Below are 57,671 nucleotides of genomic sequence, written 5' to 3' on the forward strand. Positions count from 1 at the left end.
GTGCGAGAGAACTCTGGTTAAGGAACTCGGCAAAATGACCCCGTAACTTCGGGAGAAGGGGTGCTTTCTTAACGGAAAGCCGCAGTGAATAGGCCCAAGCGACTGTTTAGCAAAAACACAGCTCTCTGCGAAGCCGTAAGGCGAAGTATAGGGGGTGACACCTGCCCGGTGCTGGAAGGTTAAGGAGAGGGGTTAGCGTAAGCGAAGCTCTGAACTGAAGCCCCAGTAAACGGCGGCCGTAACTATAACGGTCCTAAGGTAGCGAAATTCCTTGTCGGGTAAGTTCCGACCCGCACGAAAGGTGTAACGATTTGGGCACTGTCTCAACCAGAGACTCGGTGAAATTATAGTACCTGTGAAGATGCAGGTTACCCGCGACAGGACGGAAAGACCCCGTGGAGCTTTACTGTAGCCTGATATTGAATTTTGGTACAGTTTGTACAGGATAGGCGGGAGCCATTGAAACCGGAGCGCTAGCTTCGGTGGAGGCGCTGGTGGGATACCGCCCTGACTGTATTGAAATTCTAACCTACGGGTCTTATCGACCCGGGAGACAGTGTCAGGTGGGCAGTTTGACTGGGGCGGTCGCCTCCTAAAGTGTAACGGAGGCGCCCAAAGGTTCCCTCAGAATGGTTGGAAATCATTCGTAGAGTGCAAAGGCATAAGGGAGCTTGACTGCGAGACCTACAAGTCGAGCAGGGACGAAAGTCGGGCTTAGTGATCCGGTGGTTCCGCATGGAAGGGCCATCGCTCAACGGATAAAAGCTACCCCGGGGATAACAGGCTTATCTCCCCCAAGAGTCCACATCGACGGGGAGGTTTGGCACCTCGATGTCGGCTCATCGCATCCTGGGGCTGTAGTCGGTCCCAAGGGTTGGGCTGTTCGCCCATTAAAGCGGTACGCGAGCTGGGTTCAGAACGTCGTGAGACAGTTCGGTCCCTATCCGTCGTGGGCGTAGGAAATTTGAGAGGAGCTGTCCTTAGTACGAGAGGACCGGGATGGACGCACCGCTGGTGTACCAGTTGTTCTGCCAAGGGCATAGCTGGGTAGCTATGTGCGGAAGGGATAAGTGCTGAAAGCATCTAAGCATGAAGCCCCCCTCAAGATGAGATTTCCCATAGCGTAAGCTAGTAAGATCCCTGAAAGATGATCAGGTTGATAGGTTCGAGGTGGAAGCATGGTGACATGTGGAGCTGACGAATACTAATAGATCGAGGACTTAACCATATAATATGTAGCAATGTTATCTAGTTTTGAAGGAATATGCCTTCATAGTTTGGTGATGATGGCAGAGAGGTCACACCCGTTCCCATACCGAACACGGAAGTTAAGCTCTCTAGCGCCGATGGTAGTTGGGACCTTGTCCCTGTGAGAGTAGGACGTCGCCAAGCAAGAACCTAAGTTATTTTGACTTAGGTTTTTTTGTGTTTATTTTTATTTACCGAATGCTATAATCCGTAAATTTAATAAAGCTACAGACGAAAAAAGAATGAAGTAGAGACTCTTTAAAATAATAGTAATGATTTTTTGTGTTTCTGATTTTCCTAATGTCGCTAAAGTAATACTTAAAATAGGACACATTATTTCTATCATAAGTATATATTTTAAATAATGAGATGCTATAAATAAATATTTAATAATTACAGAAATTACTGCAATAGAGAAAAATAAATAGGATAATAGCCAAGTTCTTTCTTTAACAGTTATCCTCCTTAGAAATTAAATCGTTATAATAATACAAGAGTGTATATATTTTGATTAAAAACATACTGAAGTGCTATTTAAACGATAAATACATAAAATAGATCTCTAGAAATATATATTCTAATTCCCTTTTCTTCTTGTATATAGTTGCAATTCTTCTTTTGAATATAACTAAAACACGAACGTTATTGACTGCTAATAAAAAAACATTCGATTATTTATTGACATTGTTTATGAAATATTGTTAATATAGCCATAGAAACAATAATATAAGACCTCATATAATCGCGGGGATATGGCCTGCAAGTCTCTACCTAACGACCGTTATTCGTTAGACTATGAGGGAAAGTCACTCGGTATTTTTCTATTCACAAGGGATACGTATGCCTGAGTAGAGCGCTTTCTCTCATAGTAAAAGAGAAACTGTTCTATTTCAGGCTTTTTTTATTTGAATCGGGGGGATTCTAATATGAAATCACTAGTTGGAGTCATAATGGGAAGTACGTCAGACTGGGAAACAATGAAATATGCTTGTGACATTTTAGATGAATTAAATATACCGTATGAGAAAAAAGTTGTATCCGCTCATCGGACTCCGGATTATATGTTTGAATATGCAGAGACGGCTCGTGAACGTGGATTGAAAGTTATTATTGCTGGAGCTGGTGGAGCAGCACATTTACCAGGGATGGTTGCAGCGAAGACAAATCTTCCTGTAATTGGAGTTCCAGTTCAATCAAAAGCATTAAACGGCTTAGATTCATTATTATCCATCGCCCAAATGCCAGGAGGTGTTCCAGTTGCAACTGTTGCAATTGGTAAAGCCGGTTCAACGAATGCTGGATTACTTGCCGCACAAATACTTGGATCATTTCATGATGATATACATGATGCATTAGAATTGAGACGAGAAGCGATTGAAAAAGATGTGCGTGAAGGTAGTGAGCTAGTATGACGAGAATCATTTTACCTGGAAAAACAATCGGTATTATTGGAGGCGGCCAGCTAGGAAGAATGATGGCATTGGCAGCTAAGGAGATGGGATATAAAATTGCTGTTTTAGATCCTACAAAGCATTCGCCATGTGCACAAGTTGCTGATATTGAAATTGTTGCACCATATGATGATTTAAAAGCAATTCAGCATTTAGCAGAGATAAGTGATGTTGTCACATATGAATTTGAGAATATTGATTATAGATGTTTACAATGGCTTGAAAAACATGCGTACTTACCACAAGGTAGTCAGTTGTTAAATACAACACAAAATCGTTTTACAGAAAAGAATGCGATTGAGAAGGCTGGGTTACCAGTAGCAACGTATAGATTAGTTCAAAATCAAGATCAGCTTACAGAAGCAATTGCTGGGTTATCATTCCCTTCCGTCTTAAAAACGACGACAGGTGGATATGATGGGAAAGGACAAGTTGTTTTAAGAAGTGAAGCTGATGTTGAGGCAGCAAGAAATCTTGTGGATAAAGCAGAATGTATTTTAGAGAAATGGGTGCCTTTTGAAAAAGAAGTATCAGTTATTGTGATTCGTAGTGTAAGTGGTGAAACAAAAGTGTTTCCAGTAGCAGAAAATATTCATGTAAATAACATTTTACATGAATCTATCGTTCCAGCTCGCATTACAGAAGAGCTTTCTCAAAAAGCAATTGCGTATGCAAAGGTACTTGCGGATGAATTAGAACTTGTGGGAACACTAGCTGTAGAGATGTTTGCTACAGATAATGGTGAGATTTATATTAATGAATTAGCGCCAAGACCTCACAATTCAGGACACTATACACAGGATGCATGTGAAACGAGTCAATTTGGTCAACATATTCGAGCAATCTGTAATTTACCTCTAGGAGAAACAAATTTGTTAAAACCAGTTGTCATGGTAAACATTTTAGGCGAACATATAGAAGGGGTCCTAAGACAAGTGAATAGATTAACCGGGTGCTATTTACACTTGTATGGAAAAGAAGAAGCAAAAGCACAGCGGAAAATGGGGCATGTTAATATTTTAAATGATAATATTGAAGTCGCTCTAGAAAAAGCGAAGAGTTTGCATATTTGGGACCATCAAGAACAACTGTTGGAGGGAAAAAGATGATTAGTCGTTATACACGCCCTGAAATGGGTGCGATTTGGACGGAAGAGAACAAATTTAAAGCGTGGTTAGAAGTTGAGATTTTAGCTTGTGAAGCATGGGCTGAGCTTGGCGATATTCCAAAAGAAGATGTTAAAAAAATTCGTGAACATGCATCATTTGATATTGATCGTATTTATGAAATTGAAAAAGAAACACGTCATGACGTAGTTGCATTCACTCGTGCTGTATCAGAAACGCCAGCATTAGGCGAAGAACGTAAATGGGTTCATTACGGTTTAACATCTACAGATGTAGTAGATACAGCATTATCTTACATCTTAAAACAAGCGAATGAAATTATATTAAAAGACTTAGAGAACTTTGTAAGCATTTTAGCTAACAAAGCGAAAGAGCATAAATACACAATCATGATGGGAAGAACACACGGTGTTCATGCAGAACCAACGACATTTGGTTTAAAACTTGGTCTTTGGTATGAAGAGATGAAACGTAACGTAGAGCGTTTCAAACAAGCTGCTGATACAGTTCGTGTTGGTAAACTATCTGGTGCGGTTGGTACATATGCAAATATCGATCCATTCGTAGAAAAATATGTTTGTGAAAATTTAGGATTAGAAGCAGCACCAATTTCAACACAAACATTGCAACGTGATCGTCACGCACACTACATGTCAACACTTGCACTAATTGCAACATCTATCGAAAAGATGGCAGTTGAGATTCGTGGTTTACAAAAGAGTGAAACACGTGAAGTTGAAGAAGCTTTCGCAAAAGGTCAAAAGGGTTCTTCTGCAATGCCACATAAACGTAATCCAATTGGTTCTGAAAATATGACTGGTTTAGCTCGTGTTATCCGCGGTTATATGATGACAGCTTACGAAAATGTTCCATTATGGCATGAGCGTGACATTTCTCACTCTTCGGCAGAACGCGTAATTTTACCAGATGCTACAATCGCATTAAATTACATGTTAAATCGCTTTGGTAATATTGTTAAAAACTTAACTGTATACCCAGAGAATATGAAACGTAATATGACAAGAACATACGGCTTAATTTATTCTCAGCGCGTAATGCTTACACTAATCGACAAAGGTATGGTACGTGAAGAAGCTTATGATATCGTACAGCCTAAAGCGATGGAAGCTTGGGAAACACAAGTACAATTTAAAGAGCTTGTAGAAGCTGATGAGCGTATTACAAGCAAGTTAACACAAGAAGAAATTAATGAATGCTTCAACTATGAGCATCATATGCAACACGTTGATACAATCTTTGAACGCCTTGGATTAAACGAAGCGTAAAATTTCATATGGCACAGAATAGAGTCATTCTGTGCCATTCTTTATAAAAATATTATTCACATTTTTCAAACTACAGGGGGCTTGCGAAATGCAAAAGCTAGAATTGCTGTATGAAGGTAAGGCAAAAAGAATTTATCGTACAGAATCAGCAGATATGGTTTGGGTAGAGTACAAAGATAGTGCGACTGCTTTCAATGGGGAGAAAAAAGAGACGATTACAGGAAAAGGTCGTTTGAACAATGAAATTACAACTTTATTGTTCAGAAAGTTACAAGAAGTGGGAATTAAAACACATTTTGTTGAGAAGTTATCTGAGACAGAACAACTTGTTAAAAAAGTGAGTATTATTCCTTTAGAAGTTGTCACAAGAAATGTAATTGCAGGAAGTCTTTCAAAACGATTAGGAATGGAAGAGGGAACTGTACTTGCAGAACCAATCGTAGAATTTTACTTCAAAGATGATGATTTAGGAGATCCGCTTGTAACGGAAGATCATATTCGTGTATTAAACGTTGCATCGCCAGAGCAAGTAAGTGTATTACGAGATATGGCTCTACAAATCAATCAAGTGTTGATTGATCATTTCGCAAGCTGTCGTGTAAGATTAGTAGATTTCAAATTAGAGTTTGGTGTAACGGAAGAAGGAGAAATCATTTTAGCGGATGAAATTTCACCAGATACTTGCCGTTTATGGGATGAAACGAGCAATGAAAAGTTTGATAAAGACGTATTCCGTCGTGATCTTGGAAATTTAACAGATGCTTATGAAGAGATTTTAAAACGTTTAGGGGGAATTTCACATGTATAAAGTTAAGGTATATGTAACATTAAGAGAAAGCGTATTAGATCCACAAGGAACAGCAGTAAAAGGAGCACTTCATAGTCTTTCATTCACAGAAGTACAAGACGTTCGAATCGGAAAGTACATGGAACTAACAATTGATAAATCTGTATCTGATTTAGATAGCAAGGTAAAAGAAATGTGTGAAAAACTATTAGCGAACGTTGTAATGGAAGACTTCCGTTATGAAGTTGAGGAGGTTGTCGCACAGTGAAATTTGCCGTAATAGTATTTCCGGGTTCGAACTGTGATGTCGATATGTTCCATGCAATTAAAGATGAGCTTGGCGAAGAAGTAGATTACGTTTGGCACGATACAGAGAATTTAGATGAATATGATGCAATTCTACTACCAGGTGGATTTTCTTATGGTGACTACTTACGCTGCGGTGCTATCTCTCGCTTTGCTAATGCAATGAAAGCAGTGCAAAAAGCTGCTGAGCAAGGAAAGCCGATTTTAGGTGTATGTAATGGATTCCAGATTCTTGTTGAATCAGGATTACTACCAGGAGCATTAATAAGAAACGAAAACTTAAAATTTATGTGTCGCACTGTTCAGTTACGTGTTGAAAATAATGAAACGATGTTTACATCACAATATGAAAAAGATGAAATAATTAATATTCCAATCGCGCATGGTGAGGGGAATTACTATTGTGATGAAGCGACTCTTAAACAATTAGAAGAGAACAATCAAATCGCATTCCGTTACGTAGAAAACCCTAACGGTAGCGTTTCAGATATTGCTGGTATTGTAAATGAAAAAGGAAATGTACTTGGTATGATGCCGCACCCAGAGCGTGCTGTAGATGAATTACTTGGCGGTGCTGAAGGGTTAAAAGTCTTTCAATCTATCTTAAAACAGTGGAGGGAAACATATGTCGTTAATGCTTGAACCAAATCCAACACAAATTAAAGAAGAGCGTATATATGCGGAAATGGGGTTAACAGACGAAGAGTTTGCCATGGTTGAAAAGATTTTAGGTCGTCTGCCAAATTATACAGAAACAGGGTTATTCTCTGTAATGTGGTCTGAACATTGTAGTTATAAAAATTCAAAACCAGTGCTTCGAAAATTCCCAACAACAGGTGAGCGTGTTCTACAAGGGCCTGGGGAAGGTGCTGGAATTGTAGATATTGGTGATAATCAAGCAGTTGTATTTAAAATGGAAAGTCATAACCATCCTTCAGCTATTGAACCATATCAAGGAGCTGCAACAGGTGTTGGTGGTATTATTCGTGACGTATTCTCTATGGGAGCACGTCCGGTAGCTCTATTAAACTCACTTCGTTTCGGTGAATTACAGTCACCACGTGTGAAATATTTATTCGAAGAAGTAGTAGCAGGAATTGCAGGATACGGTAACTGCATCGGTATTCCGACTGTTGGCGGCGAAGTACAATTTGATCCATGTTATGAAGGAAATCCACTTGTAAATGCAATGTGCGTAGGTTTGATTAACCACGAAGACATTAAAAAAGGGCAAGCACATGGTGCTGGTAACACAGTAATGTACGTAGGAGCATCAACTGGTCGTGACGGTATTCACGGTGCAACATTCGCGTCAGAAGAACTATCTGAAAGCTCAGAAGCGAAACGTCCAGCGGTTCAAGTAGGGGATCCATTTATGGAAAAACTTCTTATTGAAGCGTGTTTAGAATTAATTCAATCTGATGCACTTGTTGGAATTCAAGATATGGGTGCGGCTGGTTTAACATCATCATCTGCAGAAATGGCAAGTAAAGCAGGAATGGGTATTGAAATGTACTTAGATGATGTACCACAGCGTGAAACAGGAATGACACCATATGAAATGATGCTATCTGAATCACAAGAGCGTATGTTAATTGTCGTGAAAAAAGGTAGAGAACAAGAAATAGTAGATTTATTTGAGAAGTATGGTCTTGCAGCGGTTACGATGGGGAAAGTAACAGAAGATAAAATGCTTCGTTTATTCCATAAAGGTGAAAAGGTAGCTGAAGTTCCAGCAGATGCTTTAGCAGAAGAAGCACCAATTTATCATAAGCCATCAAAAGAAGCAGCATACTTTGCTGAATTCCAAGCAATGAAAATGGAAACGCCAAAAGTAGAAAATTATAAAGAAACGTTATTCGCTTTATTACAGCAACCAACAATTGCAAGTAAAGAGTGGGTATACGATCAATACGATTACCAAGTTCGCACAAGCACAGTTGTTACGCCAGGTTCAGATGCTGCAGTTGTACGTGTACGCGGTACAGAAAAAGGATTAGCAATGACGACAGATTGTAACTCTCGCTACATTTATCTAGACCCAGAGATGGGCGGTAAAATTGCAGTAGCAGAGGCAGCGCGTAATATCGTATGTTCTGGCGGAGAGCCACTTGCAATTACAGATTGCTTAAACTTCGGTAACCCAGAAAAACCAGAAATCTTCTGGCAAATTGAGAAATCAGTAGACGGTATGAGTGAAGCTTGTCGCACATTACAAACACCAGTTATCGGCGGAAACGTATCGATGTATAACGAGCGTAGTGGTGAAGCTGTATATCCAACACCAACTGTTGGGATGGTCGGACTTGTGCATGACTTAAAACATGTAACAACACAAGAGTTTAAGCAAGCTGGTGATGTAGTGTATGTAATTGGTGAGACGAAAGCTGAGTTTGGCGGAAGTGAATTACAGAAAATGATTCACGGCAAAATTTTCGGTCAATCACCAAGTATCGATTTAGATGTAGAATTAAAACGCCAAAAACAAGTATTAGAAGCAATTCAAGCTGGTCTTGTTCAATCTGCACATGATGTTGCTGAAGGTGGTTTAGCAGTTGCGATTTCAGAAAGTGCAATTGGTGCTAAAGGCTTAGGTGCTACTGTGAAATTAGATGGAGAAGCAACAGCTGCATTATTCGCTGAATCACAGTCTCGCTTCGTGATAACTGTAAAACGTGAAAATAAAGAGGCGTTTGAGAAAGTGGTAGAAGCAATCCAAGTTGGAGAAGTAACAAGTACAAATGAAGTAACAATTCATAATGAAGAAAATGAAGTATTACTTACAGCAAATGTAGATGAAATGAGAAAGGCTTGGAAAGGGGCAATCCCATGCTTGCTGAAATAAAGGGGTTAAACGAAGAATGTGGCGTTTTCGGAATTTGGGGGCATGAAAATGCAGCACAAGTTTCATACTACGGATTGCACAGTTTACAGCACCGTGGGCAAGAAGGCGCAGGCATTGTCGTAAATAATGGGGAAAAAATCGTCGGTCACAAGGGGTTAGGTTTAATATCAGAAGTGTTTTCAAGAGGTGAGCTAGAAGGATTAAATGGAAAATCAGCGATCGGACATGTACGATATGCAACAGCTGGTGGAAGTGAAGTTGCTAACGTTCAACCATTGTTGTTCCGTTTTTCCGATCATAGTATGGCGTTAGCTCATAACGGAAATTTAATTAACGCAAAAATGCTTCGTCGTGAATTAGAAGCAGAGGGCAGTATTTTTCAAACTAGTTCAGATACAGAAGTACTTTTACATCTTATTAAACGTAGTACGAAAGATTCTTTAATTGAAAGTGTAAAAGAAGCTTTAAACAAAGTGAAAGGTGCGTTTGCGTATCTTTTACTAACTGGAAATGAAATGATCGTTGCATTAGATCCGAATGGGTTCCGTCCGCTTTCAATTGGAAAGATGGGGGATGCTTACGTTGTAGCATCTGAAACATGTGCTTTTGATGTAGTAGGTGCAACATACATTCGTGATGTAGAACCGGGTGAATTACTTATCATTAATGATGAAGGAATTCACGTAGATCGTTTCACAAACGATGTAGAACATGCAATTTGTAGTATGGAATACATTTACTTTGCACGACCAGATTCTAATATTGCAGGCGTTAACGTTCATGCAGCACGTAAGAATATGGGGAAACGTTTAGCGGCAGAAGCTCCTATTGAAGCAGATGTTGTTACTGGTGTACCAGACTCTAGTATTTCAGCTGCGATTGGCTATGCGGAGGCGACAGGTATTCCATATGAGTTAGGATTAATTAAAAATCGTTACGTTGGACGTACGTTTATTCAACCTTCTCAAGAACTGCGCGAGCAAGGGGTTAAGATGAAACTTTCCGCAGTAAGAGGTGTAGTTGAAGGGAAACGAGTTGTTATGATTGATGACTCTATCGTAAGAGGAACGACAAGTAAACGAATTGTTCGTATGCTTCGTGAAGCTGGAGCGACAGAAGTTCACGTAAGAATTGCTTCACCACCTCTGAAATATCCATGTTTCTATGGCATTGATATTCAAACGAGAAAAGAATTAATTGCAGCAAATCATACAGTAGAAGAAATCCGTGAAATGATCGGAGCAGATTCTTTAACATTTTTAAGCGAAGATGGATTAGTAGATGCAATTGGACGTCCATATGAAGGGAAATATGGTGGCCTATGCATGGCTTACTTTAATGGGGACTATCCAACAGCTCTTTATGATTATGAGCAAGAGCTTTTAGAAAGTATGAAATAAGAAAAGTGAAACAAGCTTCTACTTCTTTTGATGTAGAAGCTAGCTCCTTTCTTAAAATAGCCCGCCCTGGATGGGGAGAAATTAAAAGACGAGGTGTAAATAACGATGGCGAATGCATATAAGCAAGCAGGAGTAGATATTGAAGCTGGATATGAAGCGGTATCTCGCATGAAAAAACACGTACAAACAACTATGAGAAAAGAAGTACTAGGCGGTTTAGGCGGTTTTGGAGGTATGTTTGATCTATCAAAATTTGCATTAGAAGAACCTGTATTAGTATCTGGAACAGATGGCGTGGGAACGAAATTGATGCTCGCTTTTATGGCAGATAAACATGACACAATTGGTATTGATGCAGTAGCAATGTGTGTAAATGATATTGTTGTCCAAGGAGCAGAGCCGCTTTTCTTCCTTGATTATATTGCTTGTGGTAAAGCTGAACCTAGTAAAATTGAAAACATCGTCAAAGGTATATCAGAGGGCTGTCGCCAAGCTGGTTGTGCATTAATCGGTGGAGAAACAGCTGAAATGCCAGGAATGTATTCTACGGAAGAATATGATTTAGCTGGTTTTACAGTTGGGATTGTTGATAAAAAGAAAATTGTAACAGGTGAAAAGATTGAAGCTGGTCACGTGCTAATTGGCTTAGCATCTAGCGGTATTCATAGCAATGGTTACTCTTTAGTACGAAAAGTGTTACTAGAAGATGGGGAACTATCTTTAGAGCGTATTTATGGCCGCTTAGAACTACCTCTTGGTGAAGAATTATTAAAACCAACGAAAATTTATGTCAAACCTATTTTAGAACTATTGAAGAAACATGAAGTATACGGTATGGCGCATATTACAGGTGGTGGATTTATTGAAAATATTCCACGCATGTTGCCAGAAGGAATCGGTGCCGAGATTGAACTAGGATCTTGGGAAATTCAGCCGATCTTTAGTTTGCTTCAAGAAGTTGGAAAACTGGAAGAAAAAGAAATGTTCAATATTTTTAACATGGGTATTGGTATGGTAGTAGCAGTGAAGGAAGAAGATGCAAAAGATGTTGTTCGTCTTCTTGAAGAGCAAGGAGAAATGGCTCGTATTATTGGACGTACTATACAAGGAGCTGGCGTTACTTTTAATGGGGGCACAGCACTATGAGTAGATTAGCAGTTTTTGCTTCTGGAAGCGGATCTAACTTTCAATCTCTCGTTAATGCGGTAGAAGAAAAAAGATTGGATGCAGAAATTAGTTTATTAGTATGTGATAAACCAGAAGCACGCGCTGTTGGACGGGCAAATTATCATCATATTCCGTGTTTTGCTTTTTCAGCGAAAGCATATGAGTCAAAAGAAGCATTTGAAAAAGAGATATTAAAGAAGCTAGAAGAATATGAAATTGATTATGTTATTTTAGCTGGATATATGCGGTTAATCGGGCCGACGTTACTAGAAGCATACGGCGGGAAGATTATTAATATTCATCCATCATTACTACCGAGCTTTCCGGGTAAAGATGCTGTCGGTCAAGCGTTAGAAGCAGGTGTGAAAGTAACTGGAGTAACAATTCATTATGTAGATGCAGGTATGGATACAGGGCCAATTATTGCGCAAGAAGCAGTGGTTGTTTCTGAAGGGGATACGAGAGAAAGTTTACAAAAGAAAATTCAACAAGTTGAACATAAATTATACGTAAATACAGTGAATCAAATTGTTCAGTCTGTGAAAGAATCAACTGTTAACTAACATACAACCAGGGGTGAAGGATAAATGAAAAAGCGTGCATTAGTAAGTGTTTCAGATAAAACAGGAGTAGTAGAATTTGTTAAAGGGTTACTAGAACAAGGGATTGAAGTTATTTCAACAGGTGGTACGAAAAAGTTATTAGAAGAAAACGGTTTACAAGTAATTGGTATTTCTGAAGTAACTGGTTTCCCTGAAATTATGGATGGCCGTGTGAAAACGTTACATCCAAATATTCATGGTGGTCTATTAGCAGTTCGTGATAATGAAACACATGTAACACAAATGAATGAATTAGGTATGGAGCCAATTGACTTTGTTGTTGTTAACTTATACCCATTTAAAGAAACAATCGCTAAGCCTGATGTAACATTTGCTGATGCAATTGAAAATATTGATATCGGTGGCCCGACAATGATTCGCTCTGCTGCGAAAAATCATAAATTCGTATCTGTAATTGTAGATCCAGTAGATTATGATATTGTGTTAGCAGAACTGAAAGAGAACGGTGAAGTAGCAGAGGAAACAAAACGTAAACTAGCAGCGAAAGTATTCCGTCATACAGCAGCGTATGATGCGTTAATTTCTAACTACTTAATAGAGCAAATGGGTGAAGAAAGTCCAGAAACATTAACTGTGACATTTGAGAAAAAGCAAGACTTACGTTATGGCGAGAACCCACATCAAAAGGCAACTTTCTATAAAGCGCCATTCGCAGCAACTTCTTCTGTTGCATACGCAGAACAATTACACGGTAAAGAATTATCGTATAACAATATTAATGATGCAGACGCAGCACTTAGCATCGTAAAAGAATTTACAGAACCAGCAGTAGTAGCAGTAAAACATATGAATCCATGTGGTGTTGGAGTAGGAACTGATATTCACGAAGCATATACTCGCGCTTATGAAGCAGATCCAGTATCAATTTTCGGCGGTATTATTGCAGCAAATCGTGAAATTGATAAAGCTACAGCAGAAAAGTTACATGAAATTTTCTTAGAAATTGTTATCGCACCTTCGTTCTCGCAAGAAGCTTTAGAAGTGTTACAAAGTAAGAAGAACTTACGTTTATTAACTATAAATATTGAAAAAGCGACAAGTGCAAGCAAAAAACTAACTTCTGTACAAGGTGGACTTCTCGTTCAAGAAGAAGATACGTTATCATTAGATGAAAGTACAATTTCAATTCCAACGAAACGTGAACCTTCAGAGCAAGAATGGAAAGATTTAAAATTAGCTTGGAAAGTTGTAAAACATGTGAAATCAAACGCAATTGTTTTAGCGAAAGATGACATGACAATTGGCGTCGGTGCGGGACAGATGAACCGTGTAGGTTCTGCAAAAATCGCAATTACACAAGCTGGTGAAAAAGCACAAGGTAGCGCACTTGCATCTGATGCTTTCTTCCCAATGCCAGATACATTAGAAGAAGCAGCAAAAGCAGGAATTACAGCAATCATTCAACCAGGCGGATCAATCCGTGATGAAGATTCTATTAAAGTGGCAGATACTTATGGGATTGCTATGGTGTTCACTGGCGTACGTCATTTCAAACACTAATAGAGGATGTTTAAAAAGTCCGGTTAAGATAACCTTCGCATGTCGTCGTTGCATCGCTAGTGCGGTACTCATGTAGGAAAGCTACACTCCGTGTCCTCCTGGCAAATGCGCCTAGACCTGCTCGGTTCTCTTAATCCTCCTTTTTAAACCTTTATTGAGATGGATGTTTAAAAAGTCCGGTCAAGATAACCTTCGCATGTCGTCGTTGCATCGCCAGTGCGGTACTCATGTAGGAAAGCTACACTCCGTGTCCTCCTGGCAAATGCGCCTAGACCTGCTCGGTGCTCTTGATCCTCCTTTTTAAACCTTTATTGATATGGATGTTTAAAAAGTCCGGTCAAGATAACCTTCGCATGTCGTCGTTGCATCGCCAGTGCGGTACTCATGTAGGAAAACTACACTCCGTGTCCTCCTGGCAAATGCGCCTAGACCTGCTCGGTTCTCTTAATCCTCCTTTTTAAACCTTTATTGATATGGATGTTTAAAAAGTCCGGTCGAGATAACCTTTTATTGATATGAAAAAGCAAACTAGGAGCATAGCTTCTAGTTTGTACTTATTTAATTATTGGGGGATGAAATATGAATGTTTTAGTAATTGGCCGCGGTGGGCGTGAGCATGCTTTAGCTTGGAAGTTTGCACAATCTGAAAAAGTAGAAAAGGTATATGTAGCACCAGGTAATGAAGGTATGAGAGATGTTGCAACACCAGTTGATATTGATGAAAATGATTTTGATGCATTAGTTTTATTTGCAAAAGAGAATAATGTTGAGTTAACTTTCGTTGGACCAGAAATTCCGCTTATGAATGGAATTGTTGATCGTTTTAAAGAAGAGGGACTTCGCGTATTTGGTCCGAATAAAGCGGCTGCTGTTATTGAAGGTAGTAAAGCTTTTACAAAAGAGCTTATGAAAAAGTATGATATTCCAACTGCGGCGTACGAAACTTTTACAGATTATGAAGAAGCAGTACAGTACATTCAAAAAGTTGGTGCACCAATCGTTATTAAAGCTGACGGCCTAGCTGCGGGTAAAGGGGTAACGGTAGCAATGACGCTTGAAGAGGCATTACAAGCTGTGAAAGAAATGCTACAAGATGTGAAATTCGGCGCGGCAAGTAAGAAGGTCGTTATTGAAGAGTTTTTAGATGGACAAGAATTTTCATTAATGGCATTCGTGAATGGAACAACTGTACATCCAATGGTAATCGCCCAAGATCATAAAAGAGCTTTTGATGGTGATAAAGGTCCAAATACGGGCGGAATGGGTGCATATTCTCCAGTACCACAAATTCCAGAATCAGCAGTTCAAGAAGCGATTCAAACCGTATTACATCCAACTGCTAAGGCGATGATTGCAGAAAACCGTTCGTTTACAGGTATTTTATACGCAGGTCTTATTTTAACAAATGATGGTCCGAAGGTAATTGAATTTAATGCACGCTTCGGTGATCCTGAAACAGAAGTTGTATTACCTCGCTTAGAAAATGATTTAGTTGACGTATGTAACGCTGTATTAGATGAAAGTGAACTAACGTTCCAATGGTCAGAAGAAGCTGTAATCGGTGTTGTACTTGCTTCTAAAGGATATCCAGAAGCATATAAAAAAGGTGATATTATTAGTGGACTAGATGCACTGCAAGATGTGATTGTTTTCCATGCAGGTACAGCAATGAAACATGGGGACTTTGTAACGAACGGTGGCCGTGTATTATTTGTTGCTTGTAAGGCAAATAGTTTACAAGAAGCAAAAGATAAAGTATATAAAGAAATCGGTAAAATTGAGAGTGATGGTCTATTTTATCGAAGTGATATAGGATATCGTGCAATTGGGCATGAGATGACGAAAAGTTAATATGTAAAAATCCCGCTGAGGAATCAGCGGGATTTTTTATGCATCTTTATCTTTTTTTAATTTCCCTTTTTGCTTTGCCATTTCTCGAAGTAAATACTCGATGTGTGCATTGACGCTACGAAATTCATCATTTGCCCATTTTTCGATGACTGCGTGTAATTCAGGATCAATACGTAATGGAAAGCTTTTCTTTTTAGCCATAATTACTTATAGCCCTTAGTATAGGCTTCCTGTATTAATAACTGGCTGCGCACCTTTATCTGAAACGATGGCAACTAATAAGTTGTTTACCATATTTGCTTTACGCTCGTCATCGAGTTCTAGTACGCCTTCTTCATCTAACATATGGATGGAATCTTTCGCCATCTTCACAGCACCTTCAACAATTTCTTTTCTAGCAGCTAATACTGCTTTTGCTTGCTGGCGTTGTAGCATTGCATGGGCAATTTCTGTTGCGTAAGCTAAGTGCGTTAAACGAGTTTCTAATACTTCTACACCAGCAATTTCAAGACGCGCCTCTAACTCACGTTTTAATTCTTCAGAGATTTCTTCAGTATTTCCGCGTAACGTAACGCAGGTTTCATCTTGGAAATTGTCATAAGGATATTTTGTTGCAACATGGCGGATTGCCGTTTCGCTTTGAATTTCTACAAATCGATCATAATGTTCAACACCAAACATTGCTTTTGCAGAATCAACAACTTTATATACGATAACAGCTGCAATTTCAATTGGATTTCCATCAACGTCATTTACTTTTAATTTTTTACTGTTAAAGTTTTCAACACGTAAAGATACAGTTTGACGGAATGCGAACGGAATCGTTAAAAATAAACCGTTTTGACGAATTGTTCCTAAATAATTACCGAAGAACGTAATAACCTTTGCTTGATTCGGTTGAACAATACCGATACCTGTAGCGAGAACTGCGGCTAATATAATAGTTAGTGCCGCTCCTATGAAAATTTCTTGTGCAAGGAAAAATACACCGATAGCAGCTAAAATCAAAATTCCAATAATACCGAGAAAACCATTTACATAAAATACTTGTTTTTCTTTCATATGATCGCCTCCTGATATAAAAATGATATCACTTTTATATCATTTTAAGCAAGAGGTATGCATCTAATTTTCTGAATTTTATTGGTTGATATCTTTTATATACATTTTAAGGTTCAAAAAGAGAATATACGTTCTGTTTTATGGTAAAATAAAGAAGACTTAACCGCCCACTGCAGCAGCTAAGTCCCTTTGAGAGCATCTTACATCGTGACAAATGATTCAAAGCGGTTTTGCCAGGATTATATCTTCAATCGCTGACTCAATCTCTTTGTCAGAAGCGTCATAACTTCCTTTTGACTCTGGCTTGTCATGAGTGGAAGTTTGATTCACTTCTTCTTTAGCATGTCCTTTTTCAGCAAAATTCATGCTAGGCATTTTAAATGCCCCCATGTTCATGTATTTTCCGAATTTCCACATTTCAACAACAGGGCAGAAACGAACAATTCCTTCTGCAACTTTCATTGCACCAATCCATAGAAAAATGTTAGACCAAGTGCACCACGGCTTGCGTACAAGTTTAGTTGCACTACATCCGAAGAGGACGAGCCCAAGTGTAATTCGAATTAGAGCGTTTATTGTCCCGATATTTTGCTTCATTAGAAAAACACTCCTTTTTATGAAAGTTGAAATAGATAATACTATTTCTTTTATTAGTATCCCGTTTGATTTTTGGGATATGTAATCCAACATTTGACGTGGAAAAAGATGTTGGAATGTGCGTGTGTGTAAGTAACTTTTTTTGTTATAATGAAAGAATGCATAAAAGGAACTTCAAAATTAAATCCTCTAGTTTAAAAAATATGGAAGAGGTAATTCCAAACTTAATTCTCCGTTTTAAACAAATATTTAAGATGAAGTTAAAACAATAATGATGAAAATAAACTGTTATTTTGAACAGAAATATATATAACTAGAGAAAAGGAAGGGTGTTTTCATGTACGATATTTCCGGATGGAAACATGTATTTAAGCTTGATCCAAATAAGGAGTTAAGCGATGAACATTTAGAAATGATTTGTGAGTCTGGAACTGATGCGGTTATTGTAGGCGGAAGTGATGGAGTTACAATTGATAACGTATTACACATGCTAGTTAGCATTCGTAGATATGCAGTTCCTTGTGTATTAGAGGTTTCTGATGTAGAAGCAATTACACCAGGATTTGATTTTTATTACATCCCAAGTGTTTTAAATAGCCGAAAAGTAGAATGGGTAACAGGTGTTCATCATGAGGCATTGAAAGAATTTGGGGATATTATGGACTGGGACGAAATTTTTATGGAAGGGTATTGTGTTTTAAATCCAGAAGCGAAAGTAGCCCAGCTTACAGAAGCGAAATGTGATGTAACAGAAGATGACGTTATTGCATATGCTCGTTTAGCAGACAAGCTATTACGTTTACCGATATTTTATTTAGAATATAGCGGTACGTATGGAGATGTTGAACTTGTTAAAAATGTAAAAGCAGAATTGAAACAAGCTAAGTTATATTATGGCGGTGGTATTTCTAATGCAGAACAGGCGAAAGAAATGGCACAATATGCTGATACAGTAGTTGTTGGAAATATTATTTATGATGATATAAAATCGGCGTTAAAAACAGTTAAAGCAGTAAAAGGAGAGTAGGTGCAGGCGTATATGAGTATGACAGATAAGTTATTAAACGGTTTAAATCCACAGCAACAAAAAGCAGTACAAACAACGAATGGACCACTTCTATTAATGGCAGGTGCAGGTAGTGGTAAGACACGTGTGTTAACACATCGTATTGCGTATTTACTTGGTGAAAAAGGTGTAGCACCATGGAATGTACTAGCTATTACCTTCACAAATAAAGCAGCTCGTGAAATGCGTGAGCGTATTGATACACTTGTGGGACCAGAAGCAGAAGATATTTGGATTTCGACGTTCCACTCTATGTGTGTACGTATTTTACGACGGGATATCGATCGTATTGGTATTAATCGTAACTTTACAATCTTAGATTCAGGCGATCAGCTAACTGTAGTCAAAAAAATTATGAAAGAGCGCAATATTGATCCGAAGAAATTTGAGCCGCGCTCTATTTTAGCGGGTATTAGTAATGCGAAAAATGAACTGTTATCTGCGGATAAATATGCAAAAAAAATTACAATGGCTGATCCATATGAAAAATTAACGAGCGATGTATACACAGAGTATCAAAAACGTCTTTTGAAAAATAATTCATTAGACTTTGATGATTTAATTATGACCACGATTCAGTTATTTGAACGTGTTCCAGAAGTATTAGAGTTTTATCAGCGTAAGTTCCAATATATTCACGTTGATGAGTATCAAGATACGAACAAAGCGCAATATCTTCTTGTTAAACATTTGGCAGCGCGTTTTAAAAATCTTTGCGTTGTAGGTGACTCTGACCAGTCTATTTATCGCTGGCGTGGTGCAGATATTTCTAACATTTTGTCGTTCGAAAAAGACTATGAGAATGCACAAGTAATTTTGTTAGAACAAAACTATCGTTCGTCACAAAATATTTTAAATGCAGCGAATGCTGTTATTGAAAAAAATACGAATCGTAAGCCGAAGAAATTATGGACAGACAATCAAGTTGGAAGTAAAATCTCGTATTATCGTGCTGCAACTGAAAAGGACGAAGCGTATTTTGTTGCGAAAAAAATTCGTGACGATATTCAAATGGGGAAACGAAAATATACTGATTTTGCAGTGTTATATCGTACGAATGCTCAGTCTCGTATGGTCGAGGAGATTTTCCTTAAATCTAACATTCCGTACAAAATTGTCGGAGGTACGAAGTTCTACGATCGTAAAGAGATTAAAGATATTTTGGCGTACTTACGTTTAATCGGTAATCCAGATGATGAAATTAGTTTTGCACGTATTATTAACATGCCAAAGCGTGGTATTGGTGCGACTTCTATCGATAAAATTATTAATTACGGTGTGCAAAACGGAATTTCATTAACTGCTGTATTTGATGAAATTGAGCATGTTGGAGTAAGTGCAAAAATTACAAAGGCAGTAAAAGAATTTGCGAATTTATTAAATAACTGGGTAAATATGCAAGAGTATTTATCTGTTACAGAATTAGTAGAAGAAGTTATTGAAAAAACAGGCTATCGCGATATGTTGAAAAATGAACGTTCTTTAGAAGCGGAAGGTCGTTTAGAAAACTTAGACGAGTTCTTATCTGTTACGCAAACATTTGAATCTCAAAGCGAAGATAAGAGCCTTGTTGCATTCTTAACAGATTTAGCACTTGTTGCTGATATTGATCGTGTAGATGAAGACCCAACTGCTGGTGAAGAAGTTATTTTAATGACGATGCACTCAGCGAAAGGATTAGAGTTCCCGGTTGTCTTTATTGTTGGCTTAGAGGAGGGGATATTCCCTCATACTCGTTCTCTTATGGAAGAGGATGAAATGCAAGAAGAACGTCGTCTTGCTTATGTAGGTATTACCCGTGCAGAAGAAGAGCTATATTTATCTAACGCGCAAATGCGTACTTTATTTGGTAGAACAAGTATGAACGCTGCGTCTCGATTCATTACAGAAATCCCGACAGAACTAGTGGAATCATTAAATGAAACAGCGCCAAAGCGTGAAACATCGTTTGGTGCAAAAGGCAGAACGGCAAGTAGCGGCAAAACGACAATCACAACGACAACACGCTCTCGTTCAGCTTTCGCGCGCCCTGCAGCTAAGACGACAGGCGGCGAACAAATTGGCTGGGCAGTAGGAGATAAAGCTTCCCACCAAAAATGGGGAGTCGGTACAGTTGTAAGTGTAAAAGGTGAAGGTGATGCAAAAGAATTAGATATTGCATTCCCAAGCCCAATTGGTGTTAAACGTTTGTTAGCAAAATTTGCACCTGTGACGAAACAATAGAAAGGAATGAGGATATGTCAAAAGAGATAGCAAAAAAACGTATAGAAGAACTGCGTGATTTATTAAATACATTTAACTATCAATATCACGTATTAGACAATCCTTCTGTTTCTGATGCGGAATATGACCGTAATATGCAGGAGCTTATAAAATTAGAAGCAGAGAACCCAGAGTTTATGAGTGAAGATTCTCCCTCCGTTCGCGTTGGGGGGACTGTTCTTGATATATTTGAAAAAGTAACACATAAGTCACCAATGTTAAGTTTAGGAAATGCATTTAACGAAGGAGATTTACGTGATTTCGACAGAAGAGTACGTCAAGGAATTGATGGTGCGAATGTAAGATATATATGTGAATTAAAAATTGACGGGCTTGCCGTTTCGCTTCATTATGAAAAAGGACGCTTCATTCAAGGGGCGACACGTGGTGATGGTGTAACGGGTGAAGATATTACTCAAAATTTAAAAACGATTAAAGCTATCCCACTTCGTTTAAATGAAGAAGTAACGTTAGAAGCACGAGGCGAAGCTTATATGCCGAAGCGTTCATTCGTTAAACTAAATGAAGAAAAAGAGCAAAATGGAGAAGATGTATTTGCGAATCCGCGTAATGCAGCAGCAGGTTCAATACGTCAACTTGATCCGAAAATTGCAGCGAAGCGTAACTTATCTATGTTTGTGTATGGTCTTGCGAATGTAGAAGAAAAAACAATTCCATCACATAGTGAATCGCTTGATTTCTTAGGTGAACTTGGATTTAAGACAAATCCAAATCGCCGTACATGTGAAACAATTGAAGAAGTTATAGCTTATGTAGAAGAATGGCAAGAAAAACGTCCGCATCTTGATTATGAGATTGATGGAATCGTTATAAAAGTAGATGATGTTGCCCTTCAAGAAAGTCTAGGAACTACAGCGAAGAGTCCAAGATGGGCGATTGCTTATAAATTCCCGGCTGAAGAAGTTGTAACGAGATTAACAGGCATTGAATTAAGTGTTGGCCGAACAGGAGTTGTAACACCGACTGCAGAACTAGAGCCAGTGAGAGTTGCTGGTACGATTGTTCGTCGTGCTTCTTTACATAACGAGGATTTAATTCGTGAAAAAGACATTCGAATTGGTGACTACGTTGTTGTGAAGAAGGCTGGAGATATTATTCCTGAAGTTGTGAACGTTATTTTTGATAAGCGTACTGGTGAGGAAGAAGAATACCGCATGCCAACTCATTGTCCAGCATGTGAGAGTGAACTTGTTCGTTTAGAAGAAGAAGTAGCACTTCGTTGTATAAATCCAACTTGTCCTGCTCAAATTCGAGAAGGGTTAATCCATTTCGTTTCAAGAAATGCAATGAATATTGATGGACTTGGAGAACGTGTCATTACACAACTCTTTGATGCTGATTACATTCGTACATTTGCTGATTTATATGCATTGACGAAAGAGCAATTATTACAGTTAGAACGTTTTGGTGAAAAATCAGCGACAAACTTAATACAAGCAATTGAAAATTCTAAAGAAAACTCGTTAGAGCGATTATTATTTGGTCTTGGAATTCGCCACGTTGGAGCGAAAGCAGCACGTACATTTGCAGAGCACTTTGAAACGATGGATGAGCTTGTAAAAGCAACGGAAGAAGAACTAAAAGCAATTAATGAAATTGGCGAAAAAATGGCTCAATCTGTTGTGACATATTTTGATAATGAAGATGTATTAGAGTTATTACAGCAGTTTAAAGAGTATGGCGTGAATATGACATACAAAGGTATAAAAATTGCAGATTTACAAAATGTTGAATCTTACTTCGCAGGAAAAACGGTTGTTTTAACAGGTAAGCTAGAAGTTATGGGACGAAGTGAAGCGAAGAAGAAGATTGAGGCATTAGGTGGAAAAGTAACGGGAAGTGTTAGTAAGAGTACGGATTTAGTTGTTGCAGGTGAAGCGGCTGGTTCGAAATTAGCACAAGCGGAGAAACATAATGTTGAGGTTTGGAATGAAGAGAGGTTCTTACAAGAGCTAAATAAGTAAGAGGTGCAAACTTACCATGAAAAAAATAGCATTAGCGGTATTAAGCCTTGGCCTACTTGTAAGTGGGTGTAGTGCAGGTGCCGACAAAGATGAAAAAGTGGCTGAGAAATCGGGGAAAGCAAAAGAACAATCAGTTGTTCCAAAATACGCTATTTCGGATGAATATTATAAGACGACTATTCCATTTGATGGTGGAAATGCACGTGGTTTAGTGGTGCAAGGGTTAAATAGTCGTCTTGATATAGATGAATTTGAAACAGGGTTAATGCGAATTGCAAAAGAATCATTTAGTACGAAAGATAATTTTTTAAAAGGCGGAAAAGCTCTAGATACTCAAACTATACAGATGCTTGTTAAAAGAAAACGTACAGATGCTGAACAAAAGGAACTAGAGGACAAATTAAAAAAAGATGCAGTTAAATTTCCTAATATAGGATTAAACCCTGCATTAGGAACAGGATCCGAATCACTAGAAGTGAAAAATAAAAAAAATCCAATATATATTTCAAATATTTTAGAGCATGATTATTATGTGAAAAAAGGCGATAACGGCGAGGAACGCGTTGGTATGGTAGTTGGATTAGCAATGAATTCTGTTCAATATTTTAACGAAGAGCATGGTTATCCACGTGAAGCTGCAATCCCGGATGAAAAGATGTTAGCTGAAGGGAAAAAAATGGCGCAAGAAATTTTGAAAGTCATACATCAAAAAGAACCTGAAACCAAAAATATTCCAATAACATTTGCGATTTATCGCCAAGCTCCAAAGTCTTCGCTCGTGCCAGGTAACTTTGTTTCTTATGCAAATGCTGAAAAAGGTAGTGAAACGGTTGAAGATTGGCAACAAATTAATGAAAAATATTATTTGTTCCCATCAGAGCAAGCGAAAACAGATAATAAACGTGAAGACCTTGCAAGAGTATCCAACTTTAAGGCAAAACTAAGCGATTATTTCCAAGGCGACTATACAGCTGTTATTGGTACTGGTATGTATAGAGATGATGAATTAAGAGAAATGAAGCTTGATATTCCTGTCCAGTTTAATGGAAAAGCTGAAATAGTTGGTTTTACACAATATGTGGCAGGGCTTGTTATGGAATACTTCCCGAATTATATGAAAGTACAAGTAACGATTAAATCTGTAGAACGCCCAGAAGCTATTATTATACGTGAAGCAAAACAAGATGAACCACTTGTGAAGATTTTAGATTAAATATGAAGGCTGTTCCTCTATGGAACAGCTTTTTTTCTTATGTAATTTTGTTATAATTTAAAATGTTGTAAAAAATAGGGGTAAGGGGTAAAGCTCATGGAAGAATTAAGTTTTCAAGTCATTATTTTATTAATTGCATTCGGTTTTTTAGCAGCTTTTATTGATTCCGTTGTTGGAGGAGGAGGGTTAATTTCGCTTCCTGCGCTTATGTTTGTTGGCTTATCGCCAGCTTCGGCAATTGCAACGAATAAATTAGCGGCAACAATGGGGACGTTTACGAGTGCGATGTATTTTATTCGATCAGGAAAAGTTGATTTTAAAATTGTAGGAAAGTTAATCCCGTTAACTATTGTTGGAGCTGTTGCAGGTGCTTTAGTAGTAAAATTTATTCCACCGGATATTTTACGCCCATTAGTACTTGTAATGTTGGTATTTATTGCTATTTATATTATTGCAAAAAAGAATTGGGGAAGTGTGTCTACCTATAAGAAGATGACGCAAAGAAAAACATTAATATTTTTCTTTGCTATTTTAATGATAGGATTTTATGATGGATTTTTTGGACCAGGGACAGGGTCGTTTTTAATTTTTGCATTTTTATTAATTGGCTTGGATTTTATTCAAGCGGCAGCATCTGGAAAACTTTTGAACTTTGTTAGTAATATTGTATCTTTAATTACTTTTTTATTTTTAGATATAATTCATTTTGAATACGGTATTATCATGGGATTATCAATGATCTTAGGTGCTTATTTTGGATCGAAGTTTGCGGTTCAAAAAGGTGTTGGATATGTAAGGACTTTGTTTTTATTAGTTACTATATTATTGATCGGGAAAAATGTTTTGGAATATACTCATATTTTGTAGATTCATACGCATGTATGAATCTCTTTTTTTTATTATATTTTAAAAATTTATTAATTTTTAAAATATAAGTCTAGGAATATTTGAATAAATCTAAATTATCGTGTAGAATAATGTTGTAAAATGTAAACGTTTTTCTAAGGGGAGGCTAAAAAAAATGGTAGTAGCATACAAACATGAGCCATTTACAGATTTTTCAGTGGAGGCTAACAAATTAGCGTTTGAAGAAGGTTTAAAGAAAGTAGAATCTTATCTTGGACAAGACTATCCATTAATTATTGGGGGAGAAAAAATCACTACAGAAGACAAAATTGTTTCTGTAAACCCTGCAAATAAAGAGGAACTTGTTGGTCGTGTTTCAAAAGCAAGCCGTGAGTTAGCTGAAAAAGCAATGCAAGTAGCGGATGAAACATTCCAAACTTGGAGAAAATCAAAGCCAGAAATGCGTGCAGACATTTTATTCCGTGCTGCAGCAATCGTTCGTCGCAGAAAACATGAATTCTCTGCTATTCTTGTAAAAGAAGCAGGTAAGCCATGGAATGAGGCAGATGCTGATACAGCAGAAGCAATCGACTTTATGGAATATTATGGTCGTCAAATGTTAAAATTAAAAGACGGTATTCCAGTAGAAAGCCGTCCAATTGAATATAATCGTTTCTCTTACATTCCATTAGGAGTAGGTGTTATCATTTCTCCTTGGAACTTCCCATTCGCAATTATGGCAGGTATGACAACAGCTGCTTTAGTTTCTGGTAACACAGTATTACTAAAACCAGCTAGTACAACTCCTGTAGTAGCAGCGAAATTTATGGAAGTATTAGAAGAAGCTGGCTTACCAGCTGGCGTAGTAAACTTCGTTCCAGGTAACGGTTCTGAAGTTGGTGACTACTTAGTAGATCATCCTCGTACACGTTTCGTAAGCTTCACGGGATCTCGTGATGTAGGTATCCGCATCTATGAGCGTGCAGCGAAAGTAAACCCAGGACAAATTTGGTTAAAACGCGTTATCGCTGAAATGGGCGGTAAAGATACAATCGTTGTTGATAAAGAAGCAGATCTTGAATTAGCAGCTAAGTCTATCGTTGCATCAGCATTCGGATTCTCAGGACAAAAATGTTCTGCATGTTCTCGTGCAGTAATCCATGAAGATGTATATGATCATGTATTAAATCGTGCTGTTGAATTAACAAAAGAATTAACAGTTGCTAACCCAGCAGTATTAGGTACAAACATGGGTCCTGTTAATGACCAAGCTGCATTCGATAAAGTAATGAGCTATGTTGCAATTGGTAAAGAAGAAGGTAGAATCTTAGCAGGTGGCGAAGGAGACGATTCTAAAGGTTGGTTCATCCAACCAACAATCGTTGCTGACGTTGCAGAAGATGCTCGCTTAATGAAAGAAGAAATCTTCGGACCAGTAGTAGCATTCTGTAAAGCGAAAGACTTCGATCATGCACTTGCAATTGCAAATAATACGGAATACGGTTTAACAGGTGCTGTTATTACTAACAACCGTGACCATATTGAAAAAGCACGCGAAGACTTCCACGTTGGTAACTTATACTTCAACCGTGGATGTACTGGTGCAATCGTAGGTTACCAACCATTCGGTGGCTTTAACATGTCTGGTACAGACTCTAAAGCTGGTGGACCTGATTACTTAGCACTTCACATGCAAGCAAAAACTACTTCTGAAACTTTATAAGAAATAGTAGAGGAGCTCTTCACAGAATGTGAAGAGCTCCTTTTAAAATTGAAATCCTATATATTACCATCGTTCGAAGGGAATGAGCTAAAACCTATTAATAGCGGGATAAACATGTGAACAGAAATAAAATGATGAGAAAAGTTGACTTATTAGTCATATTTTTTAGTATTCATTTTGAGAATTTCCTGTATAATACAATTTGAAAGAAAATCTATGGTTCGACAAGGAACACTCCTTTCGGTTTTGCTCACTGAAAGGAGTGTTTTTTTATGTAGCTAAAAATTCTTGCGTGCTTATTACATTTGCATATACGCCATTTAAACTAGCTAAAATTGTATTGTGAATGTAAACAGCTGGTATAGTAGCGTTCTTAAAAGACAGGTCTTTTGTAGCACAAGCATCATGTATAACGGTACATTGAAAGCCAAAATCGAATGCAGCCCTTACTGTAGCATCGATACACATATGAGTCATCATCCCACATACAACGACATGTTCAATATTTAAACGTTTTAATTGCTCTAGAAGATTAGTTTCTCGGAAGCTATTTGGATAATGTTTGACTATAACTGTTTCTTCTCTAAGTGGACGTACGCTTTCGTGAATATGTACACCTTCTGTATTAGGTAGGAAAAAAGTAGCGTCATCTTTTATAGCTACGTGTTGGATATGAAAAATAGGTTCGCTGTTTGTTCTAAAGTGTTGTAATAACTGATTAGCATATTCGCTTGCTTCTACTGGATTACGCAATTCCATCTTTCCATTTGGAAAATAATCGTTTTGAATATCGATGAGTAAAAGAGCTGTTTTCATATATTTATCTTCCTCCGAGTTTCATATTCAAATAAATTTATTCAATTCGTAGAGAAGATTCTCCTGTTTAAAAATATGAGGAAGAAGAATTTTAAATAACCTTGAAAGTTACTATTTTCTCATGAATTTTCATCTGAAAATTTTAATAAAGGAATAATTAATATTTTTCTAAAAAATGTATTGACTCTTATTATTCTGAGTTCTATAATGAGAATTAATTAAACGACAATTAAATCGATACATTCTTATCCAGAGAGGTGGAGGGACTGGCCCTACGATACCTCAGCAACGGGTTTTTTTAATACCGTGCTAACTCCAGCAAGCCATATAAAGGCTTGGAAGATGAGAAGATGTGAACGAGTACATATAAGTGCTCTCCTTCTTATCTTTATGGTTGATAAGAAGGAGAGCACTTTTTATTTTACCTCGAAAGCTCTACTTCAAGTTTTTACAGCATATAGGAGGGGAAAAAATGATTTCTTTTAACAATGTAAGTAAAGTGTATGAATCAGCTGGGCAATCTGTTCATGCGGTGGAGGATGTAACATTATCAGTTGAGAAAGGCGAAATTTTTGGCATTATTGGTTTTAGTGGCGCTGGAAAGAGTACGTTATTACGCTTAGTAAATATGTTAGAGAGACCGACGGCAGGAACGATTTCAATAGATGATAAAGATATTACATCATTATCGACGAAAGAATTACGTAAACTGAGACAAAGAATTGGAATGATTTTCCAAAGTTTTAATTTATTTAATTCAAGAACAGTATTTGGAAATATTGCTTATCCATTAAAGTTAGCGAAAGTACCAAAGAATGAGATAAAAGAAAGAGTAAATGAACTGCTGAAGTTTGTAGGGTTAGAAGATAAAGCAAACTATTACCCAGAGCAGCTATCAGGTGGACAAAAGCAGCGTGTGGGCATTGCTAGAGCACTTGCGACATCGCCAGATATTCTTATATGTGATGAGGCAACATCAGCCTTAGATCCAGAAACAACGACAGAAATTCTAAACTTATTAAAGAAAGTAAATAGAGAATACAATTTAACAATTCTTCTTATTACACATGAAATGCATGTTGTGAAAGAAATTTGTCACCGTGTAGCTGTAATGGAGAAGGGAAAAGTTATTGAAGAAGGAAAACTGTTTGATGTTTTCACGCAACCAAAAACAAAGACGACTCAAAACTTTGTACGTTCTGTCATTAATGATCATTTACCGGAAAGTGTTCTAGCGAAAATTCAAAATGGTGGTCAAATTTATCGTCTAACATTTACTGGTGAGGAGACAGGACAGCCGGTACTATCATATATCGCAAAAAACTATAACGTCGATGTAAATGTACTGTACGGAAATATTATTGAACTTCAAAATGTGCTATTTGGAAATCTTCTTGTAGAGTTGCAAGGTGAGCAGAGGGAAATTCAAAAAGCATTACAACATCTAAGACTGCAAGTGCAGCTGAAGGAGGTAGAAGCTCATGCGAGTTGATTGGAGTATATTTTGGCCGCGCATACTAGATGCGACGGGGGATACCCTCTTAATGGTAATTGTAACCCTTATATTTGCTACAATTCTTGGTATACCTCTAGGTTTACTTTTATATGTAACGAGAAAAGGAAACTTTTTAGAAAATAAATGGGTCTTTTCTATTCTTAACATCATAATTAATACAATTCGTCCGGTACCATTCATTATCTTTTTAGTAGCCTTAAGTCCACTAACAAGAAGTGTTATCGGAACGACGATTGGAACAGCAGCGGCAATTTTCCCGATGACGTTAGTCGCATCAATTGGTATTGCTAGAATGGTTGAAACAAACCTTGTTTCCGTTCCGAAAGGAGTAATTGAAGCAGCGCAAGCAATGGGCGCCTCGCCAATTAGAATTGTTTTTGAAATCCTTGTACCAGAAGCGTTAGCACCATTAATCTTAGGTGTCACATTTATGACAGTTGGTTTAATTGAATTTTCTGCAGTTGCTGGGCTTGTCGGTGGTGGCGGTCTTGGTGATTTAGCAATGACATATGGTTATCAACGTTTTGATACATCAGTTATGTTCGTAACGGTCGTGTTACTTATTATTCTCGTACAGATAGCTCAAAATTTAGGAAATTACTTTGCGAAAGTCTTGTTACGTAGATCATAAAAAGGAAGAGAGGAAAAGAAAATGAAGAAAATTTTAGCATTTGCATTATCAGCGATTGTAGGGATTTCGGCGTTAAGTGGCTGCTCGGATGCAGGAGCAAAAGAGAAAACAGTTCGCATTGGTGTAACTGGAACGGATGGAAACGCTTGGGAAATTGTAAAGGGAAAAGCTGAAAAAGAAGGGATTAAAGTTAAACTGATTGAGTTCTCTGATTACACAACGCCAAATAAAGCGTTAGCTGATGGAGATATTGAACTAAACTCATTCCAGCATATTGCGTTCTTAGAGCAATTTAAAAAGGAACATAAGTTAGATATTACAGCTGTTGGTACAACACAAATTGCACCAATGGGTTTATACTCTGAAAAATATAAGAAATCAAATGAAATCCCAGATGGTTCAGAAATTGCAATTCCAAACGATCCAACGAACCAAGCACGTGCATTAAAACTTCTTGATGCAGCTGGATTATTAAAGCTGAAAAAGGATTTTGGTCTATTTGGAGATCCAAGTGGTATTGCTGAAAATCCGAAGAAATTAAAAATTACACCGGTTATCGCACAGCAAACACCTCGTGTGTTAAAAGATGTAGCGGCATCAGTTATTAATAACGGTGTTGCTGGTCAAGCTGGATTAGATCCAGCGAAGGATCCTATTTTCTTAGAAGATCCAAAGAATGAAAATGCGAAGCCTTATATTAATATTTTCGCAGCTCGTACGAAAGATAAAGATGATCCAACACTGAAAAAAGTAATTGAATTATACCATTCAAAAGAAGTAACAGATGCAATTAAGAAAGAAACAAATGATGGTTCAATTTCAGTAGATCTTTCACTTGAGGAGCTTGAAAAAATCGTAAAATAATGATTGGGTTTAATGGACTAACAGAAGGAACCCCTCCGCTGTTAGTTCGTTCAACATATAAACTTAACAAACAAACCCTAATTCTGTACCTTCCAATTTTGTATAACGTAGAATCCAATGTTTGTTAAGTAGAGTAATGGACCAGGAGTTTTCCTGGTCTTTTTTTATGAATGAAAATAGCTAGCGAACAGTAAGGTAATCCAAATTATAATGGGATAAGAAAATAAGCTGAAAAGGAGTGTAATTACGAATTGCTTTTGATGAATTAAGTGTTTTTTGGATAAAAAAAAGAAAATAGAAAAGAGAGTAATGAAAAATGCTGATATTACGCCGGGGTTATAGGAGCGATAAATGAAAAACAAAATAATATGTTGAACAGAGTTAAAGAAGATGGCCCCTTGTATAAAAATAATCCAGCATATAGAAGACAAGAAGTTAAGTTGATATAGAAAGACGATAAGTAATACAAAGATTGTTAATACGGAAATGGCAATGAAAAATTGTTGGCTAGTTATAAGACGGATTGAAAATTGATTAGCAAGATATTGTGGCATTTGGAAAGCTTCTTCAAGGTTATGAATGAAAAATAATAAGGGAATGATCCAGAGTATAGTAGTGGAATGCTTTTTCATCAACTTACATCACTCCAATAAGGTATAGAAAGCCTAAAAAAGGCCCTCTATACAGAGATAGTTATTCAATTATGATATTTTTTAAATTAACTTCATGATGATCTCGTTCTTTCGGATAAGCAGTTAGCTCCTCTTGCAAAATATTTAATATTTGCTTAGCTGATTGCTGGATTGGATTGGGTAGCTCATCTAATATATGCATCCCGACTTTTACTTTTGTACGAATTACCCTTCGTAGTAGTTCCTCATGCATGCACTACACCTCCAAACCGAATGTTTAGTATATCTTCTTCAAATTTTGCCCCTTGAATAGAAAGGTGTGTTAACGTTTTTGGCAATGTAATATTTCGTTTCACAGAGCCAGCTCGAATAATTAGCTCATCACCTTTTTGATTTAATGAAAGTTCACTTTTGTTTGAGAAGGGAATAGAAAGAATGAAAATATAATCATCGCCATCTTTTCTTATATATTGTGTGCGGCCGTTAAATTTCACTTCAGTAGGACAATGATCAGTTTTAAATAAAGCATCTCCTACACGCTCTAACATGGGTAAACCAACAACTTCTTGTTCAAACATTGGAGCTTCGTAAATAGGAAGTGGATCAAAACTATTTTGAATTAATGTTTTATATTTCTTTTGCGTATCTTTCCATGCTTGAAAATAAGGATCGGTGACGGTGTTAGGGATGACGCGATTAATCATAATGGCATCTACGTTATAATCGTATAAATTTAAATAAGTAAAGCTACGCTGAGCTTCTTTAATGACCATTTTTTCAGGATTTACAACGATGCGGATACTTGTTACTTCTCGGTTTGATAAAATATCTCTCATTTCTCCGAGCTGTTCAAGTGTATTTGTTAATTCGTCCATAATATCATCGGTTGGAAGAGGGACACCAAGGAGTGGTTGAGCTACAGGACGAACGACTTTTAAAACTTTTCTTTTAATAGGAAACAATTTTTCCATCCACCAGCCGAGCATGTCTGGAAAGCTTAGCATTGCTAATGTTTCTCCTGTTGGAGCACAATCAATAATGATAACATCATATGTGTTTTGTTTATAATAATCGAGTACGCGAAGTAAGCTAATTAAATCTTCCATACCAGGAAACATCGTTAATTCTTCTGTTGTAATATCATCGGCTGCTTTGGAAGTGAAGAGTAGTGTAATATATTTCTGTAATTTTCCCCATCCTTTTTCCATCTCATAAATCGTATTAATTTCTTGTGCCCACAAATTTTCACGAATTTCTAATGGCTCAGAAGATAGCTTTATACCAAATGAATCTCCTAAACTATGAGCGGGATCTGTACTCATGACTAAAGTTTTTAATCCTTTTTTTGCGCTTTGAATTGCTGTTGCTGCTGAAATGCTAGTTTTTCCTACGCCGCCTTTACCTGTATACAAAATAATTCTCATCATTCATATCTCCTTTGTTTCGAATATCGAATATTACGAGTCTCGAAGTAAATGATTGAATAAAAACCCAGATAGGGTTTTATTCAATCGGAATGTTTTTCATTTTAGGTGTAGAAACTTTTTCTTCTGTTTTTTGCTGTGACGTAGCAATGTGATTCATAATCTTTTGGAAGGTTTGTAGTAAGAATGCTTTTTCTTCTTCTGACAATGCTTCTGTCACTAAGCTAAAGTAGTGGGCTGCATTTTGTTTTACTTCTTGAACGAGCATTACGCCGTTTTCTGTTAACCGAATTAATACAATACGTCGGTCGTTTTCATCACGGTAGCGCTCAATATATCCCTTTTTTACAAGACGATTTACAACGCCCGTCGTTGTACTCATCGGTATATCAAGAAGGTCAGCAATTTTCGTCATTGTAATATCTGTATTTCGTTCCATCCAAAGTAAACAAAATACTTCTGTTTTAGAAAGTGTTAAATCTAGGCTTACCCATTCTTCAGGATAGAAAAGTTTCTTGGCGTTATCTAGCAGTAAGTCTAAAAAATGTTCATATTGCAACAATTAATTCCACTCCCGTATATTTCGAGGTTCGTAATATTTATTTTTATTTTATGTAGAATAGAAAAAATTGTCAATGATTTTAATTATTTTTTCAGATTAGACAGAAAACTTTCTTTAAAATAGTATTCTTTTATGATAGATTTATAAATATAAAACTAGAATTTACATAAAAATCCATCATGGTAAATATACTTATCTATAATGGGTATACAGCTAACGAGGGGGAGAACGATGAGAAGACGTAATACGCAAGCGTTCACATTTTTAGCATGGACTTCATTTGTTTGTGCGCTTTCAGGTATGCTAATTGGGATTTATACGTTAGATGAAACGCTTAGTGTAAAAGGATACTATTTAATTGGAACATTATTTTTAACGATGTCTTGTTTTGTATTACAAAAAACAATTCGTGATAATGAAGAAGATAACGAGAGATTTCCAAAAAATAAACCGTTAGATAAAGAGTAAATTGTAAAGAAAGGCATTTGCCTTTCTTTTTTTATGTAAAAATGGCGTAAGTACTCTGTGTTGACTTGCTTGAAGTACTGAAAATTTGGTATCATCAATAGTATTGTAGATTGAACGATATATTATGGAGGTGGCCTAGCCGTGTCAAGAATTTCCGTTGAGAATGTAAAGCACGTAGCACATTTAGCACGTCTTGCAATTACTGATCAAGAAGCAGAAAAATTTCAAAAACAACTAGATGCAATTGTTACATTTGCAGAACAGTTAAATGAATTAGATACAACAGATGTAAAACCAACAACTCATGTATTAACTATGAAAAATGTTATGCGTGAAGATGTACCAGAAAAAGGTTTACCAGTTGAAGAAGTATTAAAAAATGCACCGGATCACAAAGATAATCAAATCCGTGTTCCAGCAGTATTAGAATAGAGGAGGGGAATTTCGATGTCATTATTTGATCATTCAGTATCAGAGTTACATAAGAAGTTAAACAACAAAGAAATTTCCGTTACGGATTTAGTAGAAGAATCTTACAAACGTATTGCGGATGTTGAAGATAACGTAAAAGCCTTTCTTACATTAGATGAAGAAAATGCACGCGCAAAAGCGAAAGAATTAGATGCAAAAATCGGCGCTGAAGATAATGGTTTATTATTCGGTATGCCAATTGGTGTAAAAGATAACATTGTAACTAACGGTCTTCGTACAACTTGTGCAAGCAAAATATTAGCAAACTTCGATCCAATTTATGATGCGACAGTTGTGCAAAAGCTAAAAGCTGCTGACACAATTACAATCGGTAAATTAAACATGGACGAGTTCGCAATGGGTTCTTCAAATGAAAACTCAGGATTCTACGCTACGAAAAACCCATGGAACTTAGATTACGTTCCAGGCGGATCTAGTGGTGGTTCTGCAGCAGCTGTAGCAGCAGGAGAAGTACTATTCTCTCTAGGTTCTGATACGGGTGGTTCTATCCGTCAGCCAGCTGCATATTGCGGTGTTGTAGGTTTAAAACCAACTTACGGACGCGTATCTCGTTACGGATTAGTAGCATTCGCATCTTCACTTGACCAAATCGGACCGATTACACGTACAGTAGAAGACAATGCATACTTATTACAAGCTATTTCAGGTATTGACCGCATGGATGCAACTTCTGCAAACGTTGAAGTTGGAAACTATTTAGCTGGTTTAACAGGCGATGTTAAAGGTTTACGCATTGCTGTACCGAAAGAATACTTAGGCGAAGGTGTTGGCGAAGAAGCTCGTGAGTCAGTACTAGCTGCTTTAAAAGTATTAGAAGGTATGGGCGCAACTTGGGAGGAAGTATCTCTTCCACACTCTAAATACGCTCTAGCAACGTATTACTTACTATCTTCTTCTGAAGCATCTGCTAACCTTTCACGCTTTGATGGCGTGCGTTACGGTGTTCGTTCTGATAATGTAAATAACTTATTAGATCTTTACAAAAACACACGTAGTGAAGGTTTCGGTGATGAAGTTAAACGTCGTATTATGCTTGGTACATTTGCTCTTAGCTCTGGTTACTATGATGCATATTACAAAAAAGCACAACAAGTACGTACATTAATTAAGAACGACTTTGAAAATGTATTTGCTAACTATGATGTTATTATTGGACCAACAACACCAACTCCGGCATTTAAAGTGGGAGAAAAAGTTGACGATCCAATGACAATGTATGCAAATGACATTTTAACAATCCCAGTAAACTTAGCGGGTGTTCCAGCGATTTCAGTTCCATGTGGATTCGGTGCTAACAACATGCCACTTGGTCTACAAATCATTGGTAAACACTTCGATGAAGCGACAATTTACCGCGTTGCACATGCGTTTGAGCAAGCAACAGACTATCATACAAAAAAAGCAAGTCTGTAAGGAGGCGAGCATAGATGAATTTAGAAACAATTATTGGTTTAGAGGTTCACGTTGAGTTAAAAACAAATTCGAAAATTTTCTCTGCGAGTCCAACAGAATTCGGAGCGGAGCCAAATACACAAACAAGTGTAATTGACTTAGGATACCCAGGGGTACTTCCTACTTTAAATAAAGAAGCAGTTAACTTTGCGATGAAAGCTGCAATGGCATTAAACTGTGAAATCGCAACGGAAACGAAGTTTGACCGTAAAAACTATTTCTATCCAGATAACCCGAAAGCTTACCAAATCTCTCAATTTGATAAGCCAATTGGTGAAAATGGTTGGATTGAAATCGAAGTAGACGGTAAAAAGAAACGTATCGGTATTACACGTCTTCATTTAGAAGAAGATGCTGGTAAATCAACGCATACAGCTGATGGTTCATTAGTAGACTACAACCGTCAAGGTATGCCTTTAATCGAGATCGTATCTGAGCCAGATATGCGTACGCCAGAAGAAGCATATGCATACTTAGAGAAGTTAAAATCAATCATTCAATACACTGGTGTATCTGATTGTAAGATGGAAGAAGGTTCCTTACGTTGTGATGCGAACATTTCTCTTCGTCCAGTTGGACAAGAGAAGTTCGGTACAAAAGCGGAACTGAAAAACTTAAACTCATTCACTTACGTACAAAAAGGTCTTGAGCACGAGCAAGTGCGCCAAGAAAAAGAACTGTTATCTGGTGGTATCATCCAACAAGAAACACGTCGTTATGATGAAGCAACGAAGAAAACAATCTTAATGCGTGTGAAAGAAGGATCTGACGATTACCGTTACTTCCCGGAGCCAGACTTAGTTGAACTTTACATTGATGATGAGTGGAAAGAAGCAGTTCGAGCTTCTATTCCAGAACTTCCAGATGCACGTAAAGCTCGCTACGTTGCAGAACTAGGCTTACCAGCTTATGATGCACACGTGTTAACATTAACGAAAGAGATGTCTGATTTCTTTGAAGCAACTGTTGCAGACGGTGCTGATGCGAAATTAACATCGAACTGGTTAATGGGTGAAGTACTTGCATACTTAAACAAACAACAAAAAGAATTAAAAGACGTTGCATTAACGCCTGCTGGTTTATCTAAAATGGTTCAATTAATTGAAAAAGGTACAATTTCTTCTAAAATCGCGAAGAAAGTATTTAATGAATTAATTGAAAAAGGTGGAGACCCAGAAGAAATCGTTAAAGCGAAAGGTCTTGTTCAAATTTCTGACGAGGGTACACTTCGTAAAGTTGTAACAGAAATTCTTGATAATAATGAGCAATCTATCGAAGACTTTAAAAACGGTAAAGACCGTGCAATTGGCTTCTTAGTTGGTCAAATTATGAAAGCTACAAAAGGACAAGCAAATCCACCGCTTGTTAACAAAATCTTACTTGAAGAGATTAATAAGCGATAATAGTAGTAACTTTTAAAGATTAAGCAGAAAAACACCCGTACATGGGTGTTTTTCTAGGTTAATCAAACGTTTGTTTAAATGAGACAAAATCGTTTAAACAAACGTTTGATTAACTGTCAAAAGTGGAAAAATGTTTGTATAGCAACTATGGTATGATAGTTGCAAAAAGGTGGGAATAATGATAAATCTAAACATAGAGGTTTTTTTCATCTCATGAAATAATAGATAGTTATTATTCGTTATATGTAAATTTTTATGGAAGAATGGATAGAAATAAAGTGAAACTTTAATCAGTGGGAGGTTCATCCAACACTGATTATTAGCCCTCACCAATCGGGCATTTACTGCCCGCAAATAGCGGGATAAATTTTGGGGTCAAATAAAAAACCATTGAAATGAATATTTACTTTTGATGGACTACACGAATCGGGTTCTTACTGCCTGTTTGAGCGGGATAAAAGAAGGATAGCAAGATGAGAGGAGGTAGGCATGGGAATACTGAATAGAAGTTCAGTATGTTCTTTTTCGATACATAAAGAAATTTCCTGTGCTAATAAATGATGAAGCGAGCAAGAATTATTTATAATCCTACTTCTGGGCGTGAGCTATTTAAGAAGAGCTTACCAGAAGTATTACAAAAATTAGAACAAGCTGGCTATGAGACATCTTGTCATGCGACAACGGGTCCTGGAGACGCTACTGTGGCGGCGAGGCAAGCTGCGGATCGTAAGTTTGATGTTGTTATTGCGGCTGGTGGCGACGGTACGTTAAATGAAGTAGTAAACGGTTTAGTTGGGCATGAATTCCGTCCGAAATTTGGAATTATTCCAGTTGGAACGACAAATGACTTTGCACGTGCAATTGGTGTACCTCGTTCTATTGAAGAGGCAGCAGATATTATTTGCGAAGGAAAAACAGTGCCATTAGACCTTGGTAGAGCGAACGATACATATTTTATTAACATCGCTGGTGGCGGTCGTATTACAGAATTAACATACGAAGTACCGAGTAAGTTAAAGACAGTATTAGGGCAGCTTGCTTATTACCTAAAAGGTATCGAGATGTTACCATCATTGCATCCGACGTATGTTGAAATTGAGTATGATGGAAAGTTACTACAAGAAGAAATTACGATGTTTTTAATTACGAATACTCGTTCAGTAGGTGGATTTGAAAAGGTAGCACCGTATGCATCTATTAACGATGGGTTATTTGACCTATTAGTACTGAAAAAAGGTTCTATCGCTGATTTAATTAAAGCAGCAACACAAGCACAACGTGGTGAACATATTAATAATCCAAAAGTGTTATATACACAAGCGAACCGCATTAAAGTACATTCACCAGATAAACTAATGATTAATTTAGATGGTGAGTATGGTGGAGATGCACCGATGGAATTCGAAAATATATATCATTGTTTAGAACTATTTGTTCCTGAACATCAAGAGGATGCCCTGTAAAGGCATCCTTTTTTACTTTGTTAAAATGAATTGTAAATTGGGAGTTAGTTTGATTTTTATGGTATTTTTACAATTCTTTTATTTTACATCCATATTTTATTGATACACTGGAGGAGATAAGAAACGAGAGGTAGGATGCTATGGAGAAGGTAAAGGCGATATTATTTGATAAAGATGGGACATTAATGGATTTTCATTCAATATGGATAAAAGTAGCTGAAGAACTTGTAGCTGAATGTATAAGTTTATATCATTTACCAAGTACAATGCGGCAGACCTTATTAGAAGAGATTGGTGTAGAGGGAGCATTTGTTAATCCAAGGAGTGCAATAGCTGCTGGAACAAGCCTTGATGTAGCGAAGGGGCTTTGTAATTATATTGAGTCTGCTAGAGAAGAAGAGATGCATCAGTGGGTAAGTGAGAAGTTATTTTCCCTTATGTATGAGCATCGTTCGCATATGAAAATGACAGCAGACTTACCGAAAGTGTTACAGGCATTAAAAGATAAAGGATTTATATTAGGGGTTGTCACGGCGGATGATTTCGCACCAACAGAATTATTTTTAAAACAATATAAGTTGGAGAACTTTTTTGATTATATTATAGCCTCGGATACATTCCCTGCGCAAAAACCAGATAAAAAGATTATAGAAGTGTTTTGTGAGAAATTTAATTTAGAATCATGTGAGGTTGCGGTTGTTGGAGATACGCCAACTGATTTACATTTAGCTAAAAATGGCGATTGCTATGCAATTGGGGTGCTATCTGGTACAGGAGACCGTCCAACATTAGAACCACTTGCTGATTTAGTGTTAGATTCTGTTGGAGAGTTTATTTCTCAATCGGGTGAGTTTTTCTGGGAGAAAGAAAAGTCTAATGTGTAAGGAAAATAAGTCTATAAAGACTCTTAATGAGTCTTTATAGACTTATTTTTTATGCCTGGATACAAAGAATATAGGATAAATGCTAGAAAAGAAAGTTGGCATATATTTTGCAATAAAAAGAGAAAACAATGTAAAGAAAAGGATGGGGTACGCAATGAACACAAAAAAATTTGCTAAAGTAAATGAACAAATTCCAGGACCGAAAGCGGCATCTTTATTAGAACGCCGTCAAAATATAGTACCAAAAGGAGTAAGTAACGGCATCCCAACGTTTGTACAATCTGCCAATGGTGCTCTTGTAACAGATGTTGATGGCAATCAGTACATTGATTTTGCAGGAGCAATCGGGACAATTAACGTAGGGCATTGTCATCCAACGGTTAAAGAAGCGCTCCATAAACAAGTCGATCAATACATTCATACTGGATTTAACATCATGATGTATGAGCCATATATTGAATTAGCAGAAAAGCTTGCGGCATTGGCACCAGGAAGTTTCGATAAGCAAGTCCTGTTTTTAAATAGTGGTGCAGAAGCAGTTGAGAACGCGGTGAAAATCGCTCGTAAATATACGAAGAGACCTGGTATTATCGCATTTTCTAAAGGTTTCCACGGGCGTACATTAATGACAATGACGATGACAAGTAAAGTGAAGCCATATAAATTTGGGTTTGGTCCCTTTGCTCCAGAAGTATATAAAGCGCCATTTCCATACGAATACCGTCGCCCAGAGGGATTAACGGAAGAGCAGTATGATGATTTTATTATTGAAGAGTTTAAGAACTTCTTCATATCGGAAGTAGCACCAGAAACAATTGCAGCTGTTGTAATGGAACCTGTTCAAGGGGAAGGTGGATTTATCGTCCCAAGTAAGAAATTTGTTCAAGAAGTACGCCGCATTTGTTCAGAGAACGGCATCTTATTTGTAGCGGATGAAATACAAACAGGCTTTAGTCGTACAGGAAAATATTTTGCAATTGATCACTATGATGTCGTTCCAGATTTAATTACAGTGTCTAAATCATTAGGTGCTGGTGTACCGATAAGTGGTGTCATTGGACGTAAAGAAATTATGAATGAGTCTGCACCAGGTGAACTTGGTGGAACGTATGCAGGAAGTCCATTAGGATGTGCGGCTGCATTAGCTGTTCTCGATGTAATAGAAAATGAGAAATTAAATGATAGAGCGATAGAATTAGGAAAAGTCGTAATGAACCGATTCGAAGAGATGAAAAATAAATATCATTGCATCGGTGATGTGCGTGGGTTAGGCGCAATGTGTGCATTTGAGGTCGTTCAAGATCGTAAGACGAAAGCACCTGACAAAACGTTAACGGCTAATCTATGTGCAGAAGCAAATAAGCGTGGGTTACTGTTATTATCAGCAGGGACATATGGAAATGTTATCCGTGTGTTAATGCCTTTAGTTATTACAGATGAGCAACTTGAAGAAGGTTTAACAATAATTGAAGAATCATTGCAAGCTTGTTATGAGCAAACAAACATCGCTCGCGTTTAAAAACTGAAGTATAAATAGCAAACATTCTAGCTGACTCTATATTAAATACAGAAAATTCACTTTATAATAAAGGTAGTGAAGTGGATCGATGGATTTGAAGTTAGGGGTGGCTAGGATGGTTGCAGAAAAGGAACGAGTGTTAATGGATTTAAAAGATGTATTTGAATATGCGTTTGACGAAATTTTTGTTACAGATGAGCAAGGGATCGTTGTACGTGTAAATAGTACATGTGAAAGGCACTACCAACTAGCTGCAGAAGAGTTAGTTGGTAAGCATGTAAAAGAACTACAAAAGGATGGAATCTTTTATCCATCAGCGACATTAGAAGTGATTGAAAAAAAGAGGCCAATTGAACTCGTTCAAACTACAAAATCAGGAGAGTATTTACACGTTCGTACAAGGCCTGTTTTTGATGATGAGGGAAATTTAAGAAGAGTGATTAGTTATTCTCGCGACCTTACTGAACTCTATCAATTACGTCAAAAGGTAGAGGAAATGGATAATCAGCTAAAAACATATAAAAAAGAATTAAGAGAAACATATGAGCATGAAGGACTTATTTTTAAAAGTCTAGCTATGCAAAAAATAGTCGATACAATCAAAAAAGTATCTGTAGTGGATAGTACTGTTCTCGTTTTAGGCGAGACTGGAGTAGGAAAAAGTCGATTAGTACGCCATTTACATGAAGTGAGTCACCGTAAGCATGAAAGTTTCTATGAAATTAATTGTGCGGCATTACCAACTAATTTAATTGAATCGGAGCTTTTTGGATATTCAGGTGGATCTTTTACAGGTGCGAATCGTGAAGGGAAAAAGGGACTATTAGAATCCGCGCATAAAGGAACTCTTTTTTTAGATGAAATCGGTGAAATGCCGCTTGAAATTCAAGCGAAGCTTTTGCAAGTATTGCAAGAAAAAACATTTCGTCCTATAGGCGGAAGAGAATTAAAAAAAGTAGATGTTCGAATTGTGGCGGCAACAAATAGAGATTTAAGCGAGATGGTGAAACAAGGAACATTTCGGAAAGATTTATACTATCGTTTGAATGTCATTCCAATTGCAATTCCCCCGCTTAGGGAAAGAACAGAAGATATTTTGCCGCTTATTTATCATTACTTGCAGCACTTTAATAAAAAGTACGGACGTGATGTGAAACTAGCGCCGAGTACGTTACAAATGTTTGTTGGATATCCGTGGGAAGGGAACAATAGAGAAATAGAGAATGTAATTGAGAGAATTGTTATTACTGTTGATGATGTTGTAACGGTAGAGGATTTGCCACTCTCTATGCAAGAGGCTGCAGTTGAACAATCGGGGCAAAGCCTTTATAAAATGCTGGAAGAGGTAGAGAGAAATATAATTCTTAAAGCGTATAAAACGTATGGATCAAGTTATAAAGTGGCTGAGTTTTTGCAAATTAGTCAATCTGCTGCTACTAGAAAAATTAAGAAGTTCATAGAGGAGGAAGAAAACATTGGATAAAAAGGCGACTTTCGTAAGTATAGATAAAAAGGCGATGTATATAAATGGTGAGTGGATTACACTACAAGAACAAATTGAAGTAAATAATCCTGCGACGAAGGAAATATTTGCAACTGTACCAAAAGGCGGAGTAACAGAGGCAAAGCAAGCTGTTGATGCTGCACATGAAGCTTTTAAAACGTGGTCTAAGTTAACGGCAGCAGATCGTGCAACGAAGTTAAAAAAGTGGTTTACGCTTATTGATGAAAATAAAGAAGAGATCGCAGCGATTATGACGAAGGAACAAGGGAAGCCGTTTGCAGAAGCGCTTGGTGAAGTAAATTATGCAAACAGTTTTGTTGAATGGTATGCAGAAGAGGGGAAACGCGTATATGGTGAAATGATTCCTGCTGCTCATCCGAATAAGCGCATTTTAGTTATGAAGCAACCAGTTGGCGTTATGGCAGCTATTACACCTTGGAACTTCCCAGCTGCTATGATTACGAGAAAGGTAGCCCCAGCGCTTGCAGCAGGCTGTACAGCCGTTGTGAAACCGGCAAGTCAAACGCCATTAACTGCATTGAAATTAGCTGAATTAGCCCATGAAGCAGATATTCCAAAGGGTGTAATCAATATCATAACAGGTAGTGCAAAAGCAATTGCTGATACATGGATGGAAGATGGTCGCGTTCGAAAAGTGTCCTTTACAGGGTCAACGGAAATCGGGAAAGAGTTAATGGCTAGTGCGGCGCAAACGATGAAAAAAGTTTCGCTTGAGTTAGGGGGACACGCTCCGTTTATCGTAATGAATGATGCAGATTTAGATAAAGCAGTAGAAGCGGTGATTGGTTCGAAATTCCGTAATGCAGGACAAACGTGTATATGTACAAACCGAGTATTCGTTCAAGAAGAAGTATACGAAGTATTTGTAGAGAAGTTCCAAAAGGCAGTAGGGCGGTTGAAAGTAGGAGACGGTTTCGGTGACGGAACGACTGTCGGGCCACTTATTGATGAGAATGCAGTTTCAAAAGTACAAGAACATATTGAAGATGCTATTCAAAAAGGTGGAACAGTTTTATATGGTGGTCAAAAGGTCGCAGAGTTAGAGGGACATTTCATTCAACCGACTGTAATTGGGTTGGCAAATGATACGATGCTTTGTATGAATGAAGAAACATTTGGGCCAGTGGCACCAGTTGCGAAATTTAAAACAGTTGATGAAGTAATCGAACGTGCAAACAATACACCATACGGTTTAGCTGCGTATATTTTCACGAAAGACATTAGCCAAGCATTCCAAATTAGTGAAGCGTTAGAGTACGGTATTATCGGTCTAAACGATGGACTTCCATCAGTTGCACAAGCACCATTTGGTGGATTTAAAGAAAGTGGTATCGGTCGTGAAGGAGGCCATTTCGGCATCGAGGAATATTTAGAAATTAAATATATTTCATTGGGACTATAAGTAGTATACTAGAATCTCTATAAGGTAACAGAGAAGGAGATTCTAGTATGGTATATTGGCTATTATTACTTGTTACAATTATTTTTGAAGTAGCTGGAACAATTGCGATGAAACTATCAAATGGTTTAACAAAGCTCGTTCCAAGTGTACTGATTTTCGTGTTTTATGGGATTTGTTTCAGCGTGTTTGCCATCGTTGTGAAAAAGATTCATTTAAGTATTGCTTATGCTATTTGGTCTGGCGTTGGAACATTACTTATTACAATCATTAGTGTGTACTTTTTTAAAGAGCATATTAGTTTATTTCAAGCATTTTGTATTCTTTTTATTGTTTTGGGTGTCATTGGGCTTAAGGTTTCATCGGCATCATGAAAGCTATCTTTTGTAGAAGATAGCTTTTTTCTATTTGTGCAGTTAGCAATTAATACGACAAAATATGACAAGAAAGAGTAAAGCGTTTTGTTATGATACATATGAAATATTGTCTTATGTGGAGGAAAGAGTATGTTAAAAAAGGTAAGTCAAATTGTTTTAATTTTTGGCATAGCTTTTAGTTTAAGTGCTTGCACTGAGACTAAAGATAGTAATGAAAGTAAACAAGAAGATGTTCAAGATAAAGTGTATAAAATAGGGGAGACAGTAGACGTAGATGGTTTGCAAGTAACTATCGATTCAGTTAAATTAGGATATCCGGATTATGATGAGAATAAAAAGAAAGAGGAGATTTTGGGGATTATTTTCAAAGTAGAAAATAATAGTAAAAAGGAAATACCTTTTGCATTTTATGAATTTGAGATTACCGATAAGAAAGGTACAAGATTTAAAGAATATAATAACCCTGATAGCTTTATTAGTAAAAAGTTAGCACCAGATGAAAAAATTCAAGATATCATGCTATTTGACGTAGCGAAAGAAAATACGTATATCGCTACGTATAGACCGGAGTTTACGCATGAAAATAGAACGATAAAATTTGAATTGAAACCAAATAAATAAAGAAACACATTGGATTATCCAATGTGTTTCTTTATGGTAATAAATTTAAAACGCCCAGTTACCTTTACGGAAGATAGGCTCATGTCTGCCATCAGCAGTAATACCGTCAATATCAAGCTCAGCTGATCCAATCATGAAGTCGTTGTGTGTGATACTAGCATTTGCGCCGTTTTCAGCAAGTTCTTCTTTAGACATTGTTTTTCCGCCAACTAAGTTAAATGCATAAGCATTTCCGATTGCAAGGTGGCAAGATGCATTTTCGTCAAATAGTGTATTGTAGAATAAAACATTTGTGTTTGAAATTGGTGAGTCATGAGGTACTAAAGCTACTTCTCCTAAGAAGTGAGAACCTTCATCTGTTTCTACTAAATGTTTTAAAGCTTCTTCACCAGCTTCAGCTTTATAGTCTACGATACGCCCGTTTTCAAATGTTAACGTGAAATTATCGATAATATTACCTGCAAATACTAACGGTTTTGTACTAGAAACTTGGCCGTTTACACCTGTTTTAAGTGGCATTGTAAATACTTCTTCAGTTGGAATATTAGCCATAAATGGTACGTTCTTTTCATTTAAGCTACCAGCACCAGCCCATACATGTTTTTCTGGAAGTTCGATTGTTAAATCTGTTCCAGGACCTGTATAGTGAAGAGCTTTATAATGCTTTTCGTTTAAGTAATCCACTTTTGTATGTAATGTTTCATCATGTTCTTTCCATGCTTCTACAGGATTTTCTAAATCAGCACGAGTAGCTTTGAAAATAGCATCCCATAACTTTGCTTCTTGTTCTTCTGGCGCTACGTCAGGGAATACTTTTGCAGCCCATTCTTTCGTAGGAACAGAAATGACACACCAACTTACTTTATCTGCTTGTACGTAATCACGGTATACTTTCATTGCTTCTCCAGCTACTTTATGAGCTGTTGCAATACGCGATGCTTCTACACCTTTTAATAAATCAGGGTTTTCTGCATAGATAGACATAAATGCAGCGCCTTCTTTTGCTAATTCTTCACGAGCATGTGCTTTCCAAGATGGAAATTCAGCGAAAGCTTCTTCAGGAGCTAGATCGAACTTTAAGCGTGTTAACGTCTCATCATTCCAATCTACATATACGTGTTTTGCACCAGATTTATATGCTTTTTCTGTAACGAGGCGTACAAATTGTACAGCTTCAAGAGGTGCACTAATTGATAAAGTTTGTCCAGGTTGAATATTAACACCAACATTAACTGCAAGAGCAGCATATTTCTCTAACGTTTGTTCAAATGACATATGTATAATCTCCTTTAATTTGAAAGATTTCTTACTATATATAATACAAGAAAATTCTAAAAATATATATAAATATAAAGTAAAAAGAGAGCTCAAAATGTATTGAGCCCTTATATTTACTTAATTGAAGAAGCAAACTGCTCTACAGTCGTTGTATGGTGTATACGAACGCGCTTCATCTTTAACAATTCATCAGGTTCACCCTTCGTAATGAATTGCCCAGGCTTTGTCGTCGTCGCAAATTGATAATACTTCTTCGTTTCTGTAACAACCTTATCATCTACATGACCGAATGGATAAGCAATCGCGATAACAGGCTTACCTGTTATTTTTTCTAGCTTTTCTTTTGAACCTTTTAACTCTTCCTCATAGTTTGTAATTTTCGGTAAGTCTGCATGTGTTGCAGTATGAGATTGCACCGAGAAAATGCCGGAATCAACCATTTCTTTTATTTCAGAAGTAGACAATGCTCCTTCTACATCAACGTTATCAACAATCATATATTCTGTTGCTGCCGGTTTAAAAGTATCATCTTTTAGCTTTTGTAAAACGCGAAATGCATTCATATTATTTTTCATACCGTCATCAAATGTAACGAAAATCGGCTTATTTACTTTATTTATATCACCCCAGCGTTCAAACGTTAAAAGCGTATAACCATTGTCTTTTAAATGTTTCATTTGTGCTTCAAAGTTAGCTGGTGATACGAATAAGTCTTTAATACCTTGACCATGATAATCATCGATTGCGTGATACATAAGAACAGGAACCTTTTGTTCGAAAGTAATAGTAGATTTCGTAAGCGGGATTGTTTTCCCATCTTCTTTCATTCCTGTTGCTTCAATTTGGAACTCACCGCGTTTTCCTTCAAATTCTTTTATGTCAAAAGGAATTGTAAATTGTTTCTCCTTTTCTTTAGAAGAAAAAGATTTAGCACGTTCCTTTCCATCAGCTGTGCGCCAAATTTTATATTGTACTTCATTTAAAGAATCTTTTAAGTCTGTAATATGAATACTTGTGTTTGTAGATTCGTGTGTGATGGGAGTATAAGAAATTTTACCTTGTTCTTGTAGAGCCTCTTTTTGTATAGCTACTTCTTGAACCTTTTTCTCTTTTTTAGGTTCTTGGCTTACATTGCTAGTATTGCAGCCTGCTAGAATGGCAGACGTACATAAAGCAATTGCTGCGTATTTTCTCATAAAAATCACCTTCTATTGTGTAGTATGTTGCATATTGACATTAAAATCCCCACCGCTATAAGAGTGGTGGGGATATACCCTTGTTCATCATATCATTTGAAGAAAATGAGGGGAATATGATTTTTAGGAGGCTATTAAGGTAATAGATTAGTGACTTTGAATAGATGTGTTTTTTTGTTTCTTATTAGAATTAATAATAATATAACCGACTACAAAGATAAGAGGAATAATGAAGACATAGATAGGCATTCCCCATACATAATAGCTTTTCAGCGTTAAGACTAGTAAATGTAAGAAATCGAAAATAGCGTGAGCTTTCATAATATCCTCCAATGGTTTTTTGAAAATTATAACATTTTTAACTTGTTATTTGTATAATTTGGAAAGTGATTTAAGCTAATTTTAAAGTAAGAAGAATACATATTAATATGCAATTTTGCATAAGGATATGTATTTTATTAAAATATAAAGATTTTATACTATAATGAAAACCGCTATAAAACTAAGTAAGAATAATGTATGGAGTGGAGAATAGAAATGAAATATAAAAAAATAATATATATCTTTTTCATATCGCTATTTATAGTTGGTTGTCAAAGTGAAGTGAGTAAAGCGAATAGCGTGGAAGAGTATATTCCATCGCATCTTATGAATGCGGAAGTGACGGCGGATATTATGACACTAGAGATGGAACCAGATACTCTTAAAAAGGTAGGGAGTATTGGTCAAAGAATGAGAGAGCATCTAGCGAGTAATATGGAATGGTATTTAAAATATGTAGAAGAACATGCAGAGAAAAAAAGTTTTCCATATCACCCTAATTTCGGTGTTACAAAAGAAGAGTATGAGTTTGTACTAAATGCAATTGATCAAAGTAAATTGGTTAATACAAAAGATGGAAAGCTGAAATTTAAGAAAAAAAATGATCATGAAGTAGAGATTTTTTCAAGTGAAAGTATAAAGCTCCTTAAATATGTAGTTATTAATACGAAGAAGAATACAGTAAAAACATCTCTAGGCGAATGTGAATATTTTGGAGAAATACTGGCGTCACCAGAACAGAAGTTAACTGGTCCTTGGCACGGAAAACAATGGATGTTAAAAAAAGATGATTTAATATATATATTTTCTTTAGGGAAAATGGAAGCAGAAAATAAATCAATTATTGATATTTCGGTGAAAGGTAAATATAAGGGGGAAATTATTAATAAGGAAGAGGCATTAGAGTTTTCTTCAGTTTCTTAAATGATGATAATAAAAAAATCACCTTGCTGTCTAAGCAAAGGTGATTTTTTATTAAATAAACAATCCAGCGATTGTCGCAGATAAAATAGAAGCAAGTGTTGATGCAAATAGCATTTTCCAACCAAATTTAGAAACAACGCTTCCTTGTTTTTCAGAAAGGGCACGGATTGTACCAACGATTGCACCAATTTGGCTAATACTTGCGAAGCTAATTAAGAATACTGTAACGATTCCAACTGTACGTGGAGCTAATGTTGTAGCTGTGTCTTTTAAATCAAGGATTGCTACAAACTCATTTAAAACAATCTTCGTACCCATAATACCACCAGCTGGGATAATATCTTGAGTTGGAATACCCATTAAGAATGCGAATGGAGAAAGTACGTAACCGAAGATTTGTTGTAAAGTAACAGCATGTCCCATTGCGCCTGAAGCTGCACTAATTACGTAGTTTACAACTTCCATCACACCGATAAAGGCGATCATTAATGCGGCAACGATACCAGCTACTTTTAAACCATCAAGCGCACCGTTAATCATTGCGCCGATAAAGCTGTCTCCGAATAGAGTTCTATCAAATTTCTGAATCACTTCATCTTCTTTCTTCGTATCAACTGGTGTTAATAACGAACAAACGATTAAGCTTGAGAATAAGTTTAGCGGAAGAGCTGCCAGTACGTATTTTGCATCTAACATCATTACGTATGATGCTGTAACAGAAGCAGAAACGGAGCTCATCGCAGAACAACAAATGATAAACATACGGTTTTTATTGAAATGCTGTAAATCGTTTTTAATAACGATTAACGCTTCACTTGAACCGAAGAATACAGAGTTTACTGCGTGGAATGACTCAACACGTGGTAAACCAGTAATTTTTGAAATAGCACCGCCGACAACGCGAACGATGAATGGTAAAACACCTAAATAACTAAAGATTGAAAGTAGTGCTGAGAAAAATACGATAATTAATAATACGTTTAAGAAAAAGACAAAATCTCTGTGAATTCCATTAAAGAGAAAATCGACACCTGTCGTACCAAGTTTAATTAGTTTGTTGAAAACTTTACTAATGAAAATAATGATTTGTTGACCAATCTTTGTAGCAAACATAAACCAACCGATTAAAATTTGGAAACCAATCATAATTGCAATTGCACGGAAGTTGATTTTACTTTTGTTGTTTGACAAAGCAAAACATAAACCTAACACGGCAAGAATACCGATAATGCTCATTACATATTGCATGTAGTTGCCCCTTTCAGAAGTTCGTATAAAGTTTGTACATAAAACGCTCGTTATATTACTAAAAATAAAAGAACGAGGTTTTATGTCATACGTAAGATGTCTGACCTTTTAGAAAAATAAAAATAAAAAAAGACCCATATGGATTCACTTTCATCTATGAGAGAAAGCTAATCAATATGAGTCCTTTTTTGCGCATAGGCTAATATTCATTAGTTTTCCCCATAGTCCAGCAATTTAAGGTTGCCGGGTAGAAACTCTCGATCCATATTATCAAGTATATATGAGGTAACATCGTCCGTATTAAATTAGTAGTAGCGTAACATTAACAGAGAAGTATCGTCAATAGCTTTTTTTCTTCCAATAGAAAAAGACCATATAAGTATGATAAAATGTAACGCAGTGTTATGAAAAAGAGAGGTCGGAAAATGAGTACTAAAATGACGCCACCAGTTGAGAAAAACGAGTTTATAGATGTAGTATTTGAAGATTTAACACATGATGGTGCCGGTGTTGCGAAAGTAAAGGGCTATCCTATTTTCGTTAAAAACGGATTACCAGGTGAAGAAGCGCAAATTAAAATTATTAAAGTGAAGAAAAACTTCGCATTTGGCCGTTTAATGAAGCTTCATACAGAAAGCCCATATCGTAAAGATGCTGAATGCCCAGTATATAATCAGTGCGGCGGTTGTCAGCTTCAGCACTTAACTTATGAAGGACAATTACAAGCGAAAGAAAAACAAGTACGTGACGTTATGCAGCGTATCGGAGGACTAGCTGATGTTCCTGTTCATCCTGTACTTGGCATGAAGAATCCGTGGGTATACCGTAATAAAGCACAAGTACCAATCGGAGAACGTGAAGGCGGACTTGTAGCTGGTTTTTATCGCCAAGGAACGCATGACATCATTAATATGGAATCATGCTTAATTCAGGCAGAAGAAAACGATACATTAATCCAAGAAGTAAAACGTATTTGTGAAAAGCACGGTATCACTGCGTACAACGAAGAGCGTAACAAAGGAACACTTCGTCACGTAATGGCTCGTTACGGACAAGTAACAGGGGAAATTATGCTTGTCTTCATTACGCGTACAGCAGAATTGCCGAACAAAAAAGCAATTATTGAAGAAATTGCAGCGAAATTCCCAGAAGTAAAATCAATTGTTCAAAACGTAAATACGAAGCGTACGAATGTAATTTTCGGAGACAAAACGACAGTACTGTACGGATCAGAATACATTTATGACTTTATCGGTGACATTAAATTTGCGATTTCAGCACGTTCATTCTATCAAGTAAACCCAGAGCAAACGAAAGTGCTTTACGATAAAACGTTAGAATACGCAAAATTAAATGGTAACGAAACAGTAATCGATGCCTATTGCGGAATCGGATCAATCTCGTTATTCCTAGCGCAAAAAGCGAAAAAAGTGTACGGCGTTGAAATCGTCCCAGAAGCAATCGAAGACGCAAACCGAAACGCAGCACTAAACAACATGACAAACGCTGAATTTGGCGTAGGAGAAGCAGAAGTAGTCATTCCAAAATGGTACAAAGAAGGCGTAATCGCCGACACAATGGTCGTAGACCCACCGCGTAAAGGCTGTGACGAAGCATTACTAAATACAATCATCGACATGAAGCCAAACCGCGTCGTATACGTATCGTGTAACCCAGCAACATTAGCACGTGATTTAAAAGTACTAGAAGAAGGCGGATATAAAACACAGGAAGTACAACCTGTTGATATGTTCCCGCATACGACTCACGTAGAGTGTGTGGCTTGGCTTAAGTTGGTATAATAGGAAAGCAGTTGATATAGGGGAAATCTATACCACCTGCTTTTTGGTTTACAAAAATACCATTCGTAAGCGATTTTAGTTAAAATAAATATTGCTGATTTTCACAAATTATAAATTGAGATTTTGAAATTGTATTCATAGTGAGAGGATTTGAATTTGAAATGATAGATAATTTTTGGCGTGAATTACCACGACCATTTTTCGTACTTGCACCAATGGAAGATGTGACAGACGTTGTTTTCCGTCACGTAGTAAGTGAAGCAGGTCGTCCGGACGTATTCTTCACAGAGTTTACAAACTCGGATAGCTATTGTCATCCAGAAGGTATGAAAAGTGTACGTGGCCGTTTAATTTTTACAGAAGACGAACAGCCGATGGTGGCACATATTTGGGGAGACAATCCCGAATACTTCCGTCAAATGAGTATTGGTATGGCAGAACTAGGATTTAAAGGCATCGATATTAACATGGGTTGCCCAGTACCGAACGTTGCATCAAGAGGAAAAGGTAGTGGCCTTATTCTACGTCCAGACGTTGCAGCAGAACTTATCCAAGCAGCAAAAGCGGGCGGACTACCTGTCAGCGTAAAAACACGACTTGGCTTTAAAGAGTTAAGCGAATGGGAAGATTGGTTAACGCACATTTTCAAACAAGATATTGCAAACCTTTCTATTCATTTACGCACAAGAGAAGAAATGAGCCAAGTAGATGCGCACTGGGAACTAATTCCGGAAATTAAAAAATTACGTGACCGCATTGCACCAAATACGTTAATAACAATCAATGGAGACATCCTTGATCGTAAAATGGGGCTGGAACTTGCTGAAAAATACGGCATTGATGGTGTAATGATCGGACGAGGCATCTTCAAAAATCCATTTGCGTTTGAAAAAGAGCCAAGGGAACATAGCAGTAAAGAGCACCTAGATCTTTTAAGACTACAACTTGATTTACAAGATCAATATGCAGAAGTACTGCCACGCTCAATCACAGGGCTTCACCGCTTCTTCAAAATTTATGTAAAAGGCTTCCCTGGAGCTGCTGAATTGAGAAATCAATTGATGAGTACGAAATCGACGGATGAAGTGCGTGGGTTGTTGGATAAGTTTGAGGCAAGTGTTGGTGTGGCTCAGGATAGTGAGACGGTGTAATACTTTGAAGATAGAGGGAAATGGATTGTATTAATTTGTGGGTAGTTATTTTATTTAGTTTTGAGTTTTTTTGTGAATGTAACTTTTTTTGTTGATACAGTCTGCTTGCTGAAAAAAGAAGTCTTTGAGAATATAATGAACTAACGAATACTCGTAAGGAGAAAAATGATAAGAGCTGGAGTAGAGTACATTAGGCTCTATCGAGGTATGAAATGTAATCTGAATAATAGACAGAAATAAAAAATCTCTTTATTTGAGCATGGCCATCAAGTTAAGAAAATGTATGATTTTTATCTAAATAGGACCTCCTTACATGCAGAGTGCATGTAAGGAGGTCCTATTTTATGTTCAAATTAATTAATTTAACAGCGGAAAATTAAATCTAAATTTCCGATTATAAAAATATTGTTTTTCGACTTCTTTCGACATAATTTATAAAGTTAATTATTTAGTATTGGTATGAAGATCTTTTGAATAATAGTTATTTTTAAATATTCGATAATAATTTTAGAGTACTGTGGAATTTTCTTCTGATTTGAAGATTTTTTCTTATAGGAGCTACCAAAATTTTTTTATTTTAATTGGAGGGAAATTATGAAGAAAGTATTAATAGCTTTACTTACAGCAGGATTAATTACATCGGGTTGTCAAAAATCAACAGAATCAGTACCAACAAAAGAAGTAAGCCAAAATGTTAAGCAAGATGAGAAGAAAATTATGACGAATGAGAGCAATGATATTTCGACTTCAAATTTAAGTGGAATAGCAATGTACCTAAAAAAAACTTATCGACTTGAAGATTTAGAGAGAACGCTTTCATCCCCAAGAACAAAAGAGGAAACTAGATGGTTATATGTAGATAATTATGCTAAATATACATTTGAAAGTGATGGGAAAATTATTAATCATATTAAGATTGAATTATTAGAGCCAAAAGATTTGAAGTATAAGGATGCCTTCAAATTATTAGGTCTTGATATTATGTTAGGTACTAAAATTGAATCAGAAGGCACTGAGGCGGAAGGGTATGCAAAATATGATGTTCGAGGAAATGATGCGGAAAGTGTGCAGATTGAGAAGTTTTCAGGAACTGGGGGCGGTAGCATATCTGTAAGTGTGGATGGGGCTTTCAAAAATAAAGAAGGTACTGTTTGGTTGGATTGTGACCGGGATGGTAATGTGAAATTTATTGAAATGAATTATAAGGGTAAGGCGGTAGGAAATGAAACAAGTGTTGCTAACGAGAAATTAGAACCCTTTGATGCAGAGGCAGGATCGGAAGTAGGAAAGAATATTGCAAATATAAAAGTTTATGATACGAAGGATTTACTTATTGAACAAACCGGATTAGCCCCATTTTTATTTCAAGCAACGCTGTATGATAATCCAAATATGTATTATACAGCTGATTTTCCGATAAAAGTTCGAGTTGATAATAAGTCTACGGTAGAAGAAGCTGTGAAAATCGGAAATGAAATTAACAATTTAGTGGTAAGTGCTGTAAATAAAAAGTTTCCACATAAAAATTTTAGAGTCAAAACGTACATTTATCATACAGAATTGGATTCATCAGGTAATTTTAATGCTACTACATCAAAAAAATTGAAAATAATAGAAAATTAATATGTGAAACTTTGGGGATTTGATTTTAATAATAGGGCAGGGAGAAATAAAATAATGAATTGTACAGCATGTAATAAGAAATTATTGAAAACAAATAAGTACTGTACTAGTTGTGGTACAGAGAGAATAAATTTGGATGAATCAGAAGAACTATTTGATAATGGAGAATTCCATAACGATATTACGCCCCAAAATAGAAATGATAAAAACATAAAATTAATAAGAATTGCAAAAAAATCTCCTTGGTACGTGTGGATAATTGGGATTGTGTTTATAGTTATATTAGTTAACGTTCTAATTCAAAATAATAGTCCACAAGAAACAGTAAAAGGCTTTTTTAAAGCTCTTGAATCAAGAGATTTAAACAAGGCAGGTGAGTATATACATCCGAGTCTCCCTTGGGATGTAGAAGCTGGAAAACGTATTGGAATTCCAAAAAATGCGTCAATAGATATATTAAATATAGAAGAAAGAAAAGTTGGAGATAGAGCAAAATTAAAAGTTACGATAGATATCTCTCCAAAACCTTTATACGGCCCTAATCCTGACAATATTACTATTGATTTGAAGAAAGTTGACGGAAAGTGGCTAATTTATGATATGCAATAGTCTCCTATATGGATAAAATTCATCGAAACCCATAAACTCTAGTTTGTATAGAAGAAATATAACAATGTAAGAGACGAGCAGTGTATTTGAGGAATCAATGCACTGCTTTTATAGTTAACAAATATAAAATAGAATGTAGATCTAATGAACTAAGAAAAAATGAACCGAAAAGTTACTGTAACCCTTCTATAGAATTAAATTATTGCTTGGATTGTAGTATAGCCTCTATAATCATAAATTTGGTTAAGACTACAAAACCTCCCCCTAAAATGTTAAAGTAGTAACTTAACAACATTCATTTACACATGCTAAAAGCATTACTATAATCAACATTTCAGGAGGAAACCCAATGGCAATGAGCAACAACGATATATTAAAAAGAGTAAGATACGCTTTAGATATAAAAGACATAGATATGGTAGAAATCTTTAAACTTGGCGGGATGGAAGTAACGAAAGAAGACGTAGTTGATATGCTTACCAAAATAAAGAGAGCTCCTCAGCATGAAGCTGAAAATGATGAGGTAGCTGAAGATGAGTACGTAAAAACATGCGATATGATGATGTTAGAGGCATTTTTAAATGGATTTATTACTTTAAAAAGAGGAAAGCAAGATCCGAAACCAGGGCAGCCTGCACCTGTACAAAGCAAAGAGAGTGCCAATAACCTTCTTCTAAAGAAAATGAAAATCGCACTTTCATTAACGAGTGAAGATGTGCTTGATATATTAGATAGCGTAGGCGTTACGGTAACAAAAGGAGAGTTAGGCGCTCTGTTAAGAAAAAAAGGCCATAAAAATTACAAAGAGTGCGGCGATAGATACGCAAGGAATTTCATTAAAGGATTAGGTGTAAAGTATAGAGGATAATAAGCTTGCTAAAGCGGTAAATGATATAATAGGTAGAGTAGGACGTTCGTATCCTACTCTTTTTTATTTGTAAAAATACTATGCTAGGTGATGAAATGGTACATACATATTTAGGTGAGACAATTAATTTTCATATAACTTATAAGAAGAAAAAGTCCGTGCGTCTTTTTGTGGATTCGTATGGAAATGTGGAAGTACAGGCTCCGAAAGGAACACCTGTTGAATACTTAGTCCAGTTGCTAGAGGAGAAGTGGGATTGGATTCAGACAACACGTAAGGAAATGGCGGAGCGAGCGCATGGACCACAGGAAAAAGATTATGATCAAGGAGAGGGCTTTTTGTATTTAGGGAATACGTATCCGATACAGATTTCCCAAGATGCAAGCATTGAGCAAGACAATGCGATTTTTGAAGGGGATAAGTTACATATTTATGTGAAAGAGCTTAAGGATGAGAAAATACAACAAGCTTTAAAACGATTTTATTATAAGCAGTGTAAATCTTTAGTAGAGAAGAGTATTAAAGCGCATCAAAGTAATTTCAAAACAAAACCACGTTCTATTCGTATTACAGATAGTAGTCGTACTTGGGGTACTTGCGATTCGAATTTACAACTAACATTCAATTGGAAGCTAGCAATGGCACCACAGCGAGTAATTGACTATGTAGTTGTTCATGAAATGTGTCATATGGTTCATTTAAATCATGATCGATCTTTTTGGCGTCTTGTCGGGAAGATAATGCCTGATTATAAAGAAATGGAGAATTGGTTAGCGTTATCTAGTTGGAAGATGACGGTTTAGGAAGGGATATCGATTTTTGTCTGTAAATCGATATTTCTTGTCGAATCGTTGATATATTGTGAGTTTTGATAGATATATTTTAAAAATCGTTGATATATTGTAAGTTATGATAGATATATTCGAAAAATCGTTGATATAATTTCATTTACCACAGGATTGTTCAACAAATCGAAAAGAGAAGAGGTCACAGCAGACATCTCCTCTTTTCGACCATATAGATTATCGCCCAAACTTCACAATGAAAGTATCTGCTGTTTTCTCCATCTCATACCCACGATACCCCTCCGAAAGCAAAGCCTGCTGTCCACTAGCATCACTCATTAGAATACTTTGAATATCCGTCCAATCGCTTTCTTTATCTCCGCGCAATTTCTTCACAAAAACATACCGCAGACTACCACCATACTTCTCCTTTAGCGCAGCAATCGCCATCCCTTGCGCAAACTTATCCTTCAAACTCGGGATGTTAAAAGGAGCAACGGTGCAGCATACATAATCATATTTGCTATCTTCTTTTTGCAATTCGTCCATGATGACGTTTGCTAATATTTTTTGCATACCATTTCCTCGGCAGTTCGGATGAACGTTTGAGATTTCTTGATAGATGACGCGGTGCAGTTCACTTTCTGATAGACCAATATCAAGCCCTAAATGTTCATCGTCGATAGGAGGGACGAGTAGAGCACGAAATGCGATGAGTTTGTTTTCGATAAAAGCACCGATCATCATGCCGTTTCCTTCTAGAATGTATTGAAATTCTTCTTGTGAGAGTGGTTGTAAACGACTTTTATCTTCTAGTGCTTCAACTACAATGTTTTGTAGTGATAAGATTTGCTCGATGTGCTCTAGTGATAGTAATGTAACGTGAAATGGATTGTTATTTTGTTTTAATGTTCCTTCGTATAGAACCGTCATATGATAGTCCTCCTTTAGCGTACAACGTCTTGAAAGACGGCTAGTTCTTGTAATGTATCTTCGTTTATTTCAATGCCGAGTCCAGGCTTTTCGTTTAAGCGAATGAATGGTACGTCGTAATGTAAGTTTCCGATGTCTTTTGTGAATTTTAATGGCCCTGTTAGCTCTACGCTCGTAATGATTTTCTTTGAGAAAGCGACATGGAAACCTGCGGAAGAGGCAACAGATGATTCGACCATTGATCCCACTTGGCATTCAATGCCTGCCATTTCTGCTTGATGAGCGAGCTTTACAGCTGGATATATGCCGCCGCATTTCATTAGTTTTATATTTACTTTATCAGCAGCTTCTAATTTAATAATTTGGCGCATTTCACGAGAACTTTTTAAGCCTTCATCAATCATAAGCGGGAGGTCTGTCTTAGAACGGATATGAGCCATGGCATCAATATCGTCCGCGATAACAGGTTGTTCAATCCAGTCAATGTTTAAATGTCCTAATGAACGAAGTGCTGTTAATGTGTTTGCGCTATTTTTCCAG

53 protein-coding genes, 2 rRNA genes, 1 pseudogene and 3 riboswitches (2 of these 59 cut by a window edge) are annotated in these 57,671 nt (G+C 36.9%); of the genes and pseudogenes, 41 read left to right on the forward strand and 15 right to left on the reverse strand.

The annotated features are described in order from the left end of the window. Together ACX9TM_RS01740 and rrf are read left to right on the forward strand one after the other, a co-directional pair. Positions 1 to 1,228 (forward strand): 23S ribosomal RNA (locus ACX9TM_RS01740); it begins 1,694 nt to the left of the window's first position. Positions 1,229 to 1,276: 48 nt separating this feature from the next. Next, positions 1,277 to 1,392, forward strand: a 5S ribosomal RNA gene (rrf, locus tag ACX9TM_RS01745). A 43-nt stretch (positions 1,393 to 1,435) separates the two neighbouring features. Here rrf and ACX9TM_RS01750 read toward each other — a convergent pair. After that, a complete protein-coding gene (locus ACX9TM_RS01750) occupies positions 1,436 to 1,708 on the reverse strand; it encodes a hypothetical protein (RefSeq protein WP_072770309.1) in 273 nt (90 codons plus the stop codon). Between the two features lie 254 nt (positions 1,709 to 1,962). Beyond that, a riboswitch (purine riboswitch) is annotated at positions 1,963 to 2,064 on the forward strand. A gap of 110 nt (positions 2,065 to 2,174) precedes the next feature. Here ACX9TM_RS01750 and purE point away from each other — a divergent pair. The 12 genes from purE (at position 2,175) to purD (ending at position 15,591) form a co-directional block, all read left to right on the forward strand. Continuing rightward, on the forward strand, positions 2,175 to 2,660 hold the full coding sequence (gene purE, locus ACX9TM_RS01755; RefSeq protein ID WP_000839365.1) for a 5-(carboxyamino)imidazole ribonucleotide mutase: 486 nt from the start codon (positions 2,175 to 2,177) through the stop codon (positions 2,658 to 2,660). After that, positions 2,657 to 3,808, forward strand: a complete 1,152-nt coding sequence (purK, locus tag ACX9TM_RS01760) for a 5-(carboxyamino)imidazole ribonucleotide synthase (RefSeq protein WP_000196774.1) — start codon at positions 2,657 to 2,659, stop codon at positions 3,806 to 3,808. The genes purE and purK overlap by 4 nt, the downstream gene beginning before the upstream one ends. Then, complete coding sequence (purB, locus tag ACX9TM_RS01765; protein WP_000625682.1) at positions 3,805 to 5,112, forward strand: adenylosuccinate lyase; 1,308 nt, start codon at positions 3,805 to 3,807, stop codon at positions 5,110 to 5,112. Before purK ends, purB begins: the two co-directional genes overlap by 4 nt. 88 nt (positions 5,113 to 5,200) lie before the next feature. Continuing rightward, entirely contained in the window at positions 5,201 to 5,920 is a 720-nt protein-coding gene (gene purC, locus ACX9TM_RS01770) for a phosphoribosylaminoimidazolesuccinocarboxamide synthase (RefSeq protein ID WP_001170544.1), read from the forward strand. After that, positions 5,913 to 6,167, forward strand: coding sequence for a phosphoribosylformylglycinamidine synthase subunit PurS (gene purS / locus ACX9TM_RS01775; protein WP_000278823.1), 255 nt, complete (start codon positions 5,913 to 5,915; stop codon positions 6,165 to 6,167). The genes purC and purS overlap by 8 nt, the downstream gene beginning before the upstream one ends. Next, positions 6,164 to 6,847 (forward strand): phosphoribosylformylglycinamidine synthase subunit PurQ, encoded by a 684-nt coding sequence (purQ, locus tag ACX9TM_RS01780; protein ID WP_000666774.1) that lies wholly within the window; start codon positions 6,164 to 6,166, stop codon positions 6,845 to 6,847. Before purS ends, purQ begins: the two co-directional genes overlap by 4 nt. Further along, positions 6,831 to 9,050, forward strand: a complete 2,220-nt coding sequence (purL, locus tag ACX9TM_RS01785) for a phosphoribosylformylglycinamidine synthase II (protein ID WP_065382292.1) — start codon at positions 6,831 to 6,833, stop codon at positions 9,048 to 9,050. Before purQ ends, purL begins: the two co-directional genes overlap by 17 nt. After that, positions 9,035 to 10,450 (forward strand): amidophosphoribosyltransferase, encoded by a 1,416-nt coding sequence (gene purF, locus ACX9TM_RS01790; protein WP_000879025.1) that lies wholly within the window; start codon positions 9,035 to 9,037, stop codon positions 10,448 to 10,450. The genes purL and purF overlap by 16 nt, the downstream gene beginning before the upstream one ends. Positions 10,451 to 10,555: 105 nt before the next feature. Continuing rightward, positions 10,556 to 11,596: a phosphoribosylformylglycinamidine cyclo-ligase gene (gene purM, locus ACX9TM_RS01795; protein WP_001262439.1), complete on the forward strand. Its 1,041-nt coding sequence runs from the start codon at positions 10,556 to 10,558 to the stop codon at positions 11,594 to 11,596. Then, entirely contained in the window at positions 11,593 to 12,180 is a 588-nt protein-coding gene (gene purN, locus ACX9TM_RS01800) for a phosphoribosylglycinamide formyltransferase (protein WP_000088589.1), read from the forward strand. Before purM ends, purN begins: the two co-directional genes overlap by 4 nt. Positions 12,181 to 12,204: 24 nt before the next feature. Continuing rightward, positions 12,205 to 13,740, forward strand: a complete 1,536-nt coding sequence (purH, locus tag ACX9TM_RS01805) for a bifunctional phosphoribosylaminoimidazolecarboxamide formyltransferase/IMP cyclohydrolase (RefSeq protein WP_072770310.1) — start codon at positions 12,205 to 12,207, stop codon at positions 13,738 to 13,740. A 579-nt stretch (positions 13,741 to 14,319) separates the two neighbouring features. Then, positions 14,320 to 15,591 carry a phosphoribosylamine--glycine ligase gene (purD, locus tag ACX9TM_RS01810; RefSeq protein ID WP_065211609.1) on the forward strand — a complete coding sequence of 424 codons (1,272 nt, stop codon included), beginning with the start codon at positions 14,320 to 14,322 and terminating at the stop codon, positions 15,589 to 15,591. 36 nt (positions 15,592 to 15,627) lie between these two features. Here purD and ACX9TM_RS01815 read toward each other — a convergent pair whose 3' ends face one another. The 3 genes from ACX9TM_RS01815 to ACX9TM_RS01825 all read right to left on the reverse strand — a co-directional run bounded on the left by ACX9TM_RS01815 (position 15,628) and on the right by ACX9TM_RS01825 (position 17,250). Next, positions 15,628 to 15,792, reverse strand: coding sequence for a type II toxin-antitoxin system antitoxin (locus tag ACX9TM_RS01815; RefSeq protein WP_001085171.1), 165 nt, complete (start codon positions 15,790 to 15,792; stop codon positions 15,628 to 15,630). A gap of 15 nt (positions 15,793 to 15,807) precedes the next feature. Beyond that, complete coding sequence (locus tag ACX9TM_RS01820) at positions 15,808 to 16,653, reverse strand: SPFH domain-containing protein (RefSeq protein WP_000660669.1); 846 nt, start codon at positions 16,651 to 16,653, stop codon at positions 15,808 to 15,810. A 219-nt stretch (positions 16,654 to 16,872) separates the two neighbouring features. Then, a complete protein-coding gene (locus tag ACX9TM_RS01825) occupies positions 16,873 to 17,250 on the reverse strand; it encodes a YgaP family membrane protein (RefSeq protein WP_000812345.1) in 378 nt (125 codons plus the stop codon). 337 nt (positions 17,251 to 17,587) lie between these two features. Between ACX9TM_RS01825 and pcrB the strand changes: the two genes are divergently transcribed. The 6 genes from pcrB to pruA all read left to right on the forward strand — a co-directional run bounded on the left by pcrB (position 17,588) and on the right by pruA (position 26,345). After that, positions 17,588 to 18,277 carry a heptaprenylglyceryl phosphate synthase gene (gene pcrB / locus ACX9TM_RS01830; protein ID WP_000272103.1) on the forward strand — a complete coding sequence of 230 codons (690 nt, stop codon included), beginning with the start codon at positions 17,588 to 17,590 and terminating at the stop codon, positions 18,275 to 18,277. Between the two features lie 12 nt (positions 18,278 to 18,289). Continuing rightward, positions 18,290 to 20,539, forward strand: a complete 2,250-nt coding sequence (gene pcrA, locus ACX9TM_RS01835) for a DNA helicase PcrA (RefSeq protein WP_033695235.1) — start codon at positions 18,290 to 18,292, stop codon at positions 20,537 to 20,539. 14 nt (positions 20,540 to 20,553) lie between these two features. Continuing rightward, entirely contained in the window at positions 20,554 to 22,563 is a 2,010-nt protein-coding gene (gene ligA / locus ACX9TM_RS01840; protein ID WP_000031450.1) for an NAD-dependent DNA ligase LigA, read from the forward strand. A gap of 16 nt (positions 22,564 to 22,579) precedes the next feature. Beyond that, positions 22,580 to 23,776 (forward strand): CamS family sex pheromone protein, encoded by a 1,197-nt coding sequence (locus tag ACX9TM_RS01845; protein ID WP_000717030.1) that lies wholly within the window; start codon positions 22,580 to 22,582, stop codon positions 23,774 to 23,776. A 96-nt stretch (positions 23,777 to 23,872) separates the two neighbouring features. Then, the gene (locus tag ACX9TM_RS01850; RefSeq protein ID WP_000391974.1) at positions 23,873 to 24,643 is read left to right on the forward strand and encodes a TSUP family transporter; all 771 of its coding nucleotides are present in this window, start codon (positions 23,873 to 23,875) and stop codon (positions 24,641 to 24,643) included. Positions 24,644 to 24,797: 154 nt separating this feature from the next. Then, on the forward strand, positions 24,798 to 26,345 hold the full coding sequence (pruA, locus tag ACX9TM_RS01855) for an L-glutamate gamma-semialdehyde dehydrogenase (protein WP_000259555.1): 1,548 nt from the start codon (positions 24,798 to 24,800) through the stop codon (positions 26,343 to 26,345). 250 nt (positions 26,346 to 26,595) lie between these two features. On the opposite strand, the pseudogene ACX9TM_RS01860 reads toward pruA, so the two are convergent. Next, a pseudogene (locus tag ACX9TM_RS01860) lies at positions 26,596 to 27,161 on the reverse strand (cysteine hydrolase family protein). A 242-nt stretch (positions 27,162 to 27,403) separates the two neighbouring features. Then, a riboswitch (SAM riboswitch) is annotated at positions 27,404 to 27,510 on the forward strand. A 123-nt stretch (positions 27,511 to 27,633) separates the two neighbouring features. On the opposite strand from ACX9TM_RS01860, the gene ACX9TM_RS01865 reads away from it, so the two are divergent. The 3 genes from ACX9TM_RS01865 to ACX9TM_RS01875 are packed head-to-tail and all read left to right on the forward strand — an operon-like array spanning position 27,634 to position 30,172. After that, the gene (locus ACX9TM_RS01865) at positions 27,634 to 28,653 is read left to right on the forward strand and encodes a methionine ABC transporter ATP-binding protein (RefSeq protein WP_000622969.1); all 1,020 of its coding nucleotides are present in this window, start codon (positions 27,634 to 27,636) and stop codon (positions 28,651 to 28,653) included. Further along, the gene (locus tag ACX9TM_RS01870) at positions 28,643 to 29,308 is read left to right on the forward strand and encodes a methionine ABC transporter permease (RefSeq protein WP_001261865.1); all 666 of its coding nucleotides are present in this window, start codon (positions 28,643 to 28,645) and stop codon (positions 29,306 to 29,308) included. The genes ACX9TM_RS01865 and ACX9TM_RS01870 overlap by 11 nt, the downstream gene beginning before the upstream one ends. A gap of 21 nt (positions 29,309 to 29,329) precedes the next feature. Further along, the gene (locus tag ACX9TM_RS01875) at positions 29,330 to 30,172 is read left to right on the forward strand and encodes a MetQ/NlpA family ABC transporter substrate-binding protein (RefSeq protein WP_000721575.1); all 843 of its coding nucleotides are present in this window, start codon (positions 29,330 to 29,332) and stop codon (positions 30,170 to 30,172) included. Between the two features lie 164 nt (positions 30,173 to 30,336). Here the strand turns inward: ACX9TM_RS01875 and ACX9TM_RS01880 are convergent, their stop codons facing one another. From ACX9TM_RS01880 to ACX9TM_RS01895, 4 genes are all read right to left on the reverse strand, one after another. Further along, positions 30,337 to 30,804 (reverse strand): HXXEE domain-containing protein, encoded by a 468-nt coding sequence (locus ACX9TM_RS01880; RefSeq protein WP_002182395.1) that lies wholly within the window; start codon positions 30,802 to 30,804, stop codon positions 30,337 to 30,339. Between the two features lie 61 nt (positions 30,805 to 30,865). Continuing rightward, the gene (locus tag ACX9TM_RS01885; RefSeq protein WP_000544103.1) at positions 30,866 to 31,057 is read right to left on the reverse strand and encodes a DUF3926 domain-containing protein; all 192 of its coding nucleotides are present in this window, start codon (positions 31,055 to 31,057) and stop codon (positions 30,866 to 30,868) included. Beyond that, positions 31,050 to 32,231: an ArsA family ATPase gene (locus ACX9TM_RS01890; protein WP_072770312.1), complete on the reverse strand. Its 1,182-nt coding sequence runs from the start codon at positions 32,229 to 32,231 to the stop codon at positions 31,050 to 31,052. The genes ACX9TM_RS01885 and ACX9TM_RS01890 overlap by 8 nt, the downstream gene beginning before the upstream one ends. 76 nt (positions 32,232 to 32,307) lie before the next feature. Further along, the gene (locus tag ACX9TM_RS01895; protein ID WP_065381960.1) at positions 32,308 to 32,790 is read right to left on the reverse strand and encodes a MarR family winged helix-turn-helix transcriptional regulator; all 483 of its coding nucleotides are present in this window, start codon (positions 32,788 to 32,790) and stop codon (positions 32,308 to 32,310) included. Between the two features lie 231 nt (positions 32,791 to 33,021). Between ACX9TM_RS01895 and ACX9TM_RS01900 the strand changes: the two genes are divergently transcribed. From ACX9TM_RS01900 to ACX9TM_RS01950, 11 genes are all read left to right on the forward strand, one after another. Further along, on the forward strand, positions 33,022 to 33,258 hold the full coding sequence (locus ACX9TM_RS01900; RefSeq protein ID WP_001254393.1) for a YiaA/YiaB family inner membrane protein: 237 nt from the start codon (positions 33,022 to 33,024) through the stop codon (positions 33,256 to 33,258). 141 nt (positions 33,259 to 33,399) lie between these two features. Beyond that, on the forward strand, positions 33,400 to 33,690 hold the full coding sequence (gene gatC, locus ACX9TM_RS01905) for an Asp-tRNA(Asn)/Glu-tRNA(Gln) amidotransferase subunit GatC (RefSeq protein WP_000086999.1): 291 nt from the start codon (positions 33,400 to 33,402) through the stop codon (positions 33,688 to 33,690). Between the two features lie 15 nt (positions 33,691 to 33,705). After that, a complete protein-coding gene (gene gatA / locus ACX9TM_RS01910; RefSeq protein WP_000051433.1) occupies positions 33,706 to 35,163 on the forward strand; it encodes an Asp-tRNA(Asn)/Glu-tRNA(Gln) amidotransferase subunit GatA in 1,458 nt (485 codons plus the stop codon). 14 nt (positions 35,164 to 35,177) lie between these two features. Further along, complete coding sequence (gene gatB, locus ACX9TM_RS01915; protein WP_001047685.1) at positions 35,178 to 36,605, forward strand: Asp-tRNA(Asn)/Glu-tRNA(Gln) amidotransferase subunit GatB; 1,428 nt, start codon at positions 35,178 to 35,180, stop codon at positions 36,603 to 36,605. Positions 36,606 to 37,162: 557 nt separating this feature from the next. Next, on the forward strand, positions 37,163 to 38,068 hold the full coding sequence (locus ACX9TM_RS01920) for a diacylglycerol kinase (protein ID WP_000977679.1): 906 nt from the start codon (positions 37,163 to 37,165) through the stop codon (positions 38,066 to 38,068). Between the two features lie 140 nt (positions 38,069 to 38,208). Then, a complete protein-coding gene (locus tag ACX9TM_RS01925; protein ID WP_000416672.1) occupies positions 38,209 to 38,952 on the forward strand; it encodes an HAD family hydrolase in 744 nt (247 codons plus the stop codon). Between the two features lie 154 nt (positions 38,953 to 39,106). After that, positions 39,107 to 40,471 (forward strand): 4-aminobutyrate--2-oxoglutarate transaminase, encoded by a 1,365-nt coding sequence (gabT, locus tag ACX9TM_RS01930; RefSeq protein WP_065381962.1) that lies wholly within the window; start codon positions 39,107 to 39,109, stop codon positions 40,469 to 40,471. 115 nt (positions 40,472 to 40,586) lie between these two features. Further along, positions 40,587 to 41,954, forward strand: a complete 1,368-nt coding sequence (locus ACX9TM_RS01935; RefSeq protein WP_000225136.1) for a sigma-54 interaction domain-containing protein — start codon at positions 40,587 to 40,589, stop codon at positions 41,952 to 41,954. After that, a complete protein-coding gene (gene gabD / locus ACX9TM_RS01940) occupies positions 41,947 to 43,398 on the forward strand; it encodes an NADP-dependent succinate-semialdehyde dehydrogenase (protein WP_065381961.1) in 1,452 nt (483 codons plus the stop codon). Before ACX9TM_RS01935 ends, gabD begins: the two co-directional genes overlap by 8 nt. 47 nt (positions 43,399 to 43,445) lie before the next feature. Beyond that, complete coding sequence (locus ACX9TM_RS01945) at positions 43,446 to 43,769, forward strand: DMT family transporter (RefSeq protein ID WP_000263262.1); 324 nt, start codon at positions 43,446 to 43,448, stop codon at positions 43,767 to 43,769. Between the two features lie 132 nt (positions 43,770 to 43,901). After that, on the forward strand, positions 43,902 to 44,393 hold the full coding sequence (locus ACX9TM_RS01950) for a DUF4352 domain-containing protein (protein ID WP_000915109.1): 492 nt from the start codon (positions 43,902 to 43,904) through the stop codon (positions 44,391 to 44,393). A gap of 45 nt (positions 44,394 to 44,438) precedes the next feature. Here ACX9TM_RS01950 and ACX9TM_RS01955 read toward each other — a convergent pair whose 3' ends face one another. The 3 genes from ACX9TM_RS01955 to ACX9TM_RS01965 all read right to left on the reverse strand — a co-directional run bounded on the left by ACX9TM_RS01955 (position 44,439) and on the right by ACX9TM_RS01965 (position 47,188). After that, positions 44,439 to 45,668, reverse strand: coding sequence for an aminopeptidase (locus ACX9TM_RS01955; RefSeq protein WP_000007349.1), 1,230 nt, complete (start codon positions 45,666 to 45,668; stop codon positions 44,439 to 44,441). Between the two features lie 116 nt (positions 45,669 to 45,784). Beyond that, positions 45,785 to 46,867 (reverse strand): polysaccharide deacetylase family protein, encoded by a 1,083-nt coding sequence (locus ACX9TM_RS01960; protein ID WP_001233731.1) that lies wholly within the window; start codon positions 46,865 to 46,867, stop codon positions 45,785 to 45,787. A 147-nt stretch (positions 46,868 to 47,014) separates the two neighbouring features. Beyond that, positions 47,015 to 47,188: a hypothetical protein gene (locus ACX9TM_RS01965; RefSeq protein WP_000643592.1), complete on the reverse strand. Its 174-nt coding sequence runs from the start codon at positions 47,186 to 47,188 to the stop codon at positions 47,015 to 47,017. Positions 47,189 to 47,404: 216 nt separating this feature from the next. Between ACX9TM_RS01965 and ACX9TM_RS01970 the strand changes: the two genes are divergently transcribed. After that, entirely contained in the window at positions 47,405 to 48,112 is a 708-nt protein-coding gene (locus tag ACX9TM_RS01970) for a hypothetical protein (RefSeq protein ID WP_000875609.1), read from the forward strand. Positions 48,113 to 48,163: 51 nt separating this feature from the next. On the opposite strand, the gene ACX9TM_RS01975 is transcribed toward ACX9TM_RS01970, so the two are convergent. Then, a complete protein-coding gene (locus tag ACX9TM_RS01975) occupies positions 48,164 to 49,360 on the reverse strand; it encodes a NupC/NupG family nucleoside CNT transporter (protein WP_001200491.1) in 1,197 nt (398 codons plus the stop codon). Positions 49,361 to 49,562: 202 nt separating this feature from the next. Next, positions 49,563 to 49,664, reverse strand: a riboswitch (purine riboswitch). Positions 49,665 to 49,785: 121 nt separating this feature from the next. Between ACX9TM_RS01975 and rlmD the strand changes: the two genes are divergently transcribed. From rlmD to ACX9TM_RS02005, 6 genes are all read left to right on the forward strand, one after another. After that, entirely contained in the window at positions 49,786 to 51,162 is a 1,377-nt protein-coding gene (gene rlmD, locus ACX9TM_RS01980) for a 23S rRNA (uracil(1939)-C(5))-methyltransferase RlmD (RefSeq protein WP_000105019.1), read from the forward strand. 161 nt (positions 51,163 to 51,323) lie between these two features. Continuing rightward, positions 51,324 to 52,313, forward strand: coding sequence for a tRNA dihydrouridine synthase (locus ACX9TM_RS01985; protein WP_000566711.1), 990 nt, complete (start codon positions 51,324 to 51,326; stop codon positions 52,311 to 52,313). 594 nt (positions 52,314 to 52,907) lie between these two features. Continuing rightward, positions 52,908 to 53,936, forward strand: a complete 1,029-nt coding sequence (locus tag ACX9TM_RS01990; protein ID WP_000756602.1) for a hypothetical protein — start codon at positions 52,908 to 52,910, stop codon at positions 53,934 to 53,936. A 54-nt stretch (positions 53,937 to 53,990) separates the two neighbouring features. Beyond that, a complete protein-coding gene (locus ACX9TM_RS01995; protein ID WP_000995851.1) occupies positions 53,991 to 54,545 on the forward strand; it encodes a zinc ribbon domain-containing protein in 555 nt (184 codons plus the stop codon). 349 nt (positions 54,546 to 54,894) lie between these two features. Further along, positions 54,895 to 55,413 (forward strand): YehS family protein, encoded by a 519-nt coding sequence (locus tag ACX9TM_RS02000; protein ID WP_001251702.1) that lies wholly within the window; start codon positions 54,895 to 54,897, stop codon positions 55,411 to 55,413. 95 nt (positions 55,414 to 55,508) lie between these two features. Beyond that, positions 55,509 to 56,216 carry a M48 family metallopeptidase gene (locus ACX9TM_RS02005; RefSeq protein ID WP_000233754.1) on the forward strand — a complete coding sequence of 236 codons (708 nt, stop codon included), beginning with the start codon at positions 55,509 to 55,511 and terminating at the stop codon, positions 56,214 to 56,216. Between the two features lie 219 nt (positions 56,217 to 56,435). Here the strand turns inward: ACX9TM_RS02005 and ACX9TM_RS02010 are convergent, their stop codons facing one another. Both ACX9TM_RS02010 and ACX9TM_RS02015 read right to left on the reverse strand, forming a co-directional pair. After that, positions 56,436 to 57,131 carry an N-acetyltransferase gene (locus tag ACX9TM_RS02010; RefSeq protein ID WP_071740535.1) on the reverse strand — a complete coding sequence of 232 codons (696 nt, stop codon included), beginning with the start codon at positions 57,129 to 57,131 and terminating at the stop codon, positions 56,436 to 56,438. Positions 57,132 to 57,145: 14 nt separating this feature from the next. After that, positions 57,146 to 57,671, reverse strand: partial view of a mandelate racemase/muconate lactonizing enzyme family protein gene (locus tag ACX9TM_RS02015; protein ID WP_065211606.1) — the end only. Its footprint extends 584 nt past the window's final position; only the last 526 of its 1,110 coding nucleotides appear in the window; its start codon lies beyond the right edge, outside the window; the stop codon is at positions 57,146 to 57,148.

The organism is Bacillus sp. LH1 (assembly GCF_057924895.1).

What these genes read in the sequence shown, in the direction of transcription:
- purE (WP_000839365.1), top strand. Translation starts at nt 2,175, where the DNA reads ATGAAATCACTAGTTGGAGTCATAATGGGAAGTACGTCAGACTGGGAA.
- purK (WP_000196774.1), top strand. Translation starts at nt 2,657, where the DNA reads ATGACGAGAATCATTTTACCTGGAAAAACAATCGGTATTATTGGAGGC.
- purB (WP_000625682.1), top strand. Translation starts at nt 3,805, where the DNA reads ATGATTAGTCGTTATACACGCCCTGAAATGGGTGCGATTTGGACGGAA.
- purC (WP_001170544.1), top strand. Translation starts at nt 5,201, where the DNA reads ATGCAAAAGCTAGAATTGCTGTATGAAGGTAAGGCAAAAAGAATTTAT.
- purS (WP_000278823.1), top strand. Translation starts at nt 5,913, where the DNA reads ATGTATAAAGTTAAGGTATATGTAACATTAAGAGAAAGCGTATTAGAT.
- purL (WP_065382292.1), top strand. Translation starts at nt 6,831, where the DNA reads ATGTCGTTAATGCTTGAACCAAATCCAACACAAATTAAAGAAGAGCGT.
- purF (WP_000879025.1), top strand. Translation starts at nt 9,035, where the DNA reads ATGCTTGCTGAAATAAAGGGGTTAAACGAAGAATGTGGCGTTTTCGGA.
- purM (WP_001262439.1), top strand. Translation starts at nt 10,556, where the DNA reads ATGGCGAATGCATATAAGCAAGCAGGAGTAGATATTGAAGCTGGATAT.
- purN (WP_000088589.1), top strand. Translation starts at nt 11,593, where the DNA reads ATGAGTAGATTAGCAGTTTTTGCTTCTGGAAGCGGATCTAACTTTCAA.
- purH (WP_072770310.1), top strand. Translation starts at nt 12,205, where the DNA reads ATGAAAAAGCGTGCATTAGTAAGTGTTTCAGATAAAACAGGAGTAGTA.
- purD (WP_065211609.1), top strand. Translation starts at nt 14,320, where the DNA reads ATGAATGTTTTAGTAATTGGCCGCGGTGGGCGTGAGCATGCTTTAGCT.
- ACX9TM_RS01815 (WP_001085171.1), bottom strand. Translation starts at nt 15,792, where the DNA reads ATGGCTAAAAAGAAAAGCTTTCCATTACGTATTGATCCTGAATTACAC.
- ACX9TM_RS01820 (WP_000660669.1), bottom strand. Translation starts at nt 16,653, where the DNA reads ATGAAAGAAAAACAAGTATTTTATGTAAATGGTTTTCTCGGTATTATT.
- ACX9TM_RS01825 (WP_000812345.1), bottom strand. Translation starts at nt 17,250, where the DNA reads ATGAAGCAAAATATCGGGACAATAAACGCTCTAATTCGAATTACACTT.
- pcrB (WP_000272103.1), top strand. Translation starts at nt 17,588, where the DNA reads ATGTACGATATTTCCGGATGGAAACATGTATTTAAGCTTGATCCAAAT.
- pcrA (WP_033695235.1), top strand. Translation starts at nt 18,290, where the DNA reads ATGAGTATGACAGATAAGTTATTAAACGGTTTAAATCCACAGCAACAA.
- ligA (WP_000031450.1), top strand. Translation starts at nt 20,554, where the DNA reads ATGTCAAAAGAGATAGCAAAAAAACGTATAGAAGAACTGCGTGATTTA.
- ACX9TM_RS01845 (WP_000717030.1), top strand. Translation starts at nt 22,580, where the DNA reads ATGAAAAAAATAGCATTAGCGGTATTAAGCCTTGGCCTACTTGTAAGT.
- ACX9TM_RS01850 (WP_000391974.1), top strand. Translation starts at nt 23,873, where the DNA reads ATGGAAGAATTAAGTTTTCAAGTCATTATTTTATTAATTGCATTCGGT.
- pruA (WP_000259555.1), top strand. Translation starts at nt 24,798, where the DNA reads ATGGTAGTAGCATACAAACATGAGCCATTTACAGATTTTTCAGTGGAG.
- ACX9TM_RS01865 (WP_000622969.1), top strand. Translation starts at nt 27,634, where the DNA reads ATGATTTCTTTTAACAATGTAAGTAAAGTGTATGAATCAGCTGGGCAA.
- ACX9TM_RS01870 (WP_001261865.1), top strand. Translation starts at nt 28,643, where the DNA reads ATGCGAGTTGATTGGAGTATATTTTGGCCGCGCATACTAGATGCGACG.
- ACX9TM_RS01875 (WP_000721575.1), top strand. Translation starts at nt 29,330, where the DNA reads ATGAAGAAAATTTTAGCATTTGCATTATCAGCGATTGTAGGGATTTCG.
- ACX9TM_RS01880 (WP_002182395.1), bottom strand. Translation starts at nt 30,804, where the DNA reads ATGAAAAAGCATTCCACTACTATACTCTGGATCATTCCCTTATTATTT.
- ACX9TM_RS01885 (WP_000544103.1), bottom strand. Translation starts at nt 31,057, where the DNA reads ATGCATGAGGAACTACTACGAAGGGTAATTCGTACAAAAGTAAAAGTC.
- ACX9TM_RS01890 (WP_072770312.1), bottom strand. Translation starts at nt 32,231, where the DNA reads ATGATGAGAATTATTTTGTATACAGGTAAAGGCGGCGTAGGAAAAACT.
- ACX9TM_RS01900 (WP_001254393.1), top strand. Translation starts at nt 33,022, where the DNA reads ATGAGAAGACGTAATACGCAAGCGTTCACATTTTTAGCATGGACTTCA.
- gatA (WP_000051433.1), top strand. Translation starts at nt 33,706, where the DNA reads ATGTCATTATTTGATCATTCAGTATCAGAGTTACATAAGAAGTTAAAC.
- gatB (WP_001047685.1), top strand. Translation starts at nt 35,178, where the DNA reads ATGAATTTAGAAACAATTATTGGTTTAGAGGTTCACGTTGAGTTAAAA.
- ACX9TM_RS01920 (WP_000977679.1), top strand. Translation starts at nt 37,163, where the DNA reads ATGATGAAGCGAGCAAGAATTATTTATAATCCTACTTCTGGGCGTGAG.
- ACX9TM_RS01925 (WP_000416672.1), top strand. Translation starts at nt 38,209, where the DNA reads ATGGAGAAGGTAAAGGCGATATTATTTGATAAAGATGGGACATTAATG.
- gabT (WP_065381962.1), top strand. Translation starts at nt 39,107, where the DNA reads ATGAACACAAAAAAATTTGCTAAAGTAAATGAACAAATTCCAGGACCG.
- ACX9TM_RS01935 (WP_000225136.1), top strand. Translation starts at nt 40,587, where the DNA reads ATGGTTGCAGAAAAGGAACGAGTGTTAATGGATTTAAAAGATGTATTT.
- ACX9TM_RS01945 (WP_000263262.1), top strand. Translation starts at nt 43,446, where the DNA reads ATGGTATATTGGCTATTATTACTTGTTACAATTATTTTTGAAGTAGCT.
- ACX9TM_RS01950 (WP_000915109.1), top strand. Translation starts at nt 43,902, where the DNA reads ATGTTAAAAAAGGTAAGTCAAATTGTTTTAATTTTTGGCATAGCTTTT.
- ACX9TM_RS01955 (WP_000007349.1), bottom strand. Translation starts at nt 45,668, where the DNA reads ATGTCATTTGAACAAACGTTAGAGAAATATGCTGCTCTTGCAGTTAAT.
- ACX9TM_RS01960 (WP_001233731.1), bottom strand. Translation starts at nt 46,867, where the DNA reads ATGAGAAAATACGCAGCAATTGCTTTATGTACGTCTGCCATTCTAGCA.
- ACX9TM_RS01965 (WP_000643592.1), bottom strand. Translation starts at nt 47,188, where the DNA reads ATGAAAGCTCACGCTATTTTCGATTTCTTACATTTACTAGTCTTAACG.
- ACX9TM_RS01970 (WP_000875609.1), top strand. Translation starts at nt 47,405, where the DNA reads ATGAAATATAAAAAAATAATATATATCTTTTTCATATCGCTATTTATA.
- ACX9TM_RS01975 (WP_001200491.1), bottom strand. Translation starts at nt 49,360, where the DNA reads ATGCAATATGTAATGAGCATTATCGGTATTCTTGCCGTGTTAGGTTTA.
- rlmD (WP_000105019.1), top strand. Translation starts at nt 49,786, where the DNA reads ATGAGTACTAAAATGACGCCACCAGTTGAGAAAAACGAGTTTATAGAT.
- ACX9TM_RS01985 (WP_000566711.1), top strand. Translation starts at nt 51,324, where the DNA reads ATGATAGATAATTTTTGGCGTGAATTACCACGACCATTTTTCGTACTT.
- ACX9TM_RS01990 (WP_000756602.1), top strand. Translation starts at nt 52,908, where the DNA reads ATGAAGAAAGTATTAATAGCTTTACTTACAGCAGGATTAATTACATCG.
- ACX9TM_RS01995 (WP_000995851.1), top strand. Translation starts at nt 53,991, where the DNA reads ATGAATTGTACAGCATGTAATAAGAAATTATTGAAAACAAATAAGTAC.
- ACX9TM_RS02000 (WP_001251702.1), top strand. Translation starts at nt 54,895, where the DNA reads ATGGCAATGAGCAACAACGATATATTAAAAAGAGTAAGATACGCTTTA.
- ACX9TM_RS02005 (WP_000233754.1), top strand. Translation starts at nt 55,509, where the DNA reads ATGGTACATACATATTTAGGTGAGACAATTAATTTTCATATAACTTAT.
- ACX9TM_RS02010 (WP_071740535.1), bottom strand. Translation starts at nt 57,131, where the DNA reads ATGACGGTTCTATACGAAGGAACATTAAAACAAAATAACAATCCATTT.